Here is a 57671-nt window from a genome sequence, read left to right on the forward strand (position 1 = left end):
TTGATCAGCGCCATCTTGTCCTCGGGCGTGGCCTCGGCCAGGAAGTCGTCGACCCCGGCCTCCTCGGCGATGGCCTTGGCGGTCAGCGGGTTGTCACCCGTGATCATGACCGTCTTGATGCCCATCTGCCGCAGCTCGGCGAACCGCTCGCGGATGCCTTCCTTGACGACGTCCTTCAGGTGGATGACGCCCAGGGTTCGAGCAGCACCGTCCGGGGCCTTCTCCGCCACCACCAGCGGCGTGCCACCGGCCGCGGAGATGCCGTCGACGAGCGAGCCGACCTCGTCGGTGGGGTGACCGCCGTTGTCGCGGACCCACTTCATGACCGCCGAACCCGCGCCCTTGCGGACCTCGTGGCCGTCAGCCAGGTTGACCCCGGACATGCGGGTCTGCGCGGTGAAGGGCACGAACTCCGCACCGGCGAGCTCGCCCTCGTGACGCTCCCGCAGGCCATACGCGGTCTTGGCCAGCACCACGATGGAGCGGCCCTCAGGCGTCTCGTCTGCGAGCGACGACAGCTGCGCGGCGTCGGCCAGCACATCCTGTTCGACCCCTGCGACCGGCACGAACTCGCTGGCCTGACGGTTCCCCAGAGTGATCGTGCCGGTCTTGTCCAGCAGCAGGGTGTTGATGTCGCCGGCGGCCTCGACCGCGCGGCCGGACATCGCCAGCACGTTGCGCTGCACCAGCCGGTCCATGCCGGCGATGCCGATCGCCGAGAGCAGCGCGCCGATCGTGGTCGGGATCAGCGCCACCAGCAGCGAGACCATGACCACCAGCGACTGCGGCGCACCGGCCCAGGTGGCCATCGGCTGCAGAGTGACGACCGCCAGCAGGAAGACGATCGTGAGGCTCGCGAGCAGGACGTTCAACGCCATCTCGTTCGGCGTCTTCTGCCGGTTCGCGCCCTCGACCAGGCTGATCATCCGGTCGATGAAGGTCTCCCCCGGCTTGGAGGTGATCTTCACGACGATCCGGTCCGACAGCACCTTGGTCCCGCCGGTCACCGCCGACCGGTCACCGCCGGACTCCCGGATGACCGGGGCCGACTCACCGGTGATCGCCGACTCGTCCACCGAGGCCACACCCTCGACGACGTCACCGTCGCCCGGGATGACCTGCCCGGCCTCGACCACCACGAAGTCGCCGAGCTGCAACTCGGTACCCGGCACCTCGGACTCCGCGCCGGCATTGCCGGGCGACCAAGAAGCGAGCCTGCGGGCGATCGACGTGGTCTTGGCCTTGCGCAATGTGGCGGCCTGGGCCTTGCCGCGGCCTTCGGCAACCGCCTCGGCCAGGTTGGCGAACACCACGGTCAGCCACAGCCACACCGTGATCACCCAGGCGAACACCGACGGATGCGCGATCGCCTGCCAGGTGGTCAGGACCGAGCCGGCCTCGACCACGAACATGACCGGGTTCTTGAACATGACCCGGGGATCGAGCTTCTTCAAAGCGTCCGGAAGCGACTTCCAGAGCATCTTCGGATCCAGGAACCCCCCGCCGATGCGGTGCGACTCAGCGCCCGCCTTCGGCTGCGACGCCTGCTCCGGCGTATCGGAATGAGTGGAGACAGACATCAGTGGAGTCCTTCAGCGAGCGGCCCGAGCGACAGGGCCGGGAAGTAGGTGAGGCCGACGACCAGCAGCACGGTGCCCAGCAGCATCCCCGCGAACAGCGGCGAGGCGGTCTTGAGCGTCCCGGAGGACTCCGGGACCGGCTTCTGCTTGGCCAGCGACCCCGCCAGCGCCAGAACCCAGATCATCGGCAGGAACCGGCCGAACAGCATGGCCAGCGCACCGGCGGTGTTCCACCAATGGGTGTTCCCGGACAGACCCGCGAAGGCCGAACCGTTGTTGTTGGCCATGGACGTGAACGCGTAGAGGACCTCGCTGAAGCCGTGCGGCGTGGGATGGCCGTTCGGACCCAGGTTCCCGCTGTTGATCGACGCCGCCTCGCCCTTGAGCCCGATCGCCAGGCCCGCGAAGATCAGTACCACGGCCGGGGTGGTGAGGATGTACAGCGCCGCGTACTTCATCTCCGCCGGGCGGATCTTCTTGCCCAGGTACTCCGGCGTGCGGCCCACCATCAGACCGGCGATGAACACGGTGACGATGGCCAGGATCAGCATGCCGTACAGGCCCGAGCCGGTACCGCCGGGCGCGATCTCGCCCAACATCATGTTGAACATGGCCGCACCGCCGCCGAACGGCGTGTACGAGTCGTGCCAGGAGTTGATCGCACCTGTGGACGTCAACGTCGTGGACGTCATGAACAACGTCGAGGCCGGGATGCCGAACCTGGCCTCCTTGCCCTCCAACGCCGCATGCCCGGTGGCCAGATTGACACCGTGGTGGTGGGTCTCGAAGAAGGTCGAGAACGCCAGCGACCCGATCCAGATGATCGCCATCACCGACAGGATCGTGTAGCCCTGCTTGTGCGAGCCGACCATCTTGCCGAACGTGCGCGGCAGCGCGAAGCCGATGACCAGCAGCAGGTAGATCTCGATCAGGTTCGTGAACGCCGTGGGGTTCTCGAACGGATGTGCCGAGTTCGCGTTGAAGATGCCGCCGCCGTTCGTACCCAGGAGCTTGATGGCCTCCTGCGAGCCGGTCGCGCCGGTGTACAGGTTCTGGTCGCCGTTGACCGTGTGCACCACGGTCAGGTGGCTGGACAGCTCCTGGGTGGCGCCGCACGCGATCAGGATCACCGCGAACACGATGGAGAACGGCAGCATCAGACGCATGACGATCCGGGTGAGGTCCACCCAGAAGTTGCCCAGCCGGTCGGTCTGGCTCCGCGTGAAGCCGCGGATCAGAGTCGCGACCACCGCGATGCCGACCGAGGCCGACACGAAGTTCTGCACCGCCAGACCGGACATCTGCGCGACGTAGCCCAGCGTGTTCTCGCCCGAGTAGTTCTGCCAGTTGGTATTGGTCACGAACGAGGCAGCCGTGTTGTAGGCCAGGTCGGCCTGCATCTTCGGCATGCCCAGCGCCAGCATCAGGTGGTCCTGGATCCGCAGGATCAGATACAGCAGGAGCACCCCGACCGCGGAGAGGGCCAGGACAGACCGCAGGTACGTGCCCCAGGTCTGGTCCGCCTCCGGGTCGACGCCCATCACCTTGTACAGGACCTTCTCGCCCCGAAGGTGCTTCTTCGAGGTGAGAATGTGCGCCATGTAGTCGCCCAGCGGCCGGTAGGACACGGCCAGCATGAGGACCAGGGCGGCGACTTGGAGCAAGCCGGCCCAGGTGTCCGACATCAGAACTTCTCCGGGAGGATCAGGGCCGCTATCAGGTAGCCGACCAGCAGGACCGACACGATCAGGCCGATGATGTTCTCAGCGCTCAAGACGCTCGACCCCCTTGACGATCAGCGCGAGAAGGGCGAAGAACGCGATCGTGACCCCTACGAAAATCACGTCGGCCATCAGGTGCTCCTTTGTGCGAGGGAAAAGGGCGTGCCTAGTGAATCCCGGAAAGGTTCCCTCTCAACCTGGCGCAAGCACGATGCAAGCGCCCCTGCTCACGTCGCACATGCCGTCCAAACGGCTGACGGAGGTGCATCGTGGGAGGACCGTGACAAGATCGGTTCCGAGACGGAGGCGAGATGAGCGGGCGCGGCAGGCTGCGCGTCTACCTGGGCGCGGCCCCGGGGGTCGGCAAGACCTATCACATGCTCGACGAGGCACGGCGGCGTGCCGGACGCGGCGCGGACGTGGTGGTGGGCCTGGTCGAGACGCATGACCGGCCGAACACCCAGGCCATGCTGGACGACCTGGAGGTGGTCCCCCGCAGAACGATCGAATACCGGGGCGCCACCTTCACCGAGATGGATGTGGACGCCGTGCTGGCGCGGGGGCCGGCGGTGGCGATCGTCGACGAGCTCGCACACACGAACATCCCCGGTTCACGCAACGCCAAGCGCTGGCAGGACGTCGAGGAGCTGCTGGACGCAGGCATCGACGTGATCACCACGGTCAACATCCAGCACCTGGAGTCGCTGAACGACGTGGTCCAGAGGATCACCGGGGTCCCGCAGCGGGAGACGGTGCCGGACGAGGTGGTGCGCGCGGCCGACCAGATCGAACTGGTGGACCAGACCCCTGAAGCGCTGCGGCGCCGGATGGCGCACGGCAACATCTACAAGCCGGAGAAGATCGACGCCGCGCTGTCGAACTACTTCCGTCCCGGCAACCTCGGCGCGCTGCGCGAGCTGGCCCTGCTGTGGGTGGCCGGCCGGGTCGACGAGGCGCTGCAGCGCTACCGCGACCAGCACGGCATCGACAAGGTCTGGGAGACCCGGGAGCGGATCGTGGTCGCGCTGACCGGCGGCCCGGAGGGCTCCACGCTGATCCGCCGAGCGGCCCGCATCGCCCAGAGGTCCGGCGCCCCGGCCTCCGATCTGCTCGCGGTACATGTGGCCCGTTCCGACGGGCTCACGGCGGCCTCGCCGAAGTCGCTGGCCGAACTGCGAGCTCTGGTGGAGTCCCTCGGCGGGACGTTCCACTCGGTGGTCGGCGACGACATCCCCGAGGCGCTGCTGCAGTTCGCGCGCGCCGAGAACGCCACCCAGCTCGTGCTCGGCGTCTCCAGCAGGGGCCGGGTGCAGCGGTTCCTGGCCGGTTTCGGCATCGGCGAGACCGTGGTGCAGCAGTCCGGCGACATCGACGTGCACATGGTCACCCACGAGCGCTCGGCCGCCGAGCAGAGCCGGATGGCCTGGATCAAGCGGGTGCTGCGGCAGCCGGAGACCGGGCCGCGCTGGTGGGGGCCGGTGGCCGGGCTGATCGTGCCCATCGTGCTGACACTGGTGCTGGCGAACCTTCGGACCCAGCTCAACCTGGTCAACGAAGTGCTGATCTTCCTGGCCGGGGTGGTCGCGGTGGCGCGCCTGGGCGGCCTGCTGTCGGCGTTCTTCGCCTCCCTGACCGCCTCGCTGCTGCTGAACTACTACTTCATCCGGCCCTACTACCGGCTCACCATCAACGACCCGCAGAACATCGTCGCGCTGGTGGTGTTCGCGCTGGTGGCGCTGATCGTGGCCTCGGTCGTGGACTTCGCCGCGCGGCAGGAACGACGCGCCGGGACCGCCTCGGCCGAGGCCGAGACGCTGTCCGAGCTCGCGGTGGCGGTCCTGCGCGGGGACGAGGCGATCAACGCGATGCTGAGCCGCTTCCGGGAGACGTTCGGCATGGACTCGGCGGCACTGCTGGAGCGCGTCGACCCCTCGTTTCCGCTGCGCCCCGACGAACAGGACGATCCGGACGCCTGGCGCCTGGTCGCGGCGACCTCGGCGACCGGCGCCATGCCGGCCCGCACTCCGGGCGAGGCCGACGTGCTGGTCAGTGCGGGATCGGACACCGTGCTCGCGCTGACCGGCCGCCCGCTGCCGGCGGCCGACCAGCGGGTCCTGACCGCGTTCGCGGCGCAGACCGCCGTCGCGCTGGAACGCTCGCGGCTGGCCGCCCAAGCCGCGCAGGCCGTGCCGCTGGCCGAAGCCGACAAGATGCGCACGGCGCTGCTCGCCGCGGTCTCGCACGACCTGCGCACCCCGCTGGCCGCCGCGAAACTGGCGGTCGCGTCCCTGAAGAACACCTCGGTCGACTGGACGCCCGAGGACCGGGCGGAACTGCTCGACAGCGCCGACGAATCGCTGACCCAGCTCACTCGCCTGGTGGAGAACCTGCTGGACATGAGCCGGCTGCAGGCCGGCGCGCTGAACCTGCACACGGAGGCAGTGAACGCCGAAGACATCACCGAGGCGGCCATGGACGGTCTGGAGGCCGCCGATCGGCTCCGGGTCGAGGCGCGGGGCCTGGACAGCGTGCCCGACGTCCGAGCAGATCCGGTGCTGCTGGAGCGCGCCGTGGCGAACCTCATCGCCAACGCCCTGAAGCACGGCGGCGCCGACGGCCGGGTGCTGGTGACGGCCAGCGCGCTCGGCGATTCGGTCGAACTGCGGGTCATCGATCGCGGCCCGGGTGTCGCCCCGCAGGATTTCGAGCGGATCTTCACGCCCTTCCAGCGGCTCGGGGACCGCGACAACACGACAGGAGTCGGCCTCGGCCTGGCGTTGTCGCGAGGGCTGGTCGAGGCGATGTCCGGCTCGCTGACTCCCGAGGAGACGCCAGGCGGCGGCCTGACGATGGTGATCACGCTGCCTCGGTGGACAGAGTCCGCGCCGCCCCCGGGACCGTAGCCGTCCCCGAAACGCACACGCGATCCAAACAGCCGCCGAGCACGGAGCGCGGTACACAGGAGATATGAGGTACTTCGGTCGTATGCACCGCGACCGGTGGGCGATGCTGGCCGCCGTCGTGCTGCCGCTCGCGATGGCCACGGTACTGCTGCCGTGGCGGTCGTCCCTGGCCAACACCGACGTCGCGCTGCTCCTGGTCGTCACCATCGTCGCGGTCGCCGCGAACGGCTACCGTGCAGCGGGAGCACTGGCAGCTGTCTCGGCCGCCGTCTGGTTCGACTTCTTCTGGACGAAGCCGTACGAACGGTTCACCATCACCCGCGGCACCGACATAGCGACGTCGGTTCTGCTGCTGGCTGTCGGTATCGCGGTCAGCGAGCTGGCGGTACGCGGCCGGCGCGCCCGGCGCACGGTCGTGTTCGACACCGCCTACCTCAGCGAGTTGCGCTCGACGGTCCGGCTCGTCGCCGAGGGCCGCGATCCCCATGAGGTCACCCGGCACGTGCGGGCCGAACTTGTGACCTTGCTGGGGCTGCGGGACATCCGCTTCGAGCGCGGACAGCTTCTGGGCCACCCGCCGCGGCTCGAAGCCGACGGCACACTGGCCTGGGGCGACGCTCGCTGGGACATCGACGAGCACGGCTTCCCGGACCAGGACATCGAGCTTCGGGCCGGCTCGCGGGGCGCGGTCTTCGGCAGGTTCATGATGACCCCGGTCCCGGGAACCGCTCCGTCGCTGCAAGCGCGTCAGGTCGCTGCGATGCTCGCAGCACAGGTCGGAATCTCGTTCGCGCAGCAGGAACCCTCGCTGAGAAGCAGGCCGGCAGCCCACGCGTAGCAGGGGAGTCGGCAATCAGCGCACGAGCCGCATGCGGGCAACCGCCTCGGACGCGGCCGTCACCGCCCGGACGAGCTCAGCCGGCGAGGACCAGCCGTCGCGGCGCCACATCAGCAGCAGCCGGCCCTCGACTCTGAGGCTGGGCGGTTCCGAGACGGACCTCAGGGCGGCGACGGCATCCGCCCTGGGCAGGTCGTCTGCGCCGTCGTGCGGCGGGGTGTCGATGGCCCACGTGCTCTCGAAGACGGGCTCGGACCGGATCTCGATCCGCTCCGGCATCCCCGGCCCGGGCAGCGTTACAGCCACGACACCGTACAGGTGCGACGAACCGTTGTAGCGGCAGATGTAGGTCGCCGAGGTGACCGGGAGACCGCCGACCCCGCCGGTGACGACGTCTTCGAAGCGCTGTTCCGAGCCGTAGTGGAACGGCGGCGCGTTCGTACCGCGCAGGACATGGTCCACCTCCGGCGCCGCCACGAAGCCGAATACCTCGCACAGACCGGCCGCCACGATGCTCGCGCGGCGTCGCACGCGACGGGGACCGACCCGCGGGCTCGCCACGATCAGGGTGGCCAAGCACAGGAACCCGACGACGGGGACGACGACCTCCATGATGCCTCCAGAAATGTCCGATTGACCCGGACGTTAACCCCGGCGCAAGTCCCTGACAAATATTGCCAGCAGGGCATATGCGGACAATGAGTCGGCAGTGAGGATCACCGGTCCCGATCGACCCGCGAGGCGTGAAGCCCGGCGATCACGTCGTACCGGCGCAGCACGTCCTCGCGGTCGGCCTTCTCCCCCACCGTCTCCACGCACAGGGTTCTGATCATCTCGGCCTGCTCCATCAGCACCCCGCGCTGCTCGCGCAGCGGCGCCTGCTCCAGGATCTCGGTGAGCGCGTCGAGCTGGCGGATCATCACCGCCGGCATCCCGGCGGCGGCCTGCCGGATCTTCTCGAACGAGCGCTGTACGAGCCGGTCGAACGTGGTCTGGGTGGTGATCACCCGGATGTAGCCCTGGGCGTCCCGGTGCACCTGCTCCGGGCGCCACAGCAAGGCGATCTCCCGCAGACTGTCACCGATCCAGTCGATACAGGTCAAGGCGGTGAAGGTGTCGTTGACCGCCGGCGACAGAGCCCGGATCGCGATCTCGACGAGCTGGTCGATGCCGAAGCTGATGTCCTGCGACAGGCTGCGGTAGGCACCCGACAGGTGCGCGTGCTGAAGGGCTTTGGCGACGCCCGGCGCGGCCTCCGGCGGCCAGACCACGGCCAGGGTGCGGCCCTTGACCAGGAAGTGTCCGGGGCGGTGCAGCAGGTGGATCACCGAGTTGGTGGACGTCGCGATGCGGATCAGCGTCGAGTGGCGCACGTATTGCAGATAGCCGGATGCCGAGGCCTTCACCTCGCCGGGCTCCTGTGCCATGCGAGAGAGCAGCTCCGCCTCGGACAGGCCGCGCTCGGGACGGCCGGAGCGCGGCGGCGGGGCCTCGGCCTCGATCGCCTTGGCGACGTCGCCGGCGATGGAGGCGATCACTTGCGGAAGCTGGATCTGCACCGCGATGTGATGGATGAAGTACAGCAGCACGGCCAGATCGACGATCACCAGGATCAGGGTGCTGGTGATGGACACGTGCGGGACGAAGTCGCCGTGCGGGCCCGGGCCGATGGCGATCAGCGCGAGCACCGCGTAGACGAACGTCGCGACGAATGTGCCCAGCGTCCACTGCGTCCCGCGGTCGCGCATGAAGTTGCGCAGCATCCGCGGACCGAACTGGGTCGAGGCCAGGGTCAGCGCCACGATCATCACCGAGAACACCACGCCGATCACGGTGATCACGGCCGCGGCGATGGTGGTCAGGATCTGCCGGGAGGCGTCGGCGGTCCCGCTGATCACCCAGAACGGCAGCCTGATCGCGCCCCGGTAGACCGCGCGGTCCACGGCATAGGTGAGGACGAACAGCAGCACCGCGCCGGCCACCTCGAAGGCGGGCACCAGCCACAGGTTGGTGCGCAGCGCCTCACGGCGCCACTCGGAACGAAGGTCGAATCGCATGGCGGGGATCCAGACGGGAAGGGTACGCGGACGAAAGCGCCGACCAGACTTCCCGGCTCACCAGCCTGAATTCTATGGCCGCGAGATCCCTTACGGCGCTCACGACCGGAACCGGAGCCCCCACACATATCTCACATCATCCGCATGCCGGGCATACTGCGCGTCCCGATCGCGGTGGCTAGGTTGTTGCCACGGAGTTAATCAAAACTCTTATTCGCTGTTCGACAGGAGAGGCGGATCCAGGTGAGCGGTGAGGCGGCGATCGATCGGAAGCCGGACGAGCTCGCGCTCGGCCGCGATCTCGGCGAGGCCATCGAGTTCCAGCGTCTGTTGCGGGCTGAAAACCTCGGCGGCACACCGGAGCGGGCCAGCGAGATCGCCGAGCAGATGCGCGAGACGGGCACCTACGTCCACAGCTCCGAAGAGCTGCGGTGGGGCGCACGCATCGCGTGGCGCAACACACCTCGCTGTATCGGCAAGTTCTACTGGAAAGCCCTCACGGTGCGCGACATGCGGCATCTGACCACCGCGCAGGAGATCTTCGACGCCCTGGTCGAGCACCTGCGCCTGGCCTACGACGACGGCCGTGTCAGGCTGCTGATGACCGTCTTCGCCGCCCGCCAGTCCGGTCGGGACGGCATCCGCATCCTCAATCCGCAACTGGTCCGCTACGCCGGCTACCGGGGCGCGGACGGAGAGATCACCGGCGACCCGAAGTCCGCCGGCTTCACCGCCTTCGCCCAGCACCTGGGCTGGACCGGCGCCGGCGGCCGGTTCGACGTGCTCCCGCTGGTCATCCAGATGCCGGGGCAGGCACCGGAGGTGTTCGAGCTGCCCGAGGACGTCGCCCACGAGGTCCCGATCGCCCACCCGCACCTGCCGTGGTTCGCCGACCTGGGCCTGCGCTGGCACGCCTTCCCCAGCATCAGCGACCAGTGTCTGCGCATCGGCGGCCTGGACTACACCGCCGCCCCGTTCAGCGCCTGGTACACCGCCGCCGAGATCGGCGCCCGCAACCTGTCCGACCCCGACCGCTACGACATGCTCAGGACGGTGGCCGAGAACATGGGCCTGGACGTGGGCAACGACCGCAGCCTGTGGAAGGACCGGGCCCTGGTCGAGCTCACGGCCGCGGTCGTGCACTCCTACGAGCAGGCCGGGGTCTCCGTCATCGACCACCACTTCGCCACCCGCCAGTTCGTCCGGCACGAGGACCGCGAGCGGGCCGCCGGCCGGGAGACCGCGGCCTGCTGGGACCTGATAGTCCCGCCGATCAGCGGCTCGGCGACCCCGGTGTGGCAGCGCCGCTACCAGCCGACGATCGTACGTCCAAACTTCTTCGCCCAGCCCGGGCCGTGCTACGGACCGCGCGAGGGCTGAGGCCTGCCGCTCATCAGTGCATCTGTCACCCGTCAGTGCATCCCGTCGGCCAGCGGCCCCGGCGACAGCGCCGGCAGGAAGTTGAGCCCGGAGGCCCGCAGCGTCCCGGTGGTCACCGCGACCGGCTTCTGCTCGGCCAATCGCCCGGCCAGCGCCAGCACGAAGACCATCGCTGACCGGGGTCGGCGACGGCGCTCTGCGCTGTCAGCGTCGGCGGCGCGCTATGAGCAGGGCCACAGTGAGCCCGGCAGCCAGGCCGAACAAGACCACCACGCCCGTCGCCGGAGCGCTGCGGCCGTAGTGCGGCAGGACGGAGGCGGCCACGAAGGCTGCGGCGGGCATGTGTCCCTCCCGGGAGTCAGGCGGGGTTGGCGCAGCGCACAATGTGATGCCCTCAGCAGGGTGTCAGTTCCCGCAGACAGATTTCACAGTGGCCGAATCCGTTGCGATCTTCGCCTCGATGGCGGTGACGGCCGCTGCCGCGGCCTTGTCACCGGCATCGGCATCGGCCTGGCGGATGGTCGAGATGAGTGAGGTGTAGTCGCCGGCGAACGCGGTCATGGCGGCCCGGGCCTTCGGATCGGTCGCCTTGGCCGCTTCCTGGGTGAGGCTCTGGGCCAGTGCCTGGCCGTTCTTGAGCACGGTGCCCTGGTCCGTGGCGCCGTTGTTCGCGTCGACCGCGGTCGCGATCAGCGAGGCGAAGCCGGAACAGGATGCGGCGCCGGGCGACGCGGCGGGCGTTGATGAGCACGCGGACGCACCAAGGCCCGCCGCCGCCAGGACGAGGGCGAGCGCCGCGGCGCGAACGGTTCTCTTGCGGTGGTCCACCCGTCTGCTCTCCTGAGAGGTACCGGTGATCTTCACCGGATTCACCAGGGTAGAGCGCGGCGTGTTTACAGGGCGCGTGAAGGCACGCCCAAGGCGTTTGCGTCGTGTTTGGCGAGCTGTCTCACTGCGATGGGCACCGGCCGCGCACAGGCTCACACCGGCGTCGGCTTCCAAACCAGAATGACTCCTCGGTAAAACAGTTCAGTGATTCCGATGACGAATAATCACCACAGGGCATGCGGCGTGTTGCGCGCAGTGCAGGCTCACCGAGCCCAGGACCATGTCGGCGAAGGCACCCCGCCCTCGACTGCCGACCACCAGCAGATCAGCACCGCGGCTGACATCGACCAGGACTTCTGCGGCGTTGCCCCGCTCCACCCGAGCGACCAGAGGTACGTCGGCGTCGCCGTCGAAGACCCGGTGGATCATCGCGTCCAGGTCTTTGCGCGATTCCGTCTCGAGATCCACGCCGGTGAAGCCCGGGGCCCAGGCCCACCCGTAGGCGGAGGGGAAGTCCCAGACGTAGACCGCGTGCAGGCCGGCGCCGGTGAGCCGGGCCTGTTCGGCGGCCCAGCGCAGGGCGTCCGCGCTGGAGTCGGAGCCGTCGACGCCGGCCACGATGAAGGAAGTGCTGGTCGTCTCGGTCAAGGCCGGGCTTCCTCTCACTGCTGTCTTCCACGGTCTGACGCCGTGGCGGTCGTGCCTGGCCGGCGGTTCTCAGAAGGTGAAGACCAGCCGGGCGGGAACCTCGCCTGCCAGCACCTCGTCAATGCACCTGTTCACCTTGTGCAGGTCGCGTTCCTCGGCGATGACCCTGGTCCGGCCGGCCGCGTGCAGCGCGAACACGTCGGCGAGGTCCTGGCGGGTGCCGACGATCGAACCGATGACGGACTTGCCGCCGAGCACCAGGTCGAAGATCGAGATCGTCATCGCGTCGTCGGCGGGCAGCGCGACACAGACCAGGCGCCCGCCACGGAGCAGCGAGGAGAAGGCCTGTTCGAAGACTCGCGGCGAGGCGGCCAGCACGATCGCGACATCCGCCCCGCCCAGGCGGCCGACCGCCTCGACCGGATCGGTGGTCCGCGCGTTCACCACGTGATCGGCACCCAACTCGCGCGCCAGGTCCAGCTTGGCGTCCTCGACGTCGACGGCGATCACCCGGGCGCCGAACGTGCGCGCGTACTGCAGCGCGAGGTGTCCCAGACCGCCGATGCCGAAGACCGCCGCGGTCTGTCCAGGCTGGAGCCGGGAGACCTTCACCGCCTTGAAGGACGTGACGCCGGCGCAGGTCAGGGGCGCCGCGTCGAACGAGGACACGCCGTCCGGAACGGCCACGACATGACTGTCCGCGGCCACCGCGTACTCCGCCCAGGCGCCGTCCACCGAGTAGCCGTTGTTCTGCTGCGCCTCGCACAAGTTCTCCCAGCCGCTCACACAGTACCGGCAGTGGCCACAGGCCGACCCGAGCCAGGCCATGGCGACCCGGTCGCCGACCTGGTGCAGGCAGGCACCCGGACCGGTGCGCTCGACGATGCCCACGCCCTCGTGGCCGGGGATGAACGGCGGTTTCGGCTTGACGGGCCAGTCCCCGCGAGCGGCGTGGATGTCGGTGTGGCACAGCCCCGACGCCAGCATCCTGATGAGAACCTGGCCCGGTCCCGGCTCGGGAACCGGCAGCTCGCTGATCACCAATCTGTCGCCCAGCTTGGGGACGACCGCGGCACGCATCATCGTCGTGATCCTTCCTCGCTGCCGGTACCGTGCCCATGGCGCGTCGTGTGCGGCCGGCTTGGTCCTACCGCATCCGGCGCCCGGGACCGCCGGCCCGGGATCCCTGACCGATTTCGCGGACGTTCTCCGCCTGCGGGCCCCGGTTGCCTTGCCCGATGTCGAATTCGACCAACTGGTTCTCCGTCAGGTTCCGGACACCATGGCCTTCGATCGCGGAGAAGTGGACGAAGACGTCCGGCCCGCCCCTCTCCGGAGTGATGAAGCCGAAGCCCTTTTCGCTGTTGAACCACTTCACAACGCCTTGCACGATTTGGCACTCTCTCGTCCGGAACGGTCCGTCTCTGGCGTCTGGGGTGGTACACCTGCGCGGCGGGGGGCGAAACCTTGGGCGGGGCCGGCCACGCGCACACAAGCGTGGACCACCGCTGCGGATTCACCTGATCGGCCCCCAGGCACCGGCGGTGCAGTGCGACGGCACATGATGGGGAACTACGGGATGGCAGCAGATACCGCATCGTCAAGAACTTCGTGGATCCTGAGCGGATGGAATCGCGGCTGCGTGGAATCGTCTGGGAATGGCGGATCCGGCGAGACGAAAGTGACTCCAGACTGGCCACGCGACACATGCGGGAACCTGCAAGGTGGGCTCCGTGTCGGCATTGCCCGACACGTAGTGGAGGTCGCTGTCCGGCCGCAACAGCCTTTCAGCCTCTCAGCCTGGCCGACAGCGCCACCTCGAAGATGAAAATTCCGAGACCGGCTTCGCCGACAGGCTCCCTCGCTCGCCCTGCAGGTTCACTTTCACAATAGCCCCGTTTCGCGCCGCCGACAGGGTCCAAAGACCCTATTTCCGGCTTTGGTCAAGGGAGATGAGGACGAGCCCGCCGCGGTGGACGGTGGCGCGTTCGGCGTACCGGGTGACCAGGCCGCGCCATTGTTTGACCGGTTGAAGCAGTGCTCGACGACGTCGCGTTGCCGGTAGAGCACCGGGTCGAAGTCCGGTGGTCGCCCGCCGACGCCGCCTTTGACGGCTTGGCGGGCGACCTGGTCGATACGTTCGTCCAACAGTGGAAAAAGCTGCGGATCGTCGGCGGCTTGTCCGGTGTCAGCACCACGGCCGGCAGCCGGCCGGGACCTTCGACCCTGTGACGATCGCTTCGGACAGCCGAAGCTGGAAACGGATATTCCAGGTCGAGAGGGAGGACACCATGATTTCTCCCGTCGTCGTCGGTATCGACGAACTGGAGCAGAGCCACGAGGCGCTGGAGTTGGCAGCACGCGAGGCGGGACTGCGGTCTGCGCCCCTGTGGATCGCGCATGTCTATCATCGGCTTCCTCCGGCCGCGGCGGCCACGCCCGGGGGCGAGGTTCCAGAGCAGACTGTGCTCGACGCGGCCGTCGAGCCGCTGGCAGGTGCCTTGAAGCAGGTACGTGCCGCGTACCCGGGGATGCAGATCAGGACCTATGCGTCGAACGGCCCGCCCGCACCGAAGCTCGCGTCCCTGGCCCGTGACGCGACGCTGCTGGTACTCGGCAACCGGGGCCGCGGTGGTTTCGCCGGAATGCTGCTCGGCTCGGTCGCACTGCGCACCGTGACACGCGCCTCCTGCCCGGTGGCCATCGCGCGCGGGACCCCACGCGAGGTGAACCGGGTGCTGGTCGGCATCGACGTCGACGACGACACCGGGGGCCGGGTCCCGCTCGGCTTCGCCTTCGACGAGGCGGCCATGCGCGCCGCGGACCTCGTCGTTCTCCATGCCTGGGCGGACCAGGGCGCCTTCTACCCCGACCCCTACGGCGACTACACGCGTGACCACCTCGCGGCGCTCGTCCGCGACCGCAGTGGGCGCGTGGACACCGTGCTGGAGCCGTTGCGGCGCGAGCACCCCGATGTCGCCGTCGAGGTCGTGGTCGAGGGCGGCTCGGCGGCCCGGAGCCTGGTCGAGGCCAGCGGGCACGCCGACCTGCTGATCATCGGCGCCCGCCGGCACTGGGACGGCAAAGGCGTGCGGCTGGGCGCGCCGACCTTTGCGATCCTGCACCACGCGCAGTGTCCGGTCCTCATCGTCCCAGAGCGGTGATCACGAGCGCCGACAGCAGGCTCCGCGACGCGCGCACCCGCGAACGAAGTCGCACCAGGGCCAACGGCCTTGCCCGCACCGGGACGTCCAGCCCTGGTCCGCAGGCCCAATGCGGCGCGACTGTGAAAGAGATGTCAAAGGCAGTACTCCACCCTGGAGGTTCCCATGACAGCGACCGTAGCCGTCGGATTCGACCGCACCCCCTCGGGCGAGTACGCGCTGCACGTCGCCGCGCGCGAAGCACACGACCGTGGCGGATCCCTGGTCGTCACCACCGCGTACCACTGGCTGACGCCGCCGGGACCCGGGTCCCAGTCCTTCGCCGACACCGAGGCGGCCACGCGCAAGGCCGCCGAGGAGATCGCCGAGTACGGCGCCGGCCGAATCCGCAGGCTGTATCCCGACCTGCCCGTCGAACCACACGCCGTGCCCGGCTACGCGGGCAAGGTGCTCGCCGAGGCCGGCCACACCGCCGACCTGCTGGTGGTGGGCAACCGAGGCGCGGGCGGCTTCCAAGGCCTGCAACTGGGCTCCACCTCCCTGCGGACCCTGGCCGGTTCCTGCTGCCCGGTGATCGTGGTCCGTGGCAACGCCGTCGACGTCCACCAACGCATCGTCGCCGCCGTCGACATCGACGAGAACTGCGACACCGTCCTGGACTTCGCCTTCGACGAGGCGACTCGCCGCAAGGCCGGGCTGACCGTGACACACATCTGGGACGAGCCCTGGCTCGTCCCCTACGAACAGCAGGACCCGGGCATCGCCGAAGACATCACCCGCATCGAGCTCGAACGCGAAGACCGGCTCGCCACCCTGGTGGACTCCGCCGAAGCGCGCCACCCCGCCATCCGCCCCTTCCACCAGATCGGCACCGGCTCGACAGCAGGCCTGCTGGTCGACGCCTCCCAACACGCGGACCTGCTCGTCACCGGAGCGCACCGGAACGCGGAAGGACAGCACGGCATGCTCCTCGGGCCCGTGACGCAGGCGCTGCTGCACCACGCGCACTGCCCGATCGCCGTGGTGCCCCTGAACTGACGACCCCCCGGTCGCTTCGAGGACGGGTCAGAAGGAACCTACGACCCGCAGACGGCCCCCCATCGCGGTCTGATCCCGGAAGCGGCCTGATGCCCTTCCAGCTCCTCGATGTCGCTCTCCCCGGTATCAAGCAGCCGGTTGCCCAGAGCGACCAGCGCGCGGCCGGCGGCAACCTCGTCAGCGATCTCCGGGATGTCGCAGTCCAGGGGCACAGCGTGCTTCGCCGACGGCCTCCAGCGTCCCGTCGTCGGCCTTCAGCGGGGTCCGAGTCCAGCGCAGGGCTTCACAGGAGGGCCTTTCGGCCCGAAACGACCGGGACCTCAGGTCCTTACCCGGACCCGGTCGCGGCTGGAGGGTGAAGTCAGGATTCCCCGGCACGAAAGGCCGAGAACATGAGACCCGCCGTCGTCGTCGGCATCGACGACATCGAACACAGCGCCGGCGCCATCACGGCGGCGGCGCACGAGGCCGAACTCCACGGCGCGCCACTATGGCTCGCCCACGCCTACCATTGGCTGCCGCCGGCGACCGTCGGTGTCACGCCCGGCAACGACAGCCCCGAGGGCGCGGTGCGCGACGCCGCCACCGACCTGCTGGCCCGGGCCGCCGCCGAGGTCCACGCCGCACACCCGGACCTGGAGGTCCACACCTACGCCATGAGCGGGCAGCCCGGGCCGTGCCTGGCCGAGCTGGCCAAGGACGCCGCCATGGTGGTGGTCGGCGGCCGGGGGCGCGGCGGCTTCGCCGGGATGCTTCTGGGCTCAGCCGCCCTCAGCACGGTGGTCCACGCGAACTGCCCAGTGCTGGTCGTACGCGGCCAGCAGAACGTCGACTTCGCCGCCGCGCAACGCGTCCTGGTCGGCGTCGACGTCCTGGCCCCCACCACCGGCGGAAACGTGCTCGGCTTCGCGTTCGAGGAAGCTGCGCTGCGCGGCTACGGCTTGGTCGCGCTCAACGCCCGGCAGGATCCCAGCTACCAGTACCCGATCACCCTCGGCAGTTTCGCGCGCTCGCAGTTCACCGAGCTGCCCGGCGAGCACCGTCTGCGCCTGGAATCCCTGGTGGCCCCGTGGCGGGAAAAGCACCCGGACACCTACGTCCAGACACAGGTGCTGACCGGCGTGCCCAGCCGGGTGCTGGTGGACTCCAGCCGCCTGGCCGACCTGCTGGTTCTGGGCGCGCAACGGTACTCCGACGGGGACGGAGTCCGGCTCGGCGGCCTGGCGCACGCCGTGCTGCACCACGCGCACTGCACTGTCGCGATCGTGCCCGAGTGATCTTCAGGTCCACGGGCCGAAAGCCCCGTTCCTGCCGGGCCTTGCGCCGCTGCCGGGGCGGGCCGGGCCGATCGACGATGGTTGTACAGCCGCCGACGGCGCCACGGTCACCCTCCGCCCCACAGCACCGCGGGACCTCGTCATGACCGCGGGCTTCCGGAATCGAGCCCAACGGACCCGAGAGAGGACGTCATCATGAAGCACACCGTCGTCGTCGGCTACGACCAGAGCCCGTCCGGCGACCGCGCCCTGGCCCAGGCCGGACGCGAGGCCGCCTGGCGCGACGCCGGCGTCACCGTCGTGACCGGCTTCCACTGGATCGCCGTGCCGTCTCCCATGGGCTACATGCCGGCCGACATCCAGACGCCGTTGCAGGACGCCGCCGAGAAGGTCGCCGCCGACGGCGTGCGATGGCTGCGCCGGCACTATCCCGGCATGCCCGTGGACTCGGCCGTCATCTCCGGCCCCACCGCCGACGCCATCGCCGAGGCGTCCCGGGACGCCGAGGTGCTGGTGCTCGGCAACCGCGGCCGCGGCGGGTTCGCCGGCCTGCTGCTCGGCTCGGTGTCCATGCGCACCCTGACCCTGGCCTCGTGCCCGACGATGGTGGTGCGCGGCGAACCCCGGGAACCGGCCGACTCGGTCGTGCTCGCGCTCGACATCGAGGACGCCGCCGACAGCGTCATCGGGTTCGCCTTCACCGAGGCCGCCGCGCGCGGCGCCCGACTGCGCGCGATCAGCGCCTGGGACCTGGGTTGGACCCGCACCGCCGAGCCGGAGGGCGCCGCCGGCCTGGACACGGCCAAGGCCCGCTTCATGACCGACATCCGCACGACGGCCGCGGCGCGGCTCAACCCCTGGCAGGCGAAGTTCCCCGACGTCCGCTGCACGATCGAGGCGGCGGACGAACCCCCGAGCGCGGTTCTGACCCGGGCCACGCAGACCGCCGATCTGATCGTGGCCGGCGCGCACCGGCGCGCCGACGGGCACCTCGGCATGCGGCCCGGGCCGATCGTCCACACCCTGCTGCACCAAGCGGAATGCCCGGTCGCGGTGGTCCCGCGCTGAGTGCCCGTTCCGCCGGGGCCGAACACCGGAAGGGCGCGCCCCGGGACAAGCTGCCGAGCCCGTAAGCCGCGATGAGGCAAGGAGAACGGTCATGACCTGCGTCTGGGTGACCTCCACCGACGGCGACCTGCTGCGCGCGGACCAGATCCGGCAGGTCAACGTCGTCGACGGCCTGCGGGCCGTGCTCATCGGCGGCAGCCAGTTCCTGCTGGCCGACACCGAGAGCCGCCTCGGCCATAAGATATCGAGAACCGATATCGGAGCCCGTGATCGGGCACGCAGGCAGGAGCTTCAGGCGTGGCGAACCTGGCACAGACGACGCCGGGCCGGGACGGCGACCGACCCGTCAGCCTGGCGACCATCGCCCGCGAGTGGGGCCGGATCGGCTGCGTCGGCTTCGGCGGTCCGCCCGCGCACATCGCGCTGCTGCGCGACCTGTGCGTCAAACGCCGCGCGTGGCTGACCGGGACCGAGTTCGAGGACGGGATCGCGGCGACGAACCTGCTGCCGGGACCGGCGTCCACGCAACTGGCGATATACACGGCCTGGCGACTGCGCGGCACCGTCGGCGCGATCGTCGGCGGTGTCTGCTTCATCGTCCCCGGCCTGATGCTGATCCTGGCGCTGGCGGCGTTGTTCCTGGCCGGGAATCCGCCGCTCGCGGTACGCGGCGCCGCCGCCGGCGCGGGCGCCGCGGTGGCCGCCGTGGCCGTGCAGGCCGCGTGGGGTCTGGTGCCCGGCAGCTGGAAACGGGCCGGCACCGCCAGGCCGGCCCGGATCCGCTGGGTCTGCTATGGCGCCGTCGGTGCGCTCGCCGCAGCGCTGGTCGGCCCCTGGCTGGTGCTCGCGATGATCGGCACCGGTCTGCTGGAGGTGGCGGTCCGCACCGGCCGGGCCGCGCCGCGCGCCCCGCGAGGCCTCGCGCCCGTTCCACTGGCCGCGGCCGCCCCGGCGACCGGCGGTCTGCTCGCGTTGACGTGGGTGGCGTTCAAGGTCGGCGCTCTGTCCTACGGCGGCGGGTTCGTCATCATCCCCCTGATGCAACACGACGCCGTCCACACCTACCACTGGATGACCGACGCCCAGTTCCTCAACGCGGTGGCCCTGGGCCAGATCACCCCGGGCCCGGTGGTCCAGACCGTCGCCGTGGTCGGCTACGCCGCGGCCGGCATCGGAGGCGGACTGCTGGCCGCACTCGTCGCCTTCGGACCGTCGTTCCTGTTCGTCATCGGCGGGGCTTCACATTTCGACCGGCTGCGTACCAGTGAACGGGTCCAGGCCTTCCTCACCGGGGCCGGACCGACGGTGATCGGGGCCATCGCCGGATCAGCGATCCCCCTGGCCGCCGCGCTCCAGCACCTGTGGCAGTTCGGGGTCCTCGCCATCGCCGGGGCGTGGCTTCTGGCGCTGCGGCGCGGCGTCGTCAGCACGCTGGTCGGCGCCGGTGTGCTGGGCGTCGGGGCCGCCTTGATCGGTTGGCCGGTCGGCTGACTCCCGCCTGCCCGGTCACGCCGGACCGGCGTCGCCCAGAACCTCACGGGCCAGCTCGGCCAGCGAGGCCTTGTCCTGGGCCAGCGCCGCCCGGCCGGCCTCGGTGGCGCGGTAGACGCGCCGTGTCCGGCCCTCGACGACCTGCTGTTCGGACGACAGCAGCCCCTCGGACTCCAGCCGGTGCAGTGTCGGATACAGCGTTCCGGGGCTGATGTCGTAGCCGTGCCGTCCGAGTTCCTCGGTCAGCCACGCACCGTGCACGCCCTCCTCGGCCGCGTGATGGAGGATGTGCAGGCGCACGGCGCCTCGCTGGAACTCCCGCACCGAATGCCCCCTCCATGAACAGTGTTGAAACCGATATCGGCTACCGATTCTACGGTGCGCGGACGGTATGCGGTCCGGCTGTCATGGCTGCGAACCCCAGGACGGCTATCGTCGGATCATGGCACTGCTTCCCCGGGTCGTATCGGTGAACGTCGGCTCGGCGCAGCCGACCGAGCACTCCGATGCCGATTTCACAGGTATCGACAAGCGGCCGGCGCCCGGGCCGGTCCGGATCACGGTGCCCGGGCCCGGCGGCAGCGGCCTGGCCGGGGACGTTCTGTGCGACACGCGGTTCCACGGCGGCCCGGGGCAGGCGGTGTACGCCTTCGCGCGGGAGGACCTGGACGAGTGGTCCGCCGTTCTGGGCCGCACCCTCAGCAACGGGATCTTCGGGGAGAACCTGACCACCTCGGGACTGGACGTCACCGGCGCGATCGTCGGCGAGCGCTGGCGCGCCGGCACGGCGCTGCTGGAGGTGACCGCGCCGCGCATCCCGTGCCGGACGTTCGCGGGGTGGCTGGGCGAGCGGGGGTGGATCAGGACCTTCACACAGCGCGCCGCCCCGGGCGCCTACCTTCGCGTGGCCGAGGAGGGGCACGTCGAAGCCGGGGACGAGGTCACCGTCCTGGACCGTCCCGGCCACGAGGTCACCATCGGCGTGGCGTTCCGCGCGCTGACGACCGAGCGTGAACTCCTGCCTCGGCTGCTGACGGTCGAGGCGCTCGCCGAGACGGCCCGCAGGCGGCTCGGCGGCGCGCCCGACTAGAGCCGGCGCAGGCTGCGGCTGGCCAGGCCGGTCAGCGCCACCGCCGCGAAGCCCAGGCCGGTGAGGTGGAACATCGCCGCCGGCGACCAGTGGCGCAGGACCAGGCCGGCGACGGCCACCGACAACGGGAACATGGCGAAGGTGACCAGGCTGATCAGGGCTTGGGCGCGCGCCAGCAGATACGGCGGCGGCATGCGCTGGGTGGCGGTCATGACCAGCACGGCCAGGACGCCGTCGAGCGCGCCGATCACCGCCATCGTCACCGCCATGGGAAGCAGTCCACCGACGTGGGGTAGCGCGGCGAGCAGGCCGCCGTTGACGGCGAGCGCCGCGACGACGATCAGCCCCTGGCGTTTCCCGTGGACGAGAGCGCCGGCCGACCCGCCGCCGGCGAGCATGCCGACGCCGAGGGCGGCCATCAGCCAGCCGTAGCCGGCGGGGCCGAGGTCGTGGCGGCTGCGGGTCAGGACCGGCAGGGCTACTTCCAGCGTGCCGCCGACCGATGCGCCCAGGACCGCCGTCATCAGCAGGACCGTTCGATACAGTGGTGAGGAACGGACGAAGGCGGCCAGGGACAGCGTTCTGACAGTGTCCGGCTGTTGCGGGGCGAGCGCCGAATCCGGCCCCTCGGTGCAGAGCGCGGCGCGGTGGCGCTGATTGATCGCCAGCAGGGCCAGCGCGGATACCGCGAACGAGGCGGCGTCCACCCCGACCGCGGGCCAGGGCGCGACCACCGCGACCAGGGCGCCTCCGATCGGCGGTCCGATGACGTTGGCGAACAGGTTCGCCGCGATGCCGACCGAGTTCGCGGCCGGCAGCTCGGCGTCCGGGACCAGCACCGGGGTGATGGACCGGTACGCGGGAAGGTGCGCACCTTCGCAGGCCCCGAGCAGCACTCCGGTGACGACCAGCTGCACCAACGACGGTGTCCCCCGCGCGGCGGTGACCGTCAACGCGGTCAGCGCGCCGCACCGGACGACGTCCGCGCCGAGCATCACCGGCCGCGCGCCGAACCGGTCGGCCAGCGCTCCCCCGGGCAGCGCGGTGACGATCCTGGCCAGGCCGAAGCCGGTGAGGGTCGTGCTCAGGCCGCTGGTGGCGTAGCCGGAGCCGAGGATCAGGAACGGCAGGGCGACCAGGTACACCATGTCGCCGAGCGTGGACAGGGACTGCCCGGCGACCAGGATCCGGAAGTCGCGGCGACGCAGCGGGGCCAGCGGTGAACGCCCTTCGCGCGACGCGGCCGGCGTCGCCGTCGCAGGTTCGGCACTCATCGACGATCTCCCGTGGCTCGAAGGGATCAAGGAATCACAACGAGGGGCGGCGTGCACCGTCGCGCGCCGCCCCGAAGCCGCCGGGCCGGGCCCGATCCGGTCCGGCAGCGTCCTTCAGGGAAAGCGACTCAGCCCACGTCCGCCGGAACGGCGAACCCGAGCTCCTCGTGGCAGAACCGCTGCCACTGCTCGCTGTCGTCGCGGAACGCCGGTTCGTCGGCGAACGCGTCGGCGGTGAGGCTGAGGTCCTCCCACAGGAACAACGGGCCCACGGGAGCATGTGCATCAGCCCATTGCGACGCCGCCTCGAAGCCCTTCAGCGCCTCGGGCGAGTAGGCCCGGCTGTATCGCAGCATGCTCATCCCTCCGTCGGCTCGCCGGCGGCCGCGGCGGCCATCGCCTTGCGCAGGCTCAACGGCCGCATATCGGTCCACACCTGGTCGATGTGGTCCAGGCAGTCGCGCTTGGGTCCGCGGACCCCGACCTCGGTCCAGCCGTTGGGCAGGTCGCGGCCGGTCAGCCAGATCGAGTACTGCTCCTCGTGGTTGATCACGACCGCGTATTCGCGGGTGTCCTCGTCATCAGACATCGCCAACCGTCTCCTCTTGATGTTCGATGGGTTCCTCGGTGGGCACCGGGATCGGGACGGCTCCCGTCCCCCGCCTCACTTCCTGAGTGGCACCGACGACCTGCCGCACGGCCGCGGTCACCCACGCTCCGGCGGCGCACAGCGCGATCGCGTACAGCACCGTCAGCACGTATCCGAGCCACGCCGCGTTGTCGCTGATGCCGGCCAGCCCGATCGTCACGCGGGAGACCCGCGTGGTGTCCATCTCGGTCCAGCGGCGGAACAGATCGCCGCCCCAGCTGACCAGCGGCACCGCCACGCTGAACAGCGCCACCGCACGGCCGTGCAACAGCAGCGCGGCGCCGATGCCGGTGAGGATGGTGACCCACCACCAGCCGAGCTGGTTGCCGCCCCAGTCCAGAACGACTCCGCCGACGCCGACGGCCGCGCCGCGGGTCAGGATCCGGCCGAGGACGCTGGAGTCCGTGTCCGTGTCCGGGTCCGCCAAGCCGGCCAGCCGGCCGGTGCGCCTGCCGGGCAGGCGCCGGGTCAGGGCTTGAGTGTCCATGTCCGTCCCTTCGTCGCGGCCAGGGCCTGAGTGCCCTCGAGCAGGGGTGAGTTGCGTCCGGCGAACCAGTCGGCGAGCCGGTCTGAATACCAGGGGGAGGCGGGGTTCTCGCTCTGTCCGCCGGGATAGACGCCGACCGCCTGCCCGGTGCCCCAGTCCACGACCATGCGCCAGCTGACGCCGCCGACGGCCACTCCGGTGAGGGTCTTGCCGTGCCGTACCGGGGCGGCGCTGACCACCGAGTTGATGGTGCGGCCGCTGCCGCCGGTGGGGAACGGGCCCTCGTCCAGCGTCGGGGATTTCAGCAGCGAAGCGATCATCACCTTGTGGGTGCCGCCGAAGGTCCACTTGCTCTCGTCGGGCCCGCGGGTCTTCTCCATGCCGGTGACGGCGGAGGCGAAGGCGGCGCGCACGACGTCGGTCGCGTTGTGGGTCGTCGATCCGGGCGGGGAGAAGACCGGGTTGTCCGTGTCGCTGATGGTCATGTTGATCAACAGGCCGTTGAGTCCGTCCACGGCGTACGTGCTGTCGCTGGTGCGCGGCGTGAACACGTCGCGTGGCGGGGCCGGGACCTTGTACTGCTGCCAGACCGGGTGCCACACGTCGTATCCGTACATCACCATGAACCGGCCGAACACGGCCGCCGCGGTGGAGTTCGCGGTGACGGTGTAGTTCCAGTTCTTCAGGTCGTTGATCGCCTTGGTCTCCGCCGGATCCCACTTCCCGCCCTGCAAGTCGCTCAGCACTGTGGGCAGCAGGTTCCGGGCGACGTCGTCGACCGAGGACATCTGCAGGGCCTGCATCTGCTGCGAGGTGATGCCGGTGGCGCCGGTGAGTGCCTTGGTGATCTCGGTGGAACGCCACCCCTGGTCGAAGAAGTCGTAGCCCTGGCCGTAGTAGTACGGGTAGTCGGTACCGACCTCCCGCTGGTTGGCGGTCTGCGCGAACCCGGACGGCGGGTTGTAGGTGATCGGCAGCGCCTCGAACGGAATGGTGCCGATGACGTCACACGACCCGGTGCCGGACATCGGCAGGTACGGCAGGCAGCTGTCGGAGGTCTGCGGCTGGACACCGGCGTTGATGATGCCGATGTTCCCGGAGTCGTCGGCGTACGCGAAGTTCTGCGCCGGCGTGATCCAGGTGCGCAACGCCTGGTGGACCTGGTCGAAAGTGGTGGCCTTCTCGATCGTCAGCATGCTGTCGAGGTTGTCGCTGGGCATCGAGCCGGTGAAGTACACCGCCGCGGTGACTCCTTGGACGGTCATGATCGGGCCGTGCACCGTCATCCGGGTCGTGTACGTGACCGTCGAGCCGTCGTGCAGCTTGATCCTGTTGACGATCTTGGTCATCGGCCGCCACTGCCCGTCCCAGAAGTACTGGTCGGGGTGTGCGGCGTCGGTCTGCTCCAGGTAGTAGAAGGTGTTCGGGCGCTGTGAGTTGGTCAGACCCCAGCTGATGTGCTGGTTCTTGCCGTCCAGTACGGCCGGGATGCCGGGCACGGTGACGCCGGACAGGTGGTAGGACGGCGAATTCAGCTCCACCTGGTACCAGATCGAGGGGATGGTCAGGTCCAGGTGCGGGTCCGAGGCCATGATCGGCTTGCCGGAGGCCGTGAGCTTGCCGGAGACCACCCACGCATTGCTGTCTCCGATGGTGTGGTACGCGTTCACAGGAAGCTGCGACATCCGGTCCTGGAGCGCGAGGGAGGCGTCGATCGCCTGCGCGGAGGATCCGGTCTGGAACTGGGCCGCCGAGCCCGCCGCCTGCGGCACGGTACCGCCGGTCGGCGTCGGTGCGCCGTCATCGCGCGCCGGCATCGGGGTCAGCGGCAGCTTCTGGTACGGACCCGGGTCGTACGGGAACTGCGGGTTCTGCCCGACGGTCTTGTAGAGCTGATCGAACTTCTGCTGGCCGAACGCTCCGGCGATGTAGCTGTAAGCGGTCGGCAGCGGGTCGAAGGAAAGCGTCTGGGTCTCCAGCCGCTGCACGGCCAGGCTGTCCACCGGGGTCCACGGCTCGGCGGAGAAGTTCATGAGCTTGTAGTAGAGAGGCAGGGAGTTGTCTTTCTTCATCTCCGCCATGGCGGCGTTGACGCCCTGCGTGAACTCGGTGAGCACGGCGCGCGCCGGGGAGTCGGTCGGCAGCGCGTCCCAGTCCCGCTGAGCGGCGCGCAGCAGGCCGAGGTCGAGTTCGTACTCGTCGGAGGGCAGTGCGGCGGGATCGTTGGTGGTCTGGGCCAGTCGTCCTTCGGCCTGGCGGCGCGCCATGTCCATCTCGAACAGGCGGAAGCGGGCCTGGGTGTAGCCCAGGGCCTTGAACATGTCGGCGTCGGTGCCGGCGTTGATGTGGGCGGTACCGTTCGCCTCGAAGGAGACGGTGGCGGTGCTGTCCAGGCCGGGCAGGGTGAGGGTCTGGTCGTGCGGCGGGTCGCCCTGGTCGGCGGTGATCCAGACGCCGGTGCCGGGGTTGATCGCGGCGCCCAGCGGCGGGATGGTCCCGGCGCCGGCGACGGAGACCTGCAGGACCGCCACGGCCAGCGCGAGCGCCCCGACCAGTGAGGTCACCCGCAGGCCGAGCCGGCCGCGCGGTGTCAGGCTCCTTCTCCATGATCTCAAGGTGGTGCCTCCTTCAGGTGCGGCCGGCCACACGGGTGGCCCGGCCGGCCGCGGTCAGGGTGGTCCGGACGGTGCGGAGCACGTTGTGCTCCTGGTCGAACAGGGCGAAGTGGCCGCCGGGCAGGGTGATGCGCGAGAACGGTCCGGCGGTGTGCCGCGCCCAGGCGATCAGGGCGCCGGGTGGTGCTGCGGGGTCGTGCAGTCCGCCGAGCGCCGTGATCGGTGCGGCCACGGTGGCGGCGGGGTCGGGGGTGTGGTTCTCGGCGGCCTCGTAGTCGGCGCGCAGCGCCGGGATGACGAGGTCGACGAGATCGGGGTGGGCCAGCACGTCGGGGTCCAGGCCGCCGAGGGCACGGACGTGGGCGAGGAAGGCTTCTTCGTCGAGGTCTGCGACCGGCGGCTCGGGGGCGGCGGCGCCGGACGGGTCGGCCGCGCAGCCGGAGAGGAACACGTGCAGCGGTCGCGCGCCGGCGGCTTCCAGGCGCAGGGCGAGTTCGAAGGCGAGCAGGCCCCCGAAGCTGTGGCCGAACAAGCCGAAGGGGCGCTGGAGGTAGTACGGCGACATCGCCTCGGCGAGGGCGTCGACGATGTCCGCGACACGGCGCAGCGGCGCCTCGGCGATCCGGCGTTCGTGCCCGGGCAGGCACACGCCGATCAGGTCGATGCCGTCGAGGCGGTCGGCCCAGGCCAGGTAGCGGGCCGGCCCGGAGCCGGCGTGCGGGAGGCAGAACAGGCCGATGGGGTCCTGGCCTGCGAGTTCGTTGCCGTCGGCGGCGCGGCGCAGCCAGGGGCCGGTGAGTTCGGTCGACATCACTGCGCTCCGCTCGTGCTCAGTTCGGGCACCATGCCCTGCCGGACCAGGAACGCGACGGTCTTGGCGACATAGTCGACGTCGATGGCCGGGAACCCGGCGTCGCCGCCGAGGCCGGACAGGGTGTTGCCGATCTCGACGACGTCCGGGTCGCCGTTCATCGGGCCGTCGATGGACAGCAGGGCTGCCAGGCCGTCCAGGCGTCCGGCGGTACGGCGGGCCAGCTGCACGCGCCACTGCGCATACGGCACGGTGTCGAACCGGTATCCGGTCCGGGTCAGGTATTCGTGGATGGACTTCATCGGCGCGACCTGCGGGTTGTAGAACTGGTGCACGGGGTTGGCGCGCGGCGCGAGGCGGGAGAGCCGGACGATCGCGGCCGAGACCAGATCGACGGGCAGCACGTGCAGCGGAATCGGGGTGTCCTCGGGCATCAGAGCAGCGATCAGGCTCCCGGCCAGGCACAGCGCGAGCTGGTCCCGGACCCCGACCGCCCCGGTGCCGGTGGCACCGGTGATCAGCCACGGCCGGTACACCCCGACCGGCAGTCCGCGCCGGCCGGCTTCCAGGACGAGGTGTTCGCCGGTCTTCTTGCTGAGCACGTAGCCGTCGGAGGTACCCGCTTCCAGCGGCCCGGGCCGCTCGGGCAGGACGTCGCCGACCCGCATGTCGATGGTGGAGACGTAGTGCACCGGCGTGGGACGCCCGGTACAGGCCAGCCGCAGGATCTCGGTGGTACCCACGACGTTGGGGGCACGCAGCACGCGGTAGGGCAGGATGAAGTTCATGTGTGCGGCGCAGTGGTAGATGACGTCGAGGCGGTCGGCGAGTTCTGCGAAGCCGGCCTCGTCCAGGCCGAAGCGCGGCAGGGTCAGGTCGCCGGGCAGGATGGTGAGCTTGGCGGCGTCGACGTCGTCCTGGTCGTAGTCGGCGAGGTTCGCCGCCAGCCGCTCGGCCGGGTTCTCCCCGCGCACCAGGCACACGATCTCGGTGGCCCCGTGGCGCAGCAGCTCGGCGATCATGTGGCCGCCGAGGAACCCTGTACCGCCGGTGAGCAGCACGCGGCCCAGGCCGCCGTCCGGCGGCGCGGGACGTGCGGTGGCGGAGGGGACGATATCGGCGGGCAGTCGCTCGTCGCGCAGCGCGGCTTCCACGGCGCTGTCAGGCGTTCCGGGCCCGTCCGGACCTTCGAGGGCGGCAGCCAGCGTGGCGACGGTGGAGTGGGTGAACAGCGTCTTGAGCGGCACCGGCATCCCGACGGCTTCGGGCAGCGCGACGATCAGGCGCGCGGCGGTGAGCGAGGTGCCGCCGGCTTCGAAGAAGTCGTCGTGGATACCGATGTCGCGGCGGTCCAGCGCGGTGCCGAAGCAGTCGAGGATCGCCCGCTCCAGGTGAGTACGGGGACGTACAGCGCCTTCGTAGCCGCTGGTGCGCTGCGCGGTCGCGGCGAGAAGAGCCTCGGGGGTGCCGGGCAGCTCGGGTAGGCCGAGGTAGCGGTCCGGAAGAAGCCCCGGAGGTAGTACCAGTGCGAGATACCCCGCCAGGTCCTCGATCTCGCCCGGGACGTGCACCGCGACGGTCTCGCCGGCGGCAGTGTGCACGGCGGCTGAGGCGGTGACACCAGGGTGCGCGCGCAGCGCGGCTTCGAGCTCTGACAGATCCGGCGGGTCGAGGAGTTCGATCGCGCCGTTGACGAAGCGCGCGGTGCGGCCGGTGTGCAGGCGGCGCGCGCCGTCGGGCGCGGGTGTGAGGACTTCGGCGGTGCGGGCGGCTCCGCCGAGGTGGTGCAGCGGTTCGGCGGGACCGGAGATCCAGAGTTCTCCGCGCGCGCCGGGCAGCGCCGGGAGCCCGGTGAAGTCGGTGAGGCCGAAAGTGGGGACTTCCCCACTTAGGGCGCGTAGCGGGAAGACCAGATCGTGACAGATCTGGGTCGGGGCCAGCCGGTAGAACGGTGAAGCCGGCGATCCCAAGCGGACAGTCGTCGCCGGATCAATGACCGGGATCGGGATGGCTCCCAGATCGTCGCGGTCGCTGAGCAGGACCGCTGACGGTCCGAGATGCCGGGCCAGATATGGCGCCGGGGCGGTCGGATCCAGTTCGAGGAACGCGGTGCCCAGGACCTGGGCAAACCGGCGGGCGGCCTTGCGCATTGTCTCGTCGGCTATGCAGATGCCGATCGCGATGGTCTGCTTCGGGAACGCGGCGGCGATCGCTCCGACCGCCGCACCGCTGTCAGCAGCGGTGCCCTCAGTGACGAGCTCACCGATTCCGAGCACTTCGGCAGCGACGCGACGTGCTACCTCGGCACCGATCTCAATGGGAGCACCCAGTGCTGCGCCCAGAGGTAGATCGGAGAGGTGTCTGTCGAGGCTCTCCCCCATCGCCGTCAGCGCGGCGACGACGTCGTCGAGGATCCCCTCCGCCGTCGCCGGCTCGAACAGCGCGGTCGCGTAGACCAGGTTCAGCCGGAAGCCCTCGGCCGCCAGCTGCGCGTCCAGCGTCAGGTCGTAGCTGGCCACACCGCTGGCCACCGGCGCAGGGGTCAGCGTGGCGCCCTCGACGTCGACGTCCCCGGACAGGCCGTCCTGCACCGCGATCAGCACCTGCGCCAGCGGCGCGCGGCCGAGGTCGCGGGGCGGGTCGAGCTCGGTCACCAGGTGCTCGAACGGCAGGTCCTGGTGCGCGTAGCCGTCCAGGCAGGTCCGGCGGACGCGGGCCAGCAGCTCGCGCATGGTCGGGTCGCCGCTCACGTCGACCGGTAGTGCCAGCATGTTGATGAAGCAGCCGAGCAGGTCGGCGGTCTCCGGGCGGGTCCGTCCCGAGACCGGGGTGCCGATCAGGAACGCCGGCTGGCCGGCGCGTCGTGCTAGTACGCACTGGTAGGCCGCGAGAAGCAGCATGAACGGCGTCGCACCCTCGGCCCGTGCGGCGTCGACCAACGACGCGGCCGCATCGGGTCCGAGCTCGCGGGAGACCATCGCGCCGCCGAAGTCCTGCTCGGCCGGTCGCCGGTGGTCGGTCGGCAGGTCCAGCACTCGCGGGACGCCGCTCAGCGCCTGTTTCCAGTAGCCGAGCTGCTCGTCCAGGCCGCTGTCGGCCAGCGTCTCGCGCTGCCAGACGGCGAAGTCCGCGTACTGGATCGGCAGCTCGGGCAGCTCCGGCGCCGTCGCGCGCACCTCGGCGCGGTACAGCTCGGCCAGGTCCCGGACCAGCAGGTCGGCCGACCAGCCGTCGCAGACACTGTGGTGCAGCACGATGAGCAGCAGGCCCTCGTCAGCAGCGATCCGGACCAGTCCGGCGCGCATCATCGGGCCCTGCCGGAGGTCGAACGAGGACCGCGCCTGGCCGGAGGCGATCGCCTCGGCCGCGGCCCGCGCCTGCCCGCCGGGCAGGCCACTGACGTCCACGACGCGCAGCACGGTCCCGGCATCCGGCGCGATGAGCTGAACCGGCGCCGTCCCGTCGTGGTCGAACCTGATCCGCAGCACCTCGTGCCGGTCGGCCAACGCGGTCAGCGCACGGTCCAACGCGACGGCGTCCAAGTGACCGCGGACCCTCAGCGCGGCGGTGATGGTGAACGCGGCGCTGCCGGGGTCGAGTTGTTCCAGGAACCAGATCCGTTCCTGCGCGAAGGACAGCGGGAACACGTCCTGCGCGGCGGGATCGAAGACAGCGGGGTCTTCCAACGTGGTCATGACAGCCTTCTCCCGGGCTGAGCGGAATGAATGGACTGCGATGTCGGAGCAGACGCTGAGCCGCGTACGCGGCGGGCCTGCCGGGTGATCGCAGTGGTCTGGCCGGCCTCGCGCAGCAGCCGCGCGATCCCGGCGACAGTGGGTTCCACGAACACGTCACGCAGCCGCAGTTCGACCGTGAAACGTTCGCGCAGCCGCGCGGCGATGCGCGCGGCCTGCAACGAGTTGCCGCCGAGCATGAAGAAGTCGTCGTCGACACCGACCGCGCCGGTCCCGAGGATCTCGGCCCAGACTTCGGCGACGGCACTCTCGTAGGCGTCGCGCGGCGCGGTGGTCGGGCCGCTCCGCCGCCGGGACGCGGGTTCGGGCAGTGCGGCGCGGTCCACCTTGGCGTTGTCGCCGAGTGGCATCGCCGTCAGGACCATGACGTCGGCCGGGACCATGTAGTCCGGCAGCCGTCCCCGCAGGCGGCGGCGCAGATCCTCGGGGTCCAGGCTCTGCCCCGGCGCCGGCACCGCGTAGCCGATGAGGCGCGCGTCGGCACCCCGGCCCCGCAGCACCGCCGCGGCCTGGCGCACGTCCGGCTCGGCGGCGAGCGCGGCCTCGATCTCGCCGAGCTCGACCCGGAAGCCGCGGATCTTGATCTGGTTGTCGGCGCGGCCCCGGAACTCCAGCAGACCGTCGGGTCCGTGCCGGACCACGTCGCCGGTGCGGTACAGCCGCGCGCCCTTGCGCCCCGACAGCATGTCCGGAACGAACGCCCCGGCGGTCTCCGCCGCGCGGCCCAGGTACCCGCGGCCGAGTGACGCCCCGCCGACGTACAGCTCTCCCCAGACACCCGGCGGAACCGGACGGCCGTGGCGGTCCAGAACATAGAGCTCCACGAGCGGCATCGGCACGCCGAGCGGGACCCGGCTGCGGGACTGGGCCCGCTTGCAGGTCCAGCCGGTGACGGCGATGGCGGTCTCGGTCGGTCCGTACATGTGCAGCAGGTCGGCCGAGCCGTGGGTGAAGAAGGCCTCCTGGGTGGCGACCGGCAGCGTCTCGGCGCCGCACATGACGTACCGGAGCGAATCAGGGAACGTGGTCCCGGCCGCGTCGAGGGCCTCCAGGGCGAGTTCGAGCATGGAGGGCACGAAGTGGGTGATGGTGATCCCGGCCTCCTGGATCTGCTCGACCAGGTATTCGGGGTCGCGCTGGCTGCCGGGCCTGGCCAGGACGAGTTCGGCGCCGGCCAGCAGCGGCCAGAACACCTCCTTGACCGCGACGTCGAAGGTGGTGGTGGTCTTGTGCAGCATCCGGTCCGAGCCGTCCAGCGGCCAGTCCTGCTGCATCCACAGCAGGTTGTTGCAGATGGCACGGTGCTCGATCTGCACGCCCTTGGGCTTGCCGGTGGATCCTGAGGTGTAGACAACGTAGGCCAGGTGTCCCGGAGTGACCGGCACCGACACCGGCGCGGCGTCCTCGGCCTGCCACTGCGGACCGTCGATGTGAACGCGTGCGGGCTCCGGCGGCAGAACCCTGTCACCGGCGGCATCGGTGAGGACCAGGCGCGCCCCGGCATCGGCGAGGATGCCGGCCAGCCGGGCCGGCGGCTGGGCCGGGTCCAGGGGCAGGAACCCGCCGCCGGCCTTGAGGACCGCGTACTGCGCCACGACCGCGTCCAGGCTGCGCGGCAGAGCGACGCCCACCACATCATCGGGCTGCACGCCCCAGCGCAGCAGGTGCCGGGCGAGCCGGTTTGCGCGGCTCTCCAGCTCCGCGTACGTGAGGCTGGGACGCGGCTGGCCACGCTCGGCGGCCATGGAGACCGCGATCGCCGCCGGCGTCGCAGCAGCCTGCGCCTCAACGAGGGTGTGCAGGCAGGTCAACGGGTCATAGTCGGCGGGAACCAGGTTGAAGTCGCGCAGCCAGGTCTGCCTCTCCTCGGCGTTCAGGGCGCTGATCGAGGACAGCGGGCGGTCGGGATCGTCGGCGAATTCCTGCGAGATGCGCAGGAAGTGTTCAGCGAACAAGGCCATCAGTGGCTCGGGGTAGACATCGGTGTCGAACTCCAGGCCGCCGACGATGCCGCCGACGATGCCGTCGGCGGTGTCGACCAGGTTCAGGACCACGTCGAACTTGGCGGTGCGGTTCGGCACGGCCACCGGCTGGACGTCCAGGCCCGGCAGCTCCGGCACCGCTCCCGCGGTGTTGTTCAGCGCGATCATCACCTGGAACAGCGGGCTGCGCGCCGGGTCACGCTGCGGCGCCATCGCCTCCACCAGGGCCTCGAACGCGACGTCGGGGGCGGCGTAGGCGTCCAGGCAGGCCCGCCGGACGCGCATCAGCAACTCGCGCACGGTCGGGTCGCCGGAGGTGTCGGCACGCAGGACGAGGGTCTCGGCGAACAGACCGACGGCCTGTGCCGCACCGGGAGCGGTCCGGTTGGCCGCCGGCGTCCCGATCAGCAGGTCCTCCTGACCGCTGAACCGGGTCAGGGCGGTGGCGAAGGCGGCCAGCAGCACCATGAACTCGGTGACCCCGGTCTCCCGGGCCAGAGTCCTGATGCGGCCGGTCAGATCGTCGCCGACATCCAGGGGCAGGGTACGACCGTGGTGGTGGCGCTCGGGCGGCCGAGGCCGGTCCGCGGGCAGTTCCAGGGTGTGCGGGGCGCCGGCCAACTCCTCGCGGCGGCGGGTGAGCTGACCTGCGGCGCGAGAGGCGCGGGTGCGCTGCCAGGCGGCGTAGTCGGTGTGGCGCAGCGCGGGTTCGGGCAGGTCGGACCCGCTGTACGCGGCGGCCAGGTCCCGAGCCAGCACCGAGACCGACCAACCGTCGGCGACGATGTGGTGCAGCAGCAGGACCAGGATGTGCTCGTCTGCCGACAGCCGGATCAGCGTGGCCCGGAAGGGCAGCTCGCCGTCGGCCAAACGGAACGGCCGGGTCGCCTCGGCATCGACGAGGTTCGTCGCGAGTCGCGCCGCATCCGGGAAGTCGGTGAGGTCGAGCATGGTCAGCGCGGCCTCGGCAGCCGGAAGACGACGCTGAGCCGCATGACCGTCGACGTCTTCGAACACCGTGCGCAGGGCCGGATGCCGGGCCGTGAGCGTGTCGAGCGCCCGACGGAGTGCGGGCATGTCGAGCCCTCCGGTCAGGCGCGCCGCGATCGGGACGTTGTAGGCCGGCGACTCGGGTGCGTATTCGGCCAGGAACCACAGCCGTTCCTGCGCCGAGGACAAGGGGAACGGGCCGTCGCCGGGCAGGACCGGTATCGCCTCGGCCGGACCGGCCGTTCGAGCCCGGGCCCAGTCGGCCAGCGCCGTCGGCGTCGGGTGTTCGAACACCGCCGGCAGCGGGATCTCGAGGCCGAGGGCCGCGGACAGCCTGGTCGATGCGTGCGCCGCGTCCAGAGAATGGCCTCCCGCGGCGAAGAAGTCGTCCGCGGCGGTCACAGGACGTCCGAGGATGTCGGACCAGACCTGGATGACGACCGCTTCCAGGCCGTCCCGCGGGCCCATGCCCGGCGCCGGCCTCACGTGCCGTATGGGGAGCGCAGCCAGGGCGGCCCGGTCCAGTTTTCCGTGCGGCGTCAGGGGAAGCTCGGCCAGTGGCAGCACCAGATCCGGGATCAGGTAGGCGGGCAACAAGCCGCTCAGATGAGTCTTCAACGTCGACGGATCAGGGTCCTGACCCGCCACCGGGCCGGACACGTAGTAGCCGACGAGCCTTCCGTCGCGGGCGATCACGGCCGCCGCCGTCACGGCCGGATGCGTGATGAGCGCGGCTTCGGCCTCACCGGGTTCGACACGGTGGCCGCGGATCTTCAGCTGCGCGTCCGATCGGCCGAGGTGGGTCAGACGGCCGGCGTGGTCGTACCGGCCCAGATCGCCGGTGCGGTACCAGCGTCCGCCGCCGTCGGCGGGCACGAAGCGCTCGGCGGTGGCCGCGGGGCGCGCGGCGTAGCCGTGGGCCAGTCCGGCCCCGGCGAGCCAGATCTCGCCGACCGCGCCGACCGGTACCGGCGCGCCGGTGGCGGAGGCCAGCCTGAGCGCCGTGCCGGGGATGGGCCGGCCGATGCCGATGCGGTCGGGGTCGTCGATCGATGCGACGGTGGACCAGACCGTGGTTTCGGTAGGGCCGTAGAGGTTCCACACTTCGGCGCCATGCTTCAGCAGTTCCGATGCCAGGCTGGTCGGCAGCGCCTCGCCGCCGCACAGCGCACGGAAGCCCGGCCCGGGGCGCCAGCCGGCGTCCAGGAGCAGACGCCAGGTCGCCGGGGTGCCTTGCAGCACGTCACAGTCGGCTGCTTCCAGCAGGCGGGCCAGCGCGACGCCGTCGTGCGTGGTGGCCGCGTCGGCCACAGTGACGCAGGCTCCGGAGACGAGCGGGCCGAAGATCTCCAGGGCCGCGATGTCGAAGGTGAACGGGGTGACCGCGACCAGGCTGCTGCGCGCGGACAGGCCGGGTTCATGGCCGGTCATGGAGGCCAGGAAGGCGGTCAGCGCGTAGTGCGGGACGCTCACACCCTTGGGCTCGCCGGTGCTGCCGGAGGTGAACAGGATGTAGGCGAGGCTGTTCGTCGGACTCGCGGCGGGTACGTCGAAATCGGTAGACGCGGCAGGGTCGTCAGCATCCAGAGGTAGAACGGGCGCGAACGCGATGCGGTCGGCGGACTCCGCGTCCGCCAGCACCACGGCGACGTCGGCGATCTGTGCCATCCGCTTCAGCCGTGCGATGGGAGCCGCCGGGTCCAGCGGCACGTAAGCCGCCCCGGCCAGCCACGTCCCCAGCAACGCCGCGACCGTGGCGGGAGTACGGCCGGCACAGATCCCGACCGTGGTACCCGGACTCACCCCCGCCGACCGCAGCCGTTCGGCGAGCGCCGCCGTGCGCTGCCACAGGTGCCCGTAGCTCCACACCGATCCGTCCTCGGCCGCGATCGCGGGACGCCGCGGTTCGGCGGCGGCGCGGCGCGCGACGGCGGTGAGCACCGTCTCGCCGACCATCGGCTCGGATCCCCCGCCCCAGCGGCGCAGGTCCTGTGAGTCGGCGGTGGTCAGGACCGTCTCCAGGACGACGTCCGGATCGGCGGTCATCGCCTCCAGGAGGGCGATGAAGAGTTCGAGCATTCGGGACACGGTCTGGCGATCGAACAGTGCCGTGTCGAATTCGCAGAAACCGCCGATCCCGCCGAGGCCGCCGCGACCAGGCCCACCAGCAGCGGCTTCAGGACCGCCGTCGACACCGCGACGGCCGTCTTCCCCAGCACCGCCGCCGCCACGGCCGCCATCGCCACTCCGGTCATCGCCCTCGTCTCCTCGGTCGTCGTCTCCTCGGTCGTCATCGGTGAGCCACAGCGCCAGGTCGAACCGGGCGGCCGGCAACTCGGCGGCCAGCGGCCGCACGCTCAGCCCCGGCAGCTCCAGACGAGGCGGGGTGGTGTTGTTGAGCGCGAGCATCGCCTGTACGACCGGGTTGCGGGACAGATCACGCTCCGGGGCCAGCGTCTCGACGAGCTTTTCGAACGGCAGGTCCTGGTGCGCGAACGCGGCCAGGCAGTTCCGCCGCGTCCGAGCCAGCAGCTGCCGGGCGGTCGGTGCGCCGGACAGGTCGGCACGCAGCACCACGGTGTTGGCGAAGCTGCCCACGGTGCGCTCGACGTCCGGATGTGTCCGGCCGGCGACCGGGGTGCCGAACAGCACGTCGTGCTGCCCGCTGTAGGACGACAGCATCGCGGCGAACGCCGCCGAGAGCACCATGAACTCCGTGCAGCCAGCTGCGGACGCCAGGGCCCTGACCCCCGCGGCGAGGCCGCCCGGGACGGCGAACGGCACCGAGCCGCCGTCGAAGCGTTGGCGCGGCGGACGCGGCCGGTCCGTCGGCAGGTCCAGGACCAGCGGCGCGCCGTCCAGTTCGGAGTGCCAGAAGCTGGTGAGGGAGTCCAAGGCGTCCCCGGTCAGCCGGGTGCGCTGCCAGTGCGCGAAGTCCCCGTACTGGACGACCGGCCCGGCGAGGTCCCGGCCCTCATAGGCCGCGGAGAGCTCTTCGGCGAGGATCGCTGCCGACCAGCCGTCGGCGGCGATGTGGTGGACCACGATTGAAAGCACGTGCTCCTGCTCGCCGACCCGGACCAACAACGCTCGGACCGGAGCCTCGTGGGAAAGGCCGAAGGGACGGCGTGCCGTTTCGAGCAGGATTTGGTCCACCTGTTGGGAATTCGCGCTCGTGTCTACATACGGGAGGAACACCGGATCGAACACAGGTACTTGGAAGAGTTCTGCGCCGCGTTCCTCGACGACCGAGCGCAGGGCTTCATGGCGCGCGACGACCGTGTGCCAGGCCTCGGCCAGCCGCTCGGCGTCCAAGGGCCCGGTGATCCGCACCGACAGCGGCAGGTGGTACGCCGGGGAGTCCGGTTCGAGGCGCGACAGGAACCACAGGCGCTCCTGCGCGTACGACAACGGCGCCGGACGCGGTCCCGGCTCGATGGCGCCGGTCAGCGGACTCGACTCGGCCTCGGCTACGGCCTGCGCCAGCGCGGCGAGCGTGGAGCGGCTGAACACCTGGACCAGGCCGAGCGCGACACCGAGCCGTGCGGCCAGGCGCGAGACCAGGCGGGATGCCAGCAGGGAATGGCCGCCCAGGTCGAAGAAGTCATCGTCGGGGCTGATCGCGTCGGGGTCGATACCGAGCAGCTCGCCCCAGATCCGGGCCAGGGCGTCCTCGGTCTCGGTACGCGGCCGGCTCTGACCGGCCGTGTACTCGGCCCACTGCGGCGCCGGAAGCCGGGAGGGATCGACCTTGCCGTTGCGGGTCAACGGGACGGAGTCGACGGCCGCCAGGGATGCCGGGACGAGGTAGTCCGGCAGGACCGTGGCCAGCCACGACCGCAGCTCGGCCATATCGACGGAGGGATCGGCGGGATCGGCGAGGACCACGTACCCCGCCAGCCGGTTGTCCGTGGCCGACAGCCGGTGCGCGACCACCGCAGCCGCCATGACACCGGGATGCCGGGTCAGCACGGCCTCGACCTCCCCCGGCTCGACCCGGTGGCCGCGGATCTTCACCTGCGTGTCGCCGCGTCCGCGGAACAGCAGCGTGCCGTCGCCGAGTCGGCGCGCCAGATCGCCGGTGCGGTACCAGCGGGCGCCGTCCAGGCCGGGGACGAAGCGCTCAGCGGTCTGCGCGGCCTGGCCGGTGTAGCCGCGTGCCAGGCCGGGACCGCCGATCCAGATCTCGCCGATCGCACCGGGCGGCACCGGGCGGCCGTCGGTATCGCACAGGATGACGCGGCTGCCGTTGACGGCCCGGCCAATCGGGATGCTCGGCAGTGCGTCGAAGCCCGCGGTCTCGCCGGTCACGCCGGTCACGCCGCAGACCGTCACGCACGTGGTGGCCTCCGCGGGCCCGTATCCGTTGATGACGGTCAGGCCGGGTGCGGCACTCAGGGCCCGACGAACGTGCGGCACCGACAGCGCCTCCCCGCCGATCAGCACCGTGCGCAGTCCGCGTAGCGCGGCCGGGTCCTCGTCGACGATCGCGTGGAACAACGCCGTCGCCATGACCACGGCAGTGATGCCATGCTCACGGATCGCGGCGCCGATCGCCTCGGCGTTGAAGGCCAGCTCGGGCTGGACGACGCCGCGCGCGCCGTGCAGCAGGGTGCCCCAGATCTCCCAGGTGGCGGCGTCGAAGGACACCGAGGACAGCCACAGCAGGCTGCGCTGCGGGCCCAGGCCGCTGTAGTCGCCGGGCCGGACCAGGTCGACGACGCCGCGATGGGTCAGCGCCACGGCCTTGGGGCGTCCGGTCGAGCCGGAGGTGAAGATCTGGGCCGCGAGCATGTCCGGGTGCAGGAACGTACCGAGGGCGGTGTCGGGCTCGCCCGCCCAGGACTCGGGCCGGTCGATGAACAGCGTGTCGGTCGCGTCCAGGGACTCCGGACCCGGCGAAGCAGTGATCGTGTGGGCGATCCCGGCATCGGCGAGCATGAGGTCCAGGCGCTCGCGGGGATAGCCGGCGTCCAACGGGACGTACTGCCCGCCGGCCTTCAGCACCGCGAGGCACGCGACCGCGAAGTCGGCGGAACGGGGCAGGCACACGCCGACCGGGGCTTCCGGGCCCACCCCACGCCGAACAAGCGCGCGGGCGATCTGGTTGGTGAGCCGATCGAGGTCCCTGTAAGTGAGGGCGCGGTCGCCGTCGACGATCGCCGAGGAGTCCGGATACGCGGTGACCGCCGACGCGAACAGGTCGACGATCGTCTCGGCCGTCTCCGGCCGCGCAGCGACTTCGCCTTCGATGGGAGCCGACGTCACCGGAAGGTCGCCAACCGGCCGCATCGGATCGGCGGCCGCTGCCGCCAGCAAAGTCGCGAAGCAGTCGGCGAACGCTCCGACGGTAGCCACGTCGAGCAGATCAGCCCGGTACTCCCACGCGACCCGCAACGTGTCGCCGTCCTCCTCGATCAGGCAGCCGAGGTCGAACTTGGCGTCGGTGCCGTCGATCGGCAGCGGTTCGGCGTGAAGTCCGACGAACAGGTCCGCGGTGTCCAGGCGCGGCTGGACGGTGAGTCCGATGTCGAACACAGGCGCGCGACCTGGCAGCCGGACGGCGCCGGACTCGGCGACGATCCGCTCCAGCGGTACGGCCTGGTGGGCCAGGGCTTCGCGGCTGCGCTCACCAGCCTGTCCGAGCAATGACGAGAAGCCGGCGTCCGAGTCACAGACCGTGCGCAGTGGCAGAGTGTTGACGAAGCAGCCGACCAGACCGGTGGCCTCGGGACGGACGCGTCCGGAGACCGGGACGCCGATGATCAGATCCCGGACGCCGGTGTATCGGTGCAGGGTCGCGGCCAGACCGGCGTGCAGGACCGCGAACAGGGTCGTCCTGCTGGCGCGTGCCAAGGCCCGCAGCTGCTTGGTGACAGGCGCCGGGACCACGGTGTGGTGTGTCGTGGCCGGTCCGACTTCGACGGCCGGTCGAGGGTGGTCCGACGGAAGATCCAGCGGGTCCGGCAGGTCGGCGAGAGCGCACCGCCAGTATTCGACCCCTGAGTCAGCTTGTGCTCGGGCTTCGGCGCCGGCTTCCCAGACCGCGTAGTCTCCGCATTGGATCGGGAGTGCGGCGAAGGCCGGCGCGACACCGTCCCGCTCGGCGCGATAGGCCGCTGCCAGGTCGGTGAGCAGGATCGGCAGGGACCACGCGTCGGCGGCGATGTGGTGCACGGCGACCAGCAACAGGTGCTCGTCGGCCGCGACCGGCCACAGGATGGCGCGCGCCAGCGGTCCGGCCTCCAGGTCGAAGGGCTCTGCGACGGCTGCGTACAAAGCGTCCAGCGGCTCGACGCCGTGGGGCTCGCGGATCTCCAGTCGGAGGGCGGGATCGGCGTGGACCTGCTGGACCGGGATGCCGTCGATGGCGGGGAACGTGGTGCGCAGGGCCTCGTGGCGTCCGGCCACGATCGTGAGTGCACGCTGAAGCGCGGCCCCGTCGACCGCGCCGTGCAGCCGCAGGGCGGCCGGCATGGTGTAGCGCGCGCTGCGCGGGGCCATCTGGTGCGACAGCCAGATGCGGCGTTGGGCGGCGGTCGTCGGGAACGTCGTGACGCCGCGTTCGGCCTCCGCGCGCAGGCGCTCGGCCAGCTGGCGCCGGGGCGCTGACAGGTCGGTCATGCTCCACTCACCTCGTCGGTCAGCAAACGGACGATGTCGTCGGGAAGGGCGGCGAGGCGCGCGGCCAGGGCGTCGGGGTCGTCCTGGGCCCGGGGCAGGGCGGTGATCGGCGCGAACGGTGTCGCGGTCGCCGCCAGGGCTTCGGTGAGTCCTGCGACGGTGGGGTGGCTGAACAGCGCTACCACGGGTACGTCCAGACCGAGCGCGCCGCCGATCTGCAGGGCGGCCTGGGCGGCCAGCAGCGAGTGGCCGCCGAGGTCGAAGAAGTCGTCGTGGCGCCCGACCCGGCGGCCGCCGAGGAGCTTGCCGATGATGTCGGCCACGGTGCGCTCGCGGTCGTCGGCGGGCGGCTCGAAGGCCAGGGCCCGGACGGCTTCGGGCAGCGGGAGCGCGCTGCGGTCGAGCTTGCCGTTGACGGTCACCGGCCAGGCGTCGAGGACGACGACCGCCGAGGGGACCATCGGCGCCGGGAGGACAGCCCGCAGGCGCGCACGCAGGTCAGCGGGACTCAGTACGGCAGAGGTCGACAGCTCGGTGGCAGCGCTCTCGGCGACGCTGTGCCCGGTCGCGGTCGGTACTACATACCCGATGAGCACTGGCTGCCCACCGATCTGCCGCACCACCGCCAGTGCCGAAGCCACTCCCGGCTGCGCGGTCAGCGTGGCCTGCACCTCGCCGAGTTCGATCCGTACTCCGCGCAGCTTGACCTGCTGGTCGCGCCGTCCCAAAAACCTGAGATGCCCGTCAGGACGCAGCCGCACGACATCGCCGGTGCGGTACATCCGCGCGCCGGGCTGCCCGGCGAAGGGATCCGGTATGAACACCTCGGCGGTCGCGCCGGGCCGTCCGAGATAGCCGCGCGCCAGGCCGACGCCGCCGACGAACAGCTCCCCCGGCACCCCGACCGGGACCATGCGACCGGCGGCGTCGAGCACCCGGGCCGGACAGTTCTGGACCGCGTGGCCGATCGGCACCATGCCGGTGCCGACTCCATCCGGATCGAGGTCGTGGAGCGTCGCGAAAATGGTGGTCTCGGTGGGGCCGTAGCCGTTGACGACCGACAGGCCCGGCCGGCTGGCGACGATGCGGCGTAGCAACGGTTCCGGCGTAGGCTCAACGCTCACGATGAGCCGACGCAATGACGTGCGCGAGATCGACTCTTCCAGCGCGGCGAGCGCAAAGGGCGGGACGTAGGCGTGGGTGATGCCGCGCTCGACAAGCCAGTCGATGTACTGCTCGGCGTGCGGCCGGATAGCAGCCGGAACCACGTCGACGGTCGCGCCAGCACGCAGAGCACCGAAGATCTCGAACACTGATACGTCGAAGCCGCCACTGGTCCACCACCCGCAGACGTCCCCGGCCTCGCACGCCAGCTCATCGAGAAGGTTGACGACTCCGGTGTGGGTGACGCACACGCCTTTCGGCTCGCCGGTGGAGCCCGAGGTGTACATGACATACGCGGCGTTGTCCGAACGCCCCGCCTCGGATGGTGCATCCAGGACGACCACCGGCTCGGCCGGATCCATCTGCTGCCCCGGCCCGATGAGCAGCCTGATACCGGCGTCCTCGGCCAAAGCGACGCGGCGTGCCGTGGGGTGGTCGGGATCCAGGGGCACGTAGGCCGCACCGGCTTTCAGGACCGCGACAGCCGCGGCGATGAACTCGGCAGAGCGATCGGCCACCACGCCGACCCGATCCTCCGGACCGATCCCGAGCTGATGCAACCGGTTGGCCAGGGTGTCGCTCCAGCGCTTGAGGCGCGCGTACGAGATGTCACGTTCGCCGTCCCGGATCGCGACGGCTTCCGGAATTCGCAGTGCGTGTCGGTCGACCGCAGCCTGTATCAGTTCCTCAAGCACTGACACCCGGGCTGCGCTCACGTCGACTCGTTCGGCCGGTGAGCGCAGATCGATCCGTTCCGCTGTGGTCGCGGGGTCGGTGACGGCGGCGGCGAGCAGCGTCGTGAAGTGGTCCATGAAGCGCACGGCGGTGTCGGCGTCCCACAGGGCGGTGTCATAGGTCAACGCACAGCGCATGGTCTCGTCGGTCCTGGCCAGCTCCAGCGAGACATCGAGCTGGGAGCCGGTGACCACGACGGGTCGCGGCGTGACGTGCAGGTCGCCGATGTCGGCCGAACCGGCTTCGAGCAGGACCGATGCGAGCGGATCACCAGCCGGTCCCTGCTGGAGCGCGAACAAGGTCTGGAACAGGGGGCTGCGACCGGGGTCGCGATCCGGATGCGCCATCTCGACCAAGCGGGGCAAAGGGATCCGCTGACCGGCCAGCGCCTCCCGCACCCGGGACGCGACGTGACGGATCGTCTCGGTGAACGTGGCATCGGCGGCGAGCTCGCACCGCACCGGCACGACGTTGACGGCCAGACCCAGCACGTCGGCGGTGTCGGCGGTCAGCCGTCCCGGCGCGGGCGCGCCGACGACGAGGTCGGTAGCGCCGCTGTAGGCGTGCAGGAGCCAGGCATACGCGGCGAGCAGGACGGTGTAGGGCGATACCTGCTCGGATGCCGCAACCGCATCAACGCCCCGTACGACCTCCGGCGGCAGATCACGAAGATGACGGGCACCCCGGAAGCTCTGGACCGCCGGCCGCGGCCGGTCAGTGGGCAAATCGAGCGGTTCGGGCGGGTCGGCCAGGCGTTCACGCCAGCGGTCGAGTGCGAGGCGCGCCTCGGTGGTAGCACGGTAGGCCACTTCGCTGTGGACTGCGGCGGCCATGGTCGGGGCGACGGCCGGCGACGCCTTGGGCTGGTCGCCGAGCAGCTCACGGACCAAGGCGGTCAGCGACCACAGATCCGCGACGATGTGATGGACCGCGAGGGCCAGGAAGTGCCGGTCACCGGCCTGGAAATGGCGGATCCGCCACAGCGGTCCGGCTTCCAGGTCGAACGGTTCGTCGATCAGGGCTTGGACCGCGCTGTCCGCGCTGTCCACGCTGTCCGCGCTGTCCACGTCGGTGTCGAGGACGATCGACGCCCAGCTAAGTGGGGACTCCCCCACTTTTCGATAAGGCTCGCCGTCGCGGACGCCGAAGCTGGTGCGCAGGGCGGCGTGGCGGGCGATCGCGGCGTTCAGGGCTTCGGCGAAGCGATCGGCGTCGAATGGGCCTGATATCTTTACGGCATGGCCGAGGTGATAGGCCGTCGAGTCCGGAGCCAGGCGGTGCAGGAACCACATCGCACGTTCGCCCTCGGTCAGGGCATCGGTCGGCGGGGCGGCCTGCTCAGCCGTGAAGGGAATCGCCGAGGCAGCCAGGGTCCGTACATCGGCACCCGCCATCAGATCGCGCAGGTTCAGCCGCAGGCCGGCATCCTCGGCACGCACCGCCAACTCGGCAGCCTTAACCGATTCAAGCCCGAACGCCGCCAGAGGTAGATCGGGGCGCAACTCCTGTTGTCCGATCCCCAGCACCCCCGCCGCCAGCTCGCGCAGCGCATCGGCAACCGCCAGGCCTGCGCCGCCCTCGGACAACGGTTCAGGATCAGCTTCCGTTCGTAGTTCGGGGTCGTCGTCGAACAGCACCGGCAACTCCCCCGCAGCCAGCGCCCGCCGGCACTCCGAGCGCCGCACCTTCCCGCTCGACGTCTTCGGCAGCCCGCCCTTGCCCAGCAGCACGACCCGGCTCACGGCCACGCCGTACTCCCCCAGCACCGCCGCCCGAACGGCCGCGGCGATCTCCGCCAGCGGCAACGGCTTCGGCCCCTGGACCTCGTGCACCACCGCAAGCTGTTCCTCGTCTCCGGCCTCGACGCCGATCGCGGCGCCGCATCCGGGGCGCAGCGCGGCGTGGGCGCGTCCGGCGGCGAGCTCGACGTCGTCCGGGGCGATGTTGCGTCCGCGCACGATGATCAGGTCTTTGCGACGCCCCGTGACGAACAACCCGCCCTTGTACAGGAACCCGAGGTCTCCGGTACGGACCCGACCGCCTGCGAACACGTCGGCGTCGCGGTCGCCCCAGTACCCGGCGGCCACCGACGGTCCCGAGACCGTGATCTCGCCGACCATCCCCTCCGCGGCCGGCGAGCCGTTCGCCGGGTCGATGACCGCGACCGTCGCGTCAACCGGCGGTGTCCCGCAGGACACCAGCAACCGGGACGTTCCGCCGTCCTCGCCCGGGACCGCGCGGCCCGTTGCCAAAGCCTCGGCCTCGAAGGCCGTCACCTCGGGATCGGTGTCGAAGCGCACGCCGGTGACCATGAGGGTGGCCTCGGCCAGGCCGTAGCACGGGAAGTAGGAACGAGGCCGGAACCCCGCTGGCCCAAAGGCCTTCGCGAACTCCTCCAACGTCGCCGGCCGCACCTGCTCCGCGCCGGTGAAGGCGACGGTCCACCGGCTCAGGTCCAACGTCTCGCGCTGGGCCGGCGTCGTCTTGCGCACCGCGAGGTCGTAGGCGAAGTTCGGCCCGCCGCTGGTGGTAGCACCGTAATCGGAGACGGCGCGCAGCCACCGCATGGGGTCGCGCAGGAAGCTCAGCGGGGACATCAGCGTCACCGGGAACCCGGCGAACACCGGCTGCAGGATCCCGCCGATCAACCCCATGTCGTGGTACGGCGGCAGCCAGATCACGCCGCGGCTGGAGTCGGTGTGGCCGAAGCGGTCGCGGATGAAGCCCGAGTTGTGCAGCAGGTTGGCGTGGGTGACCACGACGCCTTTGGGCTGTCCCGTGGAGCCCGATGTGTACTGCAGGAACGCGATCCGCTCCGGGTTGTGCCGCACCCTCGACCCATCATCGAGTTCTGCGACGGTGTCGGTGGCGATCCATTCCGCCTGAACGCCGGTCTCCCGCAGCACCGGTTCGAGCAGATCCCGAGCGAGATCCAGGAACGCCGCCTCGGTGAGCACCGCCGCCGGTGTGGCGTCGGCGGCAATCCCCGTGAGCCGCGTGGCCTGCCGCGCGTCCAGCGGCGGATAGGCCGGGACCGCGATGACACCGGCGTACAGGCAGCCGAAGAATCCCGCGACGTAATCGGGCCCCGGCGGATACAGCAACAAGGCACGCTCCCCGGCGCCGCAGGTGTCGGCGAGCGCCGCCGCGATGGCGCGGGCGCGGGCGTCCAGTTCGGCGTACGTCAGCTCGGTCGCGATACCGTCGTCGCCCAGGAAGGTCAGGGCTTCCCGGTCCGGCTGCTCGGCGCCGCGACGGATGAGGAGTTCGGCGAGGGTGTCCGGAGTCGTCATACGGACCTCAGGGTGTTGAGGCGGGATCGTTCCAGCTGTTCCAGCACTCCGACGGCCTTGGCCGCGCTGTCCGCGCTCATGCGCAGGCTGACCACGTGTTCGCCGTCGAACTTGGCGCAGACTCGCTTGTGGGCGTCGTAGGTGCCCTCGACCGCGGCGATGAAGGCCTCACGGCGCGGGCCCAACCGGCCCTCCAGCGTCGGGAAGACCTCACGCAGCTCGCGGAAGCGGCGGATGAGCAGGTCGTGGTCCTCGGACATGACACCGGACAGGCCCACCGGCAGATATGGCGGTGCCATGGCCGGACGGACGGCGCCGCCGTAGTGGTGCGGTTGGAAGTCCGAGGCGAAACACATCGCGTCGCTGGAGGCCGTCATGACGACGGTCGCGAACGCCAACGCCTCGTCGGCTTCCCCGGTCCGCCCGGCGTTCACCGCGGCCTGGAAGCAGCCCAGGCCCAGCACGATGGCCTGGATCAGAGGGAAGAAGACATGGTGGCCGCTGCGCCAGCGCCGGTGCGGGTCCAGCGCGTCGGCGCCGACCGGTACCGGGGTGGGCCGGGGCTCGCCGATGGGCAGCCCGAGCAGATAGGCGACGGTCGCCTCGATGCCGTGTCGCAGCCGGCCCCATTGCTCATCGTCCAGCGTCGTGCCGCAGCGTGCGGCCTCGCGCAACATGGTGCGGTAGCCGACAAGAACACAGTGCGCGAGCAGTTCGGTCGTGGCGTCGGTGGCGCGGAACACCCCGAAGAAGCCGTCGTGGATGGCGAAAAGCCGTTCCTTGCGCGGCAGGCCGTCGGAGAACGCCGATCGGTCGATCTTGACGCCGGCCGGACGGATCGGGATCTGCTCCAACCGCGCCAGCAACTCGGCCTCGCTCAACGCCCGCGCGGCGACCAGTGGGCCGAGCTCGGCGACAGCGTCGGTGACCGGCCCCGATCGCAGGGAGGCGACGTCACCGGGCAGATACACCGGACGCAGCATCACGAGCTTCACGAGGCGGCCTCCGGGGTGGGATCCGCGGCGGGATCCGCGGCGGGATCCGGCAGCCCGGCGCGGTCGAGCTTGCCGTTGGCGTGTCGGGGCAGCGCCGCCAGCCGCACGATCCGCGAGGGCAGGAACGAGGCCGGCAGCCGCGGAGCCAGGTGCGCGCGGACCGCGACGTCGGAGAGCCGGGCGCCGGGGACCAGGGCGAGGTACGCCACCAGCACCGGCTCGCCGGCGACGGTCCGCAGCGCGGCGGCGGCCTCGACGATCTCCGGATGGGTCCGCAACGCGGCCTCAAGCTCGCCGAGCTCGACCCGGTGGCCGCGGACCTTGACCTGGGAGTCGGCCCGGCCGTGGAACTCCAGCAGCCCGGATTCGGTCCGGCGCACCAGATCGCCGGTGCGGTACATCCGCGCGCCGAAGGCCGCGGGGTCCGGATCGGGAAGGAAGCGCTCGGCGGTCAGACTCGGACGGAGCTGGTAGCCGCGGGCGACGTTGCCGCCGCCGAGGTAGAGTTCTGCGATCCCGTCGTCGACCGGGGCGAGGTCGTCGTCCAGCACGTGGGCTGTGGTGCAGGCGATGGGGCGGCCGATCGGTACGCGCCCGCCCGGCAGGTCCGCCTCCGTGCGCACCAGGTGGGTCGCGGCCCAGACGGCAACCTCGGTGGGCCCGTAGTTGTTCTCCAGCACGCACTCCGGCAGCAGCGCCCGGTGCCGGGCCACCAGGGCCGGCGGCAGCACCTCGCCGCCGACGATCGCGCAGCGCAGGCTGGCCAGCGGCGTCGGGTCCGCGCCGAGGATCAGGTCGTAGAGCGCCGGCGTGCAGTCGGTGTGGGTGGCGCCGTAGAGCTGGATCAGTTCCCTGAGCCGCCCTGGGTCCCGGTGGTCGCCGTCCTGCGGGATGATCAGTGTTCCGCCGCTGGTCAGCGTCCACCACAGGCCGACACCTGAGGCGTCGAACGAGAACGAGATCGGCAGCAGGAACGCCTCGGGCCACGGCCGGTCGGGCACCTGCTGGGCCAGCGTGGCCAGCGCGAGCTGCCGCTGGGTGACCATAACCCCTTTGGGAACCCCAGTAGAGCCCGAGGTGTAGAGCACGTAGGCCAGGTTCTCCGAGGTCGCGGCGGCGGCCGGCGGCTCGTCCGACAGCGGGCCGTCGCCGTCGCCATCCCCGTCCACGGCGACCAGGCGGCGCGGACCGACAGGCACCTGGCCCAGCAGTCGTCCGGAAGCCACCACCACGTCCACGCCCGACTCGTCGAACATCAGAGCCCTGCGCTCTTCGGGAAGCGCGGGATCGACGGGGACGTAAGCGGCTCCTGCCTTCAGCACCCCGAGCAGCGCCACGACGGTGTCGGCACTGCGGTCGGCGACGACGCCGACCCGGTGCTCGGGGCGGACGCCCTCGGCGAGCAGGCTGTGCGCGAGGCGGTTGGCCCGCCGGTCGAGCGTGCGGTAGTCGAGGACGACGTCCCCGGCGATGACGGCGACCGCCGTCGGAGCCTTCGCCGCCTGCTGCTCGAACAGCTTGTGCACGAAGCCGTGCCGGTCGACGGACTGCTCGGGGAAGCCGTGGTTCAGAGGACAGGCCTCGTACATACTCCCGCCGTCGGCATCGGTGATGTAGTACTGCTTCCACTCGAAGTTCGACGGGTCGCCGTAGTCGCCCATGAGCGGGTGCGGCTCGACGGTGTCCCAGGCCTCCAGGCGCTCGCGGATCCTCCGCCGGGCGACGATCCCGGCCGGGCTCCCGCCCTCGATGCCCGCGAAGACATTGCGCGGCTGGAACAACATCACCAGCCCCGGCCCCAGGTTGCGGCTGCGTCTGGCGAAGTGTGTCGGGGCCGCGGCGAAGACGAACATCGGCACGCCGTGGAAGGAGAACTCCCACCGGTTGTGCTCCGGCGCGAGCGGGATCTCATCCGGCCACGGTCGGTCGTCGAGGTCGCACAGAGAACGCAGCACCGTCCAGAAACGGCGGCCGTGCGCGGCGTGGTCGGCGCCGGGCTCGGGGGCGAAGAACGCTGACAAGGCCATGCGCCGGTGTGCGAAGGGGCGGGTGGCGTCCAGGAAGGCGGCGAGGTCGTCACGCAGGGCCGACAGGTCGCCGTCGGCGGTGATCCAGGTCCCGAACAGCTCGCCGAGGTGCAGGGCGTTGCGGCCGAAGTGACAGGGGTACTCGTCGTGGCCGACGTCGGCCCGGAAGACCTCCAGCGCCGGGACCAGCCATTGCGGCGCGTCCTGCGGCAGCTCGGTGCGGTCGGTGCGGAACAGCCGCTTGCCGGGGATCTCCGGCAGCAGCGCGCCGATATTCAGCTCAGCCATAGCGGTGGTCCAGATCGGCGTTGATCACCGGCTGGTGGTAGACGCATTCGCCGGAGAGGACGACCGAGCCGTGCAGACGGTGCTTGGGGATGAAGAGCTTGTCGCCGGGGCGGAACTTGTGGGTGCCGGAGAAGCAGTTCCAGAACTCCATCTCGCCGCTCTCGATGACCAGCAGCCGGTCGTCGTCGTGGACGTGCGTGGTGGAGCACTCCTCCCAGGACTCCACGAAGGTGTCCAGGGCGACCGGGATGTGGTGCTCGTCGATGGCCGCCTGCAGGCGCTCGGCCTTGGCCTTGTAGGCCGGAGCGCTGTCGATCCAGCGCAACTGGATGGACAGATCGTCGTGATGGACGTCGAGCAGCAGCGCGTATTCGCGGGCGCCCCGATCGAAGGCGGCCAGGGCCTGCGGTCCGAAGCGGTGGGCCAGCGGCTCCAGGATGGTGCGGGTGATCTCGTCCAGCGCCGCGGCGGTCTCGGCTTCGGCGCTCGCACCGGCGGGGGCCAGCGCGGCCTCGGTGGGCGCGGTGTCGGCGGGTCCGGCAGGGCCGGCGAGCTCGGCCAGGCATGCGCCGTGCCCGCCGATCAGGGCCAGCGAGTCCAGGGTCCGCACGCACATGGCGCCGAGGAACTCGAAGACCCGTCCGTGATCGCGCGCCGTGGCGTTCAAGTAGTTCATCGCGGCCAGCGTCGAGGGCAGGTAGTACTGGTAGTAGCGGTGCGGTTGGAGACCGAAGCCGCAGGCGTCCATGACCGTGCTCAGGACGGCGTCGACCGGGTGCGTCTGGCTGCGGCCGCTTGTCAGCGCCGCCAGCGCACCCGCGCCGGTGCCGTCGGCGGCCGGGACCATCACAGGGCTGACTCGAAGCGGTGCGTTGATGGTGCCGGCCAGCAGCTGGACGGCGGTCATCTTCGCGGCCTCGTCAGCCGCACCGGCCTCGGCCACCAGTCCCAGTACTTCCTCGGCGGCCCGGCCGCGCTGCTCGGCGATGCCGACGAGCACTTCGGTCAGGGTCTTGACGCCCGGGTCGGCGGCGTCGGCGGTCTGCTCGGCGACGGTGTCGTGGACGAACCCGAAGACGTGGTCCTCCAAAAGCGGCCGCACCAGCTCGCCGAGGATCCGGTTGCGCACGCCGTAGAACAGCCGGTATTCCTCCCAGCGCTCGGGAGTCATGTTCTCGGCGAACATCGGCTTGGCGGTGTCGTTGATGTTCAACAGCATCCGGTGGCCGATCAGCGCCGACAGCCGGGAGGAGTCGGCGCGGCCGAAGGGACGGTCGAAACGCAGGAAGCTGAGATCCTCGGGGCGCACCGGCCGGCGGTAGGGATCGTCGTCGATCTCCAACTCCTCGAACCGCGCACTGCGGAACAGCGGGTTCGCGCAGTAGACGCTCAGATAGTCGGCCAGCTCGGCGGCGGAGAACTCGGCAGGGAGTTCTGCGGAGTACTCGCCGGGCTTCGTCTTGGGAATCAAGGTCACGGTGTCCCCCTTGCGGTGTCTGCGGACGGTTCCACGTCACGGCCGACGGGCCCTGACCCCCGCTACGAGATGCATGTTCACCAGGGGTTATGACAGACAGCAAGGATTTGCCCACTAGTGGCCAACATCGGTGGACCGCCACAGGTTGGCGACTTGTGGTCATCCTCCGAACCCCTTGACAGTCGCCAGCTGGGCCCTTGCCTTCTAAGCGTTCTTATACGGTTCGCAATCGGGGAAGTCCGCAGCGCTTCGGGCGTTGACCGAATGGTCATGATTCGAGTTAATGCACACGTCGGCTGCCCGCACTGGTCCAGGCCACCTGCGGCAGAGCCGCTGCCGGATCGGGCCCGGCGGCGGCGCGCCACAGGCGTTGGCGCACCCGGCTTCAGGCGAGCGAGCCCGGGCCACGGGGGTCGCAGGCGCACCGGATCCGCCCATCTGGGAGGGGTTGCATCGATGTTCGGGGGCGTGAATGTCCCCATGGCGGAATTGGCGGCCGCCATGGATCCGACCAACAGTCCGGACCTGGCCGCACGGCTGCACGCGGCCGTCGACGCCGTGCTGGGGCGGTACGACCGGGAGCACGACCTGGCCCGCGCGGACCGGGAGATCCTCGACTGCTTGGACGAGGTCGAGGAGTCCGTCCTGAAGAACCCGCCGGAGACCGGGCAGCTGCTGCAGATCCGCAGGATGCCGCGCCAGACGCCGAAGGCGGTCGGCACGCTGGTCGCCGGGGCCGACTGGGTGGCGGCCGACCCGTCGGCGCCGGCGGGAACCCGGCAGCAGCCGGGGGTCGAGGTACGCACTCTGCCGGGGCTGACGACCTGGATGGCGGTGATCGACTCGGCAGCCGTGGTCCTGCCCAAGCGCCACGACCGGACGGGACGGGAGCGTACGGTGTCGCGGTCGCCGGCCGTCGTCGCCGTCGCCACCTGGGCGTTCCACCACGCGCAGATCGCGGCGGCCCCGAGCCTCAACGGCGGAACGCAGTTGTCCCAACTGGAGGTGCGTATCCTGCGTTGCCTGTCGGCGGGGTTGAAGGACGAGCAGGCCGCGCGCCGCTTGGAGATCTCGGTCCGCACCTATCGGCGGCGGGTGACGGCCTTGTGCGACCGGCTGCACGCCTCGAGCCGGTTCGAGGCCGGGGTGGCGGCCGCCAAGCGCGGGCTCGTCTGAGGCGCGGCAAGGTGTCGATCAGGGCGCCGGGGTGGCGGATCCCGGGTGCGCCCGCGCGCCCTCTGGTCACAGGGCACTGCGATTGCTATGCACATGAGCGTGAACCGACACGAAGGATCCCTTGCCGCCCGCGCGGGACTGCGGGTCCTCCGGCTGTTCGGGCTGCCCGACGTCCCCGCCGACATCAGACCTCTGATTGCCGCGACGGCGGTCCAGGGACTGGCGACGTCGGGCTTCTCGGCGTACGTCACGATCTGGGCGATCCAGCGGCTGCACGCCGCGGCGGGGGCCGTGGGGATCGCGCTGTTCATCCGGGCCGCGTCCGGAATCGGGTCCGGCTACCTGGGCGGACGGCTGTCCGACCGGCGCGGGCGGCGGCCGGTGATCATCGCGAGCTGGCTCGCGCAGGCGGTGTGCATCGCGGCGTTCACCCTGGCCGGGGACCACGTGCTGGTCGGGCTGGCCCTGATGGTCGCCTTCGGCCCGCTCGGCCCGCCCGGCAGCGCGGCGTCCTCGGCGCTGATCGCCGACGCGGTCCCGCCTGGCGAGCGCAAGTCGGCATTCGCCTCGATGCGGGTGCTGCGCAGCATGTCGGTGATCCTGGGACCACCCGGCGCGGCGCTGCTGGTGGCGGTCGGCGGCTGGCCGGCGATGTTCGGCGGACTGGCCGCGTTCAGCCTCGCCGCGGTGCTCATCGCACGGGTGCTGATCCACGATCCGCCGCGCCGAGACCACGACCACGCCGCTGCCGACAAGCGGGCAGCCGACCGGGGACTGTGGCGCGACGGGACGTTCCTGCTGTTCCTGTCATCCATCACGCTGATCACGCTGACCCTGGCGGCCACGGACCGGTTCCTGCCCGTGGCCGCCGTGTCGTCCTATCACCTGCCGGTCTCGGCATGGGGCGCGCTGGTGGCGTTGAACCCGGTGTTGATCGTGCTGTTCCAGGCCCGCGCGACCCGCCTCGGCGACCGGCTGCCGCGCCAGGCGCTGGTGATCGTGGCGGCGACGCTCACCGGCGGACCGTTCCTGCTGTTCCTGCTCGACACGTCGGCGGCGATGATCGCGGCGGTGGTGGTCCTGTCGACCTTCGGCGAGATCGCCTGGACGCCGACCGCCCAAGCGCTGGCCGCCGACCTGGCCCCGGCCCCCCAGCGCGGCGCGTACCTCGGTGCTTTCGACGGCTCGGTGTCGCTGGCGTACGCGGTGGGGCCGTTGGCCGCACTGGAGATCCATGCGAACGCGAGCGATGCGGTGGTGTGGTGGAGCGGGGCCGGGGTGGCGGCGGCAGGGGCGGTGCTGGCAGCGGTGGCGCTACAGCGGACGCCGGATCCGCAGGGAGCAGATGACGCAGTGGTCGCAAGAACCTGATGCTGTGCTGTCCGGTACGGGAAAAGCCTTCTCAGCAAAGTCGCGCCTGAGAGTGTGCCTGGCGCGTGGGCGGAGGTGTGCGGGGTGGTGCTCCATCACCTCCTCGGGCGACCGGCCCCGGCCCACGCGGAACGCACGAATGGCAGCCTGGGAGGCCATCTCGGCCGAGGGCCGTCGGCGGCCTACCGCTGCGCCCGCGGCGGACGCTGGATGGAAACCGGCTTCAGGCGGCGGCTCGAGCGGGTCGTGGCGCCTGGGTGCGGGATGCGGCGTTTGCCTGCGTGGTACGGGTCGCGTGCGCGGGGCGCCTCCGCCGGTTGCGTCCTGCGCCGGTGGCACCGTTGTACCGGGGGCGTTCGATCACTGGGTTGGGGATCGTGATGGCGATCCCGGTGGGGACGCGGGCCCCGGTGATGTCGGCGAGTTCGGCATCGCCGGAATGGACATGGGCGGTGTGCGGGGTGATGCCCGCGGTGGCCATCATGCGGGTCACTTCGCGGCGCTGGGTGGGCAGGACAAGGGTGACCACGGTGCCGGATTCGCCGGCGCGGGCGGTGCGGCCGCCGCGGTGCAGGTAGTCCTTGTGATCGGTGGGCGGGTCGATGTTGACGACCAGGTCCAGGCCTTCGATGTGGATGCCGCGGGCGGCGACGTTGGTGGCGATCAGCGCGGCCACCTGGCCGTTGCGGAACTGGTCCAGGGTGCGGGTGCGCTGGGGCTGCGACTTGCCGCCGTGCAGGGCCGCGGCCTTCACGCCGCTGGCCAGCAGGTCGCGCACGAGGCGGTCGGCGCCGTGGCGGGTGTCGGTGAACATGAGCACCCCGCCATCGCGGGAGGCGATGTGGGCCGCGGCCGTGCTCTTGTCGCTGGTGCCGACGTGCAGGAGGTGGTGCTCCATCGTGCTGACCGAGGCCGCCGAGGGGTCCACCGAGTGCGTCACCGGGTCGCTGAGGAACCGGCGCACCAGCCGGTCGACGTTGCGGTCCAACGTCGCCGAGAACAGCATCGTCTGCCCGCCCGGAGCCACCTGGTCCAGAAGCTCGGTGACCTGCGGGAGGAAGCCCATGTCGGCCATCTGGTCGGCCTCGTCCAGGACGGTGACCCCGACCTGGTCCAAGTGGCAGTCGCCGCGCTCGATCAGGTCCTTGAGACGCCCAGGTGTCGCGACGACGACCTCCGCGCCGCGCTGGAGCGCCTGCGCTTGGCGGCTGATCGACATCCCGCCGACGACCGTCGCCAGCCGGAGCCGAACCGAGTGCGCGTAGGGCGTGAGCGCCTCGGTGACCTGCTGAGCGAGCTCGCGGGTGGGGACAAGGATCAGAGCCAGAGGCCGCCGGGGCTCAGCCCTGCGTCCGGCAGTGCGGGCCAGCAGCGCCAAGCCGAAGGCGATGGTCTTGCCCGAACCCGTACGGCCACGGCCCAGTACGTCGCGGCCGGCCAGCGAGTTCGGCAGGGTCGACGCCTGGATCGGGAAGGGCTGGGTCAGCCCCTTGCGCACCAGAGTCTCCAACAAAGCGCTGGGCATGTCGAGCTCGTTGAAAGCAGCGACGGCGGGCAGCGCGGGCGTGGTACTGACGGGAAGGGCGAACTCGCCCTGCCTGGCAGAGCCCTGGCGGCCTGACCGGCCGCCGCCGGAACGGCGGCCGCCTTCCGGCGAGCGGTACCCGCCCCGGCCGGAGCCGCCATCGGACGAGCCGGAGCCGGAGCCCGAGCGGTAGTTGGAGCCGGACCACGGGTTGGAACTGCGCTCGGCAGAGGAGCGACTGGAACGGATCATGGAGTGGACCTTCCTCGAAGGGCGCGTGTCGAGGAAGGTCCGGGCCGCGGCGCAGCCGCGGGGAAACCATCACGAACGAGCCGGAAAAGACGTGGAGCGTGGGCGGTCGAAACGTTCGGCGCGCCACCTACGGTCGGCGCACGCCCACAACGACAGGGAGTGGAGAAACCTCGAACCGCACTCGGAACACGAGGAGAACAGTTCGGTGGGCGCGCCCCAGATACAGCGCGGGGCGCGTGGTGGGGGCCGGTCGCCGGTGGCGGAGCCGACGGCCCTGACGTGCCGGGCCGGATGGAGCTCAGATGGGGTTCTTTGCCCGAGCCGGGCGCGAGCACGGCGCAGGAAAGATCTTCGCGGCAGTCGCCGCGGGAAAATCAGATCGGGCGGATGTTCTCGGCATGCGGGCCCTTGGGGCTCTGCGCGATGTCGAACTCGACCCTCTGGCCCTCAAGCAGCTCGCGGAAGCCGTCGGCGCTGATGTTCGAGAAGTGGGCGAACACGTCAGGGCCGCCACCGTCCTGCTCGATGAAACCGAAGCCCTTTTCCGCTTTGAACCACTTCACGGTACCAGCAGCCATATATGCGTTCTCCTTGGTGGGGTCTGTGCCGAAACCCGCGCTGCGCGCGTTTCGCGCCGCCGCGATGACCTCCAGCCCGGAAACAGCACCGGGAAAACAAAGATGCGCCTGTCAGCTACAACCGGCAGGCGCACACAAGTACATGGGAACCACAACTGCAACAGCCATGACTGTAGCATCCGCGGGCTCCATCGGGGCGTGTCTTCGACAGAAAGTCGACCACGCTTTGCCGCCGCAGTGGCCAGGGGCTGTACATGGATCCCAGTGTGGCCGGGTATCCCGCGACCGCCTCGCAGGCGATCTCCCTCGCCCAGCGCACCGGACTCCGCCGGCCGCGCGCCACCTGATCGGCCTACACGATCCGGGCGCCCGCGTAGCAGCCCGGTGGAACTGGCGGGACTGCGCCCTCCGATCCCCGCAGGCCGCTATCGCACCTGCTCAGGCCATATTCGGCAGGGCGAATCTCGGCAACACTCCGCGCGTGAAGGCCACCTCACGACACCACACCTCCGACGTCGACGGGCGAAAATCTACCGCGACGGGAGTAGACATACGCCACCTACGTGGGTAGTGTTCCTGTCGTAACCACAGCAAGCGAAGACACGCGGCAGACACGAACTGGCGCGAAGCAGTGGCAGGACGGCAATGGGGTTCCGGGGCCAGCAGTGCTGGTCGGCGCCGGAGCCGACGGCCGGGCCAGATGAGGCCCGGGGCTGCCGAGCAGTACCACAAGTGAAGAAGCAGTAACCGATTGGCAGGACACGAAGAAAAGAGGAGCGAACACCATCAGGATCGCCCAGGCGCAGGTCAAGTCTGGGTGGGCAGGTCAATCCCCGGATGGGAAGGTGATTTCCGGTCACTCGTCCGAGATCCCCGCTGTCGGCCGCGTCACGCGGCCCCGCGGAAACAGTAAGCCGGTGTTTTCAGCCGGTAGGTAGATGGTGTTGAACCCCCCCAGGGCCCGGTGCCGTACGGCACCGGGCCCCTCCTCGTGTCCTGCCACCAGAGCAGACTTCAAGAGGTGCATGTGCCAGGCAGTACCGGCTCCACCCCGGCCGACCGGCTGGACGACGACGATTACCCCGCCTACACCATGGGCCGGGCCGCCGAGATGATCGGCGCCACCCCCGCGTTCCTCCGCGCGCTGGGCGAGGCACAGCTGATCACCCCACTGCGCTCCGACGGCGGCCACCGCCGCTACTCCCGCTACCAACTGCGCATCGCCGCACGCGCCCGCGAACTGGTGGACGCCGGAACCCCCATCGACACCGCCTGCCGCATCATCATCCTGGAAGACCAGCTCGAAGAAGCCCAACGCCTCAACGCCCAGCTCCGCGGGACCGACAACGAGTGACCCCGGCCGCCCCGGGACCCGACCACGGACTGGCGCTGGTGCTACATCGACGAGGCCTTTGTATGAGTACCGCAACCGAGACGCCGGACCTCGACGGCGCGTTCCCCCGGCTGACCGACTCGCAGATCGCCGTCCTCGCCGCACGGGGCGAACGCCGCCCGGTCCAGGCCGCAGATGTGCTGTTCCGGGCAGGGGAACCTGTCGGCCACTTCTTTGTCGTGCTCGCCGGCCTGGTCGCGATCATCGACGACTACGGCGCGGACGAGCGCGTCGTCCGGGTGCACGGTCCGGGCCGGTTCCTGGGCGAGATCGGGCTGTTGGAAGGTCAGGCCTCGTTCCTGACCGCGGTGGTGCGCGAACCCGGCGAGGTGCTGGCGGTCCCCGTGGCCGAGCTGACCGGACTGCTGGCCCGCGAGCCCGAGCTCGGCGACCTGGTGCTCCGGGCCTATCTGAACCGTCGCTCGCTCCTGCTCGGGGAGGGCACCGGACTGCGGATCATCGGCTCGGCGTACTCCCCGGACATGCGCCGGCTGCTGGCCTTCGTCGCCCGCGACCGTCTCCCGCAATCGTCTCCCGCATCGCTGGATCGACCTGGAGCAGGACAGCGGCGCCGAGGCCCTGCTGCGCAGGTTCGGGGTGGCCGCCGCGCAGACCCCGGTCGTGATCTGGGGCGGCGACAAGGTGTTGCGCAATCCGACCAACGCGCGCGTGGCCGAGCTGGTCGGGCTGCGGGCGCCGATGCCGCAGGACGCGGTCTGCGACCTGCTGGTCGTCGGCGCCGGCCCGGCCGGACTGGCCGCCGGCGTCTACGGCTCCTCCGAGGGCCTGGCCACGGGCCGGAGAGATCTTGCATTGCCACCCCAACACCGTGCGCTGCCGGCTGCGACGGGTTCAGGACCTGACCGGACGGGTCCTGTCGGATCCCCACGGCATCGCCGAGCTCGCCGCTGCCGCCTACGCGGTGCGTCTCGCCGACAAGTCTCCCAAGTCAGCCTGACGCCACGGCAGCCGAGGCCTGCGGTATCGAGCGGGCCTGGGCCACCGTGCCACGCAACGGAGCGATGACACGACGGCCTGGCCTCAACCCGATCAGCACACAGGTGTGCTCAGTCCGCGGAAACACTCTTGAGCTCGGCCTCGAATGCCTTGAGGTCGGCCACCTCGAG

41 protein-coding genes and 2 pseudogenes (1 of these 43 running past the window's edge) are annotated in these 57671 nt (G+C 70.7%); 15 read left to right on the top strand and 28 right to left on the bottom strand.

Going from position 1 to position 57671, the window contains the following annotated elements; genetic code table 11:
- From kdpB to kdpF, 3 genes are all read right to left on the bottom strand, one after another.
- Window positions 1-1580 (bottom strand): potassium-transporting ATPase subunit KdpB (gene kdpB / locus ABIA35_RS37545; RefSeq protein ID WP_370361098.1); only part of this gene is annotated, 1580 nt, incomplete at its 3' end.
- On the bottom strand, window positions 1580-3265 hold the full coding sequence (kdpA, locus tag ABIA35_RS37550) for a potassium-transporting ATPase subunit KdpA (protein WP_370361099.1): 1686 nt from the start codon (window positions 3263-3265) through the stop codon (window positions 1580-1582). The genes kdpA and kdpB, both read right to left, overlap by 1 nt.
- The gene (gene kdpF, locus ABIA35_RS37555) at window positions 3265-3354 is read right to left on the bottom strand and encodes a K(+)-transporting ATPase subunit F (protein WP_194899130.1); all 90 of its coding nucleotides are present in this window, start codon (window positions 3352-3354) and stop codon (window positions 3265-3267) included. The genes kdpA and kdpF overlap by 1 nt, the downstream gene beginning before the upstream one ends.
- 258 nt (window positions 3355-3612) lie before the next feature.
- Between kdpF and ABIA35_RS37560 the strand changes: the two genes are divergently transcribed.
- Entirely contained in the window at window positions 3613-6204 is a 2592-nt protein-coding gene (locus tag ABIA35_RS37560) for an ATP-binding protein (RefSeq protein ID WP_370361100.1), read from the top strand.
- A gap of 64 nt (window positions 6205-6268) precedes the next feature.
- Window positions 6269-7042: a DUF4118 domain-containing protein gene (locus tag ABIA35_RS37565; RefSeq protein ID WP_370361101.1), complete on the top strand. Its 774-nt coding sequence runs from the start codon at window positions 6269-6271 to the stop codon at window positions 7040-7042.
- 15 nt (window positions 7043-7057) lie between these two features.
- Here ABIA35_RS37565 and ABIA35_RS37570 read toward each other — a convergent pair whose 3' ends face one another.
- Both ABIA35_RS37570 and ABIA35_RS37575 read right to left on the bottom strand, forming a co-directional pair.
- Window positions 7058-7654, bottom strand: a complete 597-nt coding sequence (locus ABIA35_RS37570) for a hypothetical protein (protein WP_370361102.1) — start codon at window positions 7652-7654, stop codon at window positions 7058-7060.
- Window positions 7655-7758: 104 nt separating this feature from the next.
- Entirely contained in the window at window positions 7759-9099 is a 1341-nt protein-coding gene (locus ABIA35_RS37575; RefSeq protein ID WP_370361103.1) for a DUF2254 domain-containing protein, read from the bottom strand.
- A 243-nt stretch (window positions 9100-9342) separates the two neighbouring features.
- Here ABIA35_RS37575 and ABIA35_RS37580 point away from each other — a divergent pair, with 243 nt between their 5' ends.
- The gene (locus ABIA35_RS37580; protein WP_370361104.1) at window positions 9343-10479 is read left to right on the top strand and encodes a nitric oxide synthase oxygenase; all 1137 of its coding nucleotides are present in this window, start codon (window positions 9343-9345) and stop codon (window positions 10477-10479) included.
- 32 nt (window positions 10480-10511) lie between these two features.
- On the opposite strand, the pseudogene ABIA35_RS37585 reads toward ABIA35_RS37580, so the two are convergent.
- The 6 genes and pseudogenes from ABIA35_RS37585 to ABIA35_RS37610 form a co-directional block, all read right to left on the bottom strand.
- Window positions 10512-10649, bottom strand: a pseudogene (locus tag ABIA35_RS37585) (hypothetical protein); the annotation flags it as partial.
- Between the two features lie 34 nt (window positions 10650-10683).
- A complete protein-coding gene (locus ABIA35_RS37590; protein ID WP_370361105.1) occupies window positions 10684-10821 on the bottom strand; it encodes a hypothetical protein in 138 nt (45 codons plus the stop codon).
- A 63-nt stretch (window positions 10822-10884) separates the two neighbouring features.
- Window positions 10885-11481 (bottom strand): hypothetical protein, encoded by a 597-nt coding sequence (locus ABIA35_RS37595; RefSeq protein WP_370361106.1) that lies wholly within the window; start codon window positions 11479-11481, stop codon window positions 10885-10887.
- 27 nt (window positions 11482-11508) lie between these two features.
- Window positions 11509-11955, bottom strand: coding sequence for a universal stress protein (locus tag ABIA35_RS37600; RefSeq protein WP_370361107.1), 447 nt, complete (start codon window positions 11953-11955; stop codon window positions 11509-11511).
- Window positions 11956-12024: 69 nt separating this feature from the next.
- Window positions 12025-13035 carry a zinc-dependent alcohol dehydrogenase gene (locus tag ABIA35_RS37605; protein ID WP_370361183.1) on the bottom strand — a complete coding sequence of 337 codons (1011 nt, stop codon included), beginning with the start codon at window positions 13033-13035 and terminating at the stop codon, window positions 12025-12027.
- A 67-nt stretch (window positions 13036-13102) separates the two neighbouring features.
- A complete protein-coding gene (locus tag ABIA35_RS37610; RefSeq protein WP_370361184.1) occupies window positions 13103-13348 on the bottom strand; it encodes a cold-shock protein in 246 nt (81 codons plus the stop codon).
- 644 nt (window positions 13349-13992) lie between these two features.
- Between ABIA35_RS37610 and ABIA35_RS37615 the strand changes: the two genes are divergently transcribed.
- The 3 genes from ABIA35_RS37615 to ABIA35_RS37625 all read left to right on the top strand — a co-directional run bounded on the left by ABIA35_RS37615 (window position 13993) and on the right by ABIA35_RS37625 (window position 16157).
- Complete coding sequence (locus ABIA35_RS37615; protein WP_370361108.1) at window positions 13993-14187, top strand: hypothetical protein; 195 nt, start codon at window positions 13993-13995, stop codon at window positions 14185-14187.
- Between the two features lie 59 nt (window positions 14188-14246).
- Entirely contained in the window at window positions 14247-15119 is an 873-nt protein-coding gene (locus tag ABIA35_RS37620) for a universal stress protein (protein WP_370361109.1), read from the top strand.
- A 165-nt stretch (window positions 15120-15284) separates the two neighbouring features.
- Window positions 15285-16157 (top strand): universal stress protein, encoded by an 873-nt coding sequence (locus ABIA35_RS37625; protein ID WP_370361110.1) that lies wholly within the window; start codon window positions 15285-15287, stop codon window positions 16155-16157.
- Window positions 16158-16195: 38 nt separating this feature from the next.
- Here the strand turns inward: ABIA35_RS37625 and ABIA35_RS37630 are convergent, their stop codons facing one another.
- Entirely contained in the window at window positions 16196-16369 is a 174-nt protein-coding gene (locus tag ABIA35_RS37630) for a dsRBD fold-containing protein (RefSeq protein WP_370361111.1), read from the bottom strand.
- Between the two features lie 180 nt (window positions 16370-16549).
- On the opposite strand from ABIA35_RS37630, the gene ABIA35_RS37635 reads away from it, so the two are divergent.
- From ABIA35_RS37635 to chrA, 3 genes are all read left to right on the top strand, one after another.
- Window positions 16550-17434: a universal stress protein gene (locus ABIA35_RS37635; protein WP_370361112.1), complete on the top strand. Its 885-nt coding sequence runs from the start codon at window positions 16550-16552 to the stop codon at window positions 17432-17434.
- A 195-nt stretch (window positions 17435-17629) separates the two neighbouring features.
- Window positions 17630-18502, top strand: coding sequence for a universal stress protein (locus ABIA35_RS37640; RefSeq protein ID WP_370361113.1), 873 nt, complete (start codon window positions 17630-17632; stop codon window positions 18500-18502).
- A 297-nt stretch (window positions 18503-18799) separates the two neighbouring features.
- Window positions 18800-19993: a chromate efflux transporter gene (gene chrA, locus ABIA35_RS37645; RefSeq protein ID WP_370361114.1), complete on the top strand. Its 1194-nt coding sequence runs from the start codon at window positions 18800-18802 to the stop codon at window positions 19991-19993.
- Between the two features lie 15 nt (window positions 19994-20008).
- On the opposite strand, the gene ABIA35_RS37650 is transcribed toward chrA, so the two are convergent.
- Entirely contained in the window at window positions 20009-20317 is a 309-nt protein-coding gene (locus ABIA35_RS37650) for a PadR family transcriptional regulator (RefSeq protein WP_370361115.1), read from the bottom strand.
- A gap of 118 nt (window positions 20318-20435) precedes the next feature.
- Between ABIA35_RS37650 and ABIA35_RS37655 the strand changes: the two genes are divergently transcribed.
- Entirely contained in the window at window positions 20436-21083 is a 648-nt protein-coding gene (locus ABIA35_RS37655) for an MOSC domain-containing protein (protein WP_370361116.1), read from the top strand.
- On the opposite strand, the gene ABIA35_RS37660 is transcribed toward ABIA35_RS37655, so the two are convergent.
- From ABIA35_RS37660 to ABIA35_RS37715, 12 genes are all read right to left on the bottom strand, one after another.
- On the bottom strand, window positions 21080-22357 hold the full coding sequence (locus ABIA35_RS37660; protein WP_370361117.1) for an MFS transporter: 1278 nt from the start codon (window positions 22355-22357) through the stop codon (window positions 21080-21082). The two genes, ABIA35_RS37655 and ABIA35_RS37660, sit on opposite strands and share 4 nt — an antisense overlap.
- A 128-nt stretch (window positions 22358-22485) precedes the next feature.
- Complete coding sequence (locus ABIA35_RS37665; protein ID WP_370361118.1) at window positions 22486-22719, bottom strand: hypothetical protein; 234 nt, start codon at window positions 22717-22719, stop codon at window positions 22486-22488.
- Window positions 22716-22946: an MbtH family protein gene (locus ABIA35_RS37670; RefSeq protein ID WP_370361119.1), complete on the bottom strand. Its 231-nt coding sequence runs from the start codon at window positions 22944-22946 to the stop codon at window positions 22716-22718. Before ABIA35_RS37670 ends, ABIA35_RS37665 begins: the two co-directional genes overlap by 4 nt.
- Complete coding sequence (locus tag ABIA35_RS37675; RefSeq protein ID WP_370361120.1) at window positions 22939-23493, bottom strand: hypothetical protein; 555 nt, start codon at window positions 23491-23493, stop codon at window positions 22939-22941. Before ABIA35_RS37675 ends, ABIA35_RS37670 begins: the two co-directional genes overlap by 8 nt.
- Window positions 23475-26108, bottom strand: a complete 2634-nt coding sequence (locus ABIA35_RS37680) for a penicillin acylase family protein (RefSeq protein ID WP_370361121.1) — start codon at window positions 26106-26108, stop codon at window positions 23475-23477. The genes ABIA35_RS37675 and ABIA35_RS37680 overlap by 19 nt, the downstream gene beginning before the upstream one ends.
- Before the next feature lie 13 nt (window positions 26109-26121).
- Complete coding sequence (locus ABIA35_RS37685; RefSeq protein WP_370361122.1) at window positions 26122-26919, bottom strand: thioesterase II family protein; 798 nt, start codon at window positions 26917-26919, stop codon at window positions 26122-26124.
- Window positions 26919-30614 (bottom strand): thioester reductase domain-containing protein, encoded by a 3696-nt coding sequence (locus tag ABIA35_RS37690; RefSeq protein ID WP_370361123.1) that lies wholly within the window; start codon window positions 30612-30614, stop codon window positions 26919-26921. Before ABIA35_RS37690 ends, ABIA35_RS37685 begins: the two co-directional genes overlap by 1 nt.
- Window positions 30611-40270 carry an amino acid adenylation domain-containing protein gene (locus ABIA35_RS37695; protein WP_370361124.1) on the bottom strand — a complete coding sequence of 3220 codons (9660 nt, stop codon included), beginning with the start codon at window positions 40268-40270 and terminating at the stop codon, window positions 30611-30613. The genes ABIA35_RS37690 and ABIA35_RS37695 overlap by 4 nt, the downstream gene beginning before the upstream one ends.
- Window positions 40267-45462 carry an amino acid adenylation domain-containing protein gene (locus ABIA35_RS37700; RefSeq protein ID WP_370361125.1) on the bottom strand — a complete coding sequence of 1732 codons (5196 nt, stop codon included), beginning with the start codon at window positions 45460-45462 and terminating at the stop codon, window positions 40267-40269. Before ABIA35_RS37700 ends, ABIA35_RS37695 begins: the two co-directional genes overlap by 4 nt.
- Window positions 45459-46457: a hypothetical protein gene (locus tag ABIA35_RS37705; protein ID WP_370361126.1), complete on the bottom strand. Its 999-nt coding sequence runs from the start codon at window positions 46455-46457 to the stop codon at window positions 45459-45461. Before ABIA35_RS37705 ends, ABIA35_RS37700 begins: the two co-directional genes overlap by 4 nt.
- Window positions 46454-48772: an amino acid adenylation domain-containing protein gene (locus ABIA35_RS37710; RefSeq protein ID WP_370361127.1), complete on the bottom strand. Its 2319-nt coding sequence runs from the start codon at window positions 48770-48772 to the stop codon at window positions 46454-46456. Before ABIA35_RS37710 ends, ABIA35_RS37705 begins: the two co-directional genes overlap by 4 nt.
- Complete coding sequence (locus ABIA35_RS37715; RefSeq protein WP_370361128.1) at window positions 48765-50249, bottom strand: hypothetical protein; 1485 nt, start codon at window positions 50247-50249, stop codon at window positions 48765-48767. Before ABIA35_RS37715 ends, ABIA35_RS37710 begins: the two co-directional genes overlap by 8 nt.
- Window positions 50250-50717: 468 nt before the next feature.
- Here ABIA35_RS37715 and ABIA35_RS37720 point away from each other — a divergent pair, with 468 nt between their 5' ends.
- Together ABIA35_RS37720 and ABIA35_RS37725 are read left to right on the top strand one after the other, a co-directional pair.
- On the top strand, window positions 50718-51425 hold the full coding sequence (locus tag ABIA35_RS37720; protein WP_370361129.1) for a LuxR C-terminal-related transcriptional regulator: 708 nt from the start codon (window positions 50718-50720) through the stop codon (window positions 51423-51425).
- A 99-nt stretch (window positions 51426-51524) separates the two neighbouring features.
- Complete coding sequence (locus tag ABIA35_RS37725) at window positions 51525-52796, top strand: MFS transporter (RefSeq protein WP_370361130.1); 1272 nt, start codon at window positions 51525-51527, stop codon at window positions 52794-52796.
- 223 nt (window positions 52797-53019) lie between these two features.
- On the opposite strand, the gene ABIA35_RS37730 is transcribed toward ABIA35_RS37725, so the two are convergent.
- Both ABIA35_RS37730 and ABIA35_RS37735 read right to left on the bottom strand, forming a co-directional pair.
- Window positions 53020-54573, bottom strand: coding sequence for a DEAD/DEAH box helicase (locus ABIA35_RS37730; protein ID WP_370361131.1), 1554 nt, complete (start codon window positions 54571-54573; stop codon window positions 53020-53022).
- A 374-nt stretch (window positions 54574-54947) separates the two neighbouring features.
- Window positions 54948-55151, bottom strand: coding sequence for a cold-shock protein (locus ABIA35_RS37735; RefSeq protein WP_370348031.1), 204 nt, complete (start codon window positions 55149-55151; stop codon window positions 54948-54950).
- Window positions 55152-56178: 1027 nt separating this feature from the next.
- Between ABIA35_RS37735 and ABIA35_RS37740 the strand changes: the two genes are divergently transcribed.
- From ABIA35_RS37740 to ABIA35_RS37750, 3 genes and pseudogenes are all read left to right on the top strand, one after another.
- On the top strand, window positions 56179-56505 hold the full coding sequence (locus ABIA35_RS37740; protein ID WP_370361132.1) for a MerR family transcriptional regulator: 327 nt from the start codon (window positions 56179-56181) through the stop codon (window positions 56503-56505).
- A gap of 62 nt (window positions 56506-56567) precedes the next feature.
- Window positions 56568-57339 (top strand): annotated as a pseudogene (locus ABIA35_RS37745) (Crp/Fnr family transcriptional regulator); the annotation flags it as partial.
- 34 nt (window positions 57340-57373) lie between these two features.
- A complete protein-coding gene (locus tag ABIA35_RS37750; RefSeq protein ID WP_370361185.1) occupies window positions 57374-57502 on the top strand; it encodes a hypothetical protein in 129 nt (42 codons plus the stop codon).
- Between the two features lie 109 nt (window positions 57503-57611).
- On the opposite strand, the gene ABIA35_RS37755 is transcribed toward ABIA35_RS37750, so the two are convergent.
- Window positions 57612-57671: the 3' portion of a DUF1269 domain-containing protein gene (locus tag ABIA35_RS37755; protein WP_370361133.1), read on the bottom strand. The gene runs 438 nt beyond the window's last position; only the last 60 of its 498 coding nucleotides appear in the window; the start codon falls outside the window, past its right edge; the stop codon is at window positions 57612-57614.

This window comes from Catenulispora sp. MAP12-49 (assembly GCF_041262705.1).
Classification (GTDB): Bacteria; Actinomycetota; Actinomycetes; order Streptomycetales; family Catenulisporaceae; genus Catenulispora.

Bases quoted from the DNA above. Each gene is read 5' to 3' on its own strand.
- ABIA35_RS37620 (WP_370361109.1), top strand. From the start codon at position 14,247: ATGATTTCTCCCGTCGTCGTCGGTATCGACGAACTGGAGCAGAGCCAC.
- ABIA35_RS37640 (WP_370361113.1), top strand. From the start codon at position 17,630: ATGAAGCACACCGTCGTCGTCGGCTACGACCAGAGCCCGTCCGGCGAC.
- ABIA35_RS37665 (WP_370361118.1), bottom strand. From the start codon at position 22,719: ATGAGCATGCTGCGATACAGCCGGGCCTACTCGCCCGAGGCGCTGAAG.
- ABIA35_RS37570 (WP_370361102.1), bottom strand. From the start codon at position 7,654: ATGGAGGTCGTCGTCCCCGTCGTCGGGTTCCTGTGCTTGGCCACCCTG.
- ABIA35_RS37590 (WP_370361105.1), bottom strand. From the start codon at position 10,821: ATGCCCGCCGCAGCCTTCGTGGCCGCCTCCGTCCTGCCGCACTACGGC.
- ABIA35_RS37675 (WP_370361120.1), bottom strand. From the start codon at position 23,493: ATGGACACTCAAGCCCTGACCCGGCGCCTGCCCGGCAGGCGCACCGGC.
- ABIA35_RS37605 (WP_370361183.1), bottom strand. From the start codon at position 13,035: ATGCGTGCCGCGGTCGTCCCCAAGCTGGGCGACAGATTGGTGATCAGC.
- ABIA35_RS37700 (WP_370361125.1), bottom strand. From the start codon at position 45,462: ATGACGACTCCGGACACCCTCGCCGAACTCCTCATCCGTCGCGGCGCC.
- ABIA35_RS37635 (WP_370361112.1), top strand. From the start codon at position 16,550: ATGAGACCCGCCGTCGTCGTCGGCATCGACGACATCGAACACAGCGCC.
- ABIA35_RS37710 (WP_370361127.1), bottom strand. From the start codon at position 48,772: ATGGCTGAGCTGAATATCGGCGCGCTGCTGCCGGAGATCCCCGGCAAG.
- ABIA35_RS37625 (WP_370361110.1), top strand. From the start codon at position 15,285: ATGACAGCGACCGTAGCCGTCGGATTCGACCGCACCCCCTCGGGCGAG.
- ABIA35_RS37670 (WP_370361119.1), bottom strand. From the start codon at position 22,946: ATGTCTGATGACGAGGACACCCGCGAATACGCGGTCGTGATCAACCAC.
- ABIA35_RS37655 (WP_370361116.1), top strand. From the start codon at position 20,436: ATGGCACTGCTTCCCCGGGTCGTATCGGTGAACGTCGGCTCGGCGCAG.
- ABIA35_RS37695 (WP_370361124.1), bottom strand. From the start codon at position 40,270: ATGACCGACCTGTCAGCGCCCCGGCGCCAGCTGGCCGAGCGCCTGCGC.
- ABIA35_RS37560 (WP_370361100.1), top strand. From the start codon at position 3,613: ATGAGCGGGCGCGGCAGGCTGCGCGTCTACCTGGGCGCGGCCCCGGGG.
- ABIA35_RS37730 (WP_370361131.1), bottom strand. From the start codon at position 54,573: ATGATCCGTTCCAGTCGCTCCTCTGCCGAGCGCAGTTCCAACCCGTGG.
- kdpA (WP_370361099.1), bottom strand. From the start codon at position 3,265: ATGTCGGACACCTGGGCCGGCTTGCTCCAAGTCGCCGCCCTGGTCCTC.
- ABIA35_RS37575 (WP_370361103.1), bottom strand. From the start codon at position 9,099: ATGCGATTCGACCTTCGTTCCGAGTGGCGCCGTGAGGCGCTGCGCACC.
- ABIA35_RS37565 (WP_370361101.1), top strand. From the start codon at position 6,269: ATGAGGTACTTCGGTCGTATGCACCGCGACCGGTGGGCGATGCTGGCC.
- ABIA35_RS37660 (WP_370361117.1), bottom strand. From the start codon at position 22,357: ATGAGTGCCGAACCTGCGACGGCGACGCCGGCCGCGTCGCGCGAAGGG.
- ABIA35_RS37685 (WP_370361122.1), bottom strand. From the start codon at position 26,919: ATGTCGACCGAACTCACCGGCCCCTGGCTGCGCCGCGCCGCCGACGGC.
- ABIA35_RS37690 (WP_370361123.1), bottom strand. From the start codon at position 30,614: ATGACCACGTTGGAAGACCCCGCTGTCTTCGATCCCGCCGCGCAGGAC.
- ABIA35_RS37735 (WP_370348031.1), bottom strand. From the start codon at position 55,151: ATGGCTGCTGGTACCGTGAAGTGGTTCAAAGCGGAAAAGGGCTTCGGT.